The organism is Pseudomonas sp. FEN (assembly GCF_904067045.1).
Classification (GTDB): domain Bacteria; phylum Pseudomonadota; class Gammaproteobacteria; order Pseudomonadales; family Pseudomonadaceae; genus Aquipseudomonas.
In genome coordinates this window covers 343840-399479 of record NZ_CAJFDC010000007.1, presented here as the reverse complement: position 1 = coordinate 399479, position 55640 = coordinate 343840, and the positions used below count along the sequence as shown (strand labels likewise).

Here is a 55640-nt window from a genome sequence, read left to right as displayed (position 1 = left end):
TCCATTGCAGAGTTTCAAGTCCACCGAAGCTGCTGGAGTAGAAGAACAGCATGGCGAAGAACCTGCGAAGCTGATGTTGGCGAATGTAATAACGCTTTCCGTCTTCGTTCGTCTGGGTTTCGAAGTAATCACAAAACAAGTCGAGATTCTGGTTGAAGCTATAAACAGAGGTCTTGGTAAACACGGCATTGCCCTTACCGGAAGGGCTTGCGAAGAGACCTTGGAGTTCGCTAATGAACCCAACCCGTTTCAAGATTTTCTGCATCCTGACCAGATTTTTAATCATCTTCACGGCGATTGGCTCGATTGGCCTCACTTCCACTTGCCGAGCACCGAACAAGTTGTAGGTGCTTTTTCGGTTGACAAACACCAGCCACTGCTCTGAGACATCCAGGCAATCATTGGCATGCAGATCCCGCAGTTCACCGATCCGCCGGCCCATCAACGCCCCAGTAACAACCTGAGTGCATCCAATGAGTATCTTCACTAACTCAATCAATCCATGATTGGAGCGCAGTTTCGTAAAATACTCGGATTTGGTTCCCTTTAGCTCGCTGGCATACGGCGTGTCAACCGCTCGCCGCGAGATTCCAAGTTTCTCGACGCCTAATGAGGTCAAGTCTTCACCAACCACCTTTTGGAATTGCTGGTCTGTCAACTTGCTCAGTGGGATATTTTCCTTTTTGCAGTACATTATTGTACGGCAAAACCCGTCTACGATTTTTGATCCATGCTTGAGATAAAACTCAATGGAATTTCTGACGGCACTGAAAACGACTTGGGAAGGTAGCGAGCGGAATCTACCAGCGCTCGCCGTATCAATAGTGAAATTCTTGGCGCTTACCAAGTCCTCTGTTGATGGCGCAGGTACCCCAAGGTGATGAAGACCTCCGAGGCCGTAGAGCGTCCTTCTATATTCGCTAAAGTTGATATCACCCATTTTGTCTCGGGCTCCCGTGGCGACGGGGATCGGAGGATATTCTCGAACGAAGTCATCACCGTTTTGGACGGCCAGGGTTTTAATGACAGGCTTATCCTCAAACCTACCTCTAAGTGTATTTCTGTAAATCTCGTTCGACAGCCGTACAGAATTTGGAGTATGTCCTTTTTCACGAGACGCACGGTACAATCCCTTCAAGTGTAGAGCAGCCCTAACTTGAGGTATCAATTCGAGCGGTATGTCCAGTGTGTTTTCATCAATCTGTTCTGGAGTGATGATTGCCAACTCAGGCCATTGGGCAATCGCGAGTGCAATTTCAATTTTGCTAGTTTTCAGGGCAAGATTGAGGCCGTAAAGCGACATGCGCTTTGACCAGCCATAGATAGACTCGGCAGTGTCTTTGCTAGAGCCGATTTCTGATAAAATCAACTTCAACTTATCTCGGCCCAATCCAGCTAGCCCATATTGTGCTAGCTTGAATTGTTCGGCGTTCAATAGCAGAAAGTCGACGATATGAACTGCACGCGCGAGCTCGCTGGCCCATTGGAGTTTTGGGCCCGGAGCCGTATTGGCATGAGTTGAGCCAGTGAGGAAATATTTTAAGCCGTCCAGCAGCTCTTTATTCTTTTTATCGATCAGGCTGCTCCCGTCGTTAAGTTTCACATCCCAATCGATATATTTCGGCTCCTTGAAGCCAAAACTATACTCCCAGACGTTGGCATCGAAGTCGCTGAGTAACCACTCAGCCGATCTGGCAGCTTGGTATGGGTCAACGAAAAAGACCTCAAGGAAATCCAACTCAGGCGGCAGCGACATAAATAACTTTCTCCATTTGAGACGGATTACAGTGAGTCCTGGCAACGTTGAGGTGTTCTTTTAGCAGAGGGTCGCTGCCGCGTTCGATTTCGTCGCTTACAGCTTTGGAAACATCTGCCCAATACCTTGCAAGGCCACACACTTCTTGGTCTTTTTTGGGGTTCCTAACCGCTGCTTCAAGGGAAAGCATAGCGGTCATGATCCCTACATCAATCGAAATGTAGACATGGCTCTTGTGTGACTCGATTTGTTTTGGGCTCGGCTTATTTTCAGGGTTTACGAGATAACTTGGAATGTCCTTCAGCGCATGGTTTTTCAGGAAAGTGTGGAGCTCATTCATGCTGGCGAAATCTGTTGCCTCAAGCAAGTAAGGACTGTCCTTCATCGCCTCGCATATGAAGCTGCGCTGGAATATACGAATCCATCGAGACTGGAAGAACGCCAGAATCGCATCAGGGAGATACCGTTTCAGCAATTCAGCGTCATAGCGCGTATGCCCGAGTGCTTTGGACATCTCGACAACGCTTTTTGTACGCAGATAGACTTCCACCCCGCAGGACGAACGGATAGTCGTAAGAGTTAGTCTATCAAGGAACTGCTGCAAGCCACAGCTTAACAGGTGTTCGTAAGGGGCGAATTGAGGCCGCAGGTCTTCATAAACCTTGGGATGCTTTTCGAACCTCCAGCTGTTCCAGATAGGGATAGTCGAGCTGCTTGGAGGGGAAAAGCCCAGGCCGCAACTAATAAATAGTTCCTTCCAAATGGGGTTTCCTTCCTTGCGCAGAACCTTTCTCAACGGCTCAGTGATCTCGATAATCTCTTCGATCCATTGCTGGGACTCAGCGGTGAGCTCAATCACCTGCTCACTTCGATTTTTGCCTTTGCGATCTTTGTAGCCGATGAGGTTGGCGCCGGTATCGTTTTTAATAAATCCGATATAGTCCCCATTGTCGTCAAAGAGAGAAAATTTGAGCAGAAAACTTGGAGTGATCTCTGGGTGCTGGATCACAAGCAAACACTGATAGGGGAAAAGTTTATCGGAAGTTGGAAGGCCAAGCAGGTTGGCTACCTCGACCCTGTTGCCGCTTCCGAAACGGGTCGTCAAATAGGTTTTGTCGGTTTGAAACCCATCTTGCTCAAACGTAGCGCAGATATTTTCCAGGCCCAATTGCTCTACTGACTTTGTACTGCCACGCCGCTGAATGGGCTCGCCAAGTTTAGCTAGCGCTTTACGCTCCTGAACTCTAGACCAAAGCTGTCGGCATTGTTCAGTGGCCCATAGTTTAACGACCGAGATGTCAGATTCGATGTTGTGGAAGATGATCTCGATTGCTTCCTCGTCGGTCACGTGAAGGGGAACTGGCGTAATCAGCTTCTCATGCACCACAACACCATCTTCGCGCATTTTCTTATGTGTTCCAATGCCCAGGTCAGGCCTTGCAATGGGCTTGGGAAGGCCGCCTTGAAATGGCATTGCCCACACGCCCGTTTCGATGAAAGTCTCCTCGCATTGGGTGATGAACGAGTTCCAGCTTCGGATCTGTGAGTTAATGTTGTTCTTTTGCTTGTGGGCAGTGAGGAAGAAATCCTTCATGAAAGCCAAGAAGAACGCCTTGATCATCCGGGGATGCTGGAACGTTACGGATGGCCAATCTTCGCCGTGTTCCGAAAGGTATTTGGCCATCTTGTTCAACACCGTGTATGGAGGTTGAGCATACTTCTTAAAATGAAGCTGCCAGTGGCGATAGAATTCCTCAGTAAATTCTTTACCGTGGCTTACCCACAAGCACGGCAGGTAGAGGAAATACTCCCGCCCCTTTTTCTGAGAGGGGATTCCCCACCCATTCCAGTACCTAAGGCTTTCTTCATCCAATTTGGAGCGCTGCGCCTGCCACAGCGAGACGTTGCTCGCCATGCTGTCTGGGTCAACCCTCAGCTCCTCCATGCCAGGTATTTCTGCTCGAATGAGGTTGTGGGTTTCTGCGAACGCACGAATGAACACCCTCCGAGACAATTCGCCGTTGTCAACGAAATCGGTGCCCTCCAGAGCCCCCAAGAAGCCTCGAGCCAGCTTTTGGTACGAGGGACTGGACAAGCTGATGTACGAAACCTTCGCGCCCTGCAGATCGCAGTAACATTCGAAGAGCTTGATCAGCACCGCCGATGGGCTTTTGTAGCCTTCAGCTATGCGCTCCATCAAGGCGACGACCTCTCGCGACAGTGCCCTGAACGGGTAGTTGGCTAGGTACGCGGTTTTTCTGATGATTGTCAATTGATTCTGCTCGTTCTGAATGCAGCTAAGATATTGTATTTAAAATGTTTGTTAGATTTTGATAGGAACATGCAATCGGTCAAGTGCATTAACGCAGCCTGGACGCCGACCTGGCTCTGGCCTTGAGCCTCAACGGTCGGCAGATGTTTCGCGACGAGCAGCCGCTGAAGCTCCTGCTGATGTCCGCCACGCTGGAGGGCGAACGCCTGGCCAGTCTGCTCGGTGATGCACCGGTGGTACGCAGCGAGGGCCGTATGTTCCCGGTGGCGATGCGCTGGGGGCGGGCCTTTCAGCCCGGCGAATTCATCGAGCCGCGAGTGGTGCAGACCGTGCACGAGGCGCTGGACGCCGAACACGGTAGCCTGCTGGTGTTCCTGCCGGGCCAGGCGGAGATCTGCCGGGTACACCAGCAACTGGAGGAAAGTCTGAACGGACGCGCCGATGTGCTGCTGTGCCCGCTGCATGGCGAGCTGGACCTGGCGGCCCAGCGCGCGGCCATCGAGCCGGCACCGGCGGGCAAGCGCAAGGTGGTGCTGGCGACCAACATCGCCGAAACCAGCCTGACTATCAATGGCGTGCGGGTGGTGATCGACGCCGGCCTGGCGCGGGTGCCGCGCTTCGATCCCGGCAGCGGCATGACCCGCCTTGACACCCAGCGTATCTCCCGGGCCAGCGCCACCCAGCGCGCGGGCCGGGCCGGACGCCTGGAACCGGGAGTGTGTTATCGCTTGTGGTCCGAAGCCCAGCATGAACAGCTGGCGGCCTATGGCAGCGCGGAAATTCTCCAGGCGGACCTGGCCGGGCTGGCCTTGCAGTTGGCGCGCTGGGGCGTGGCCCCCGGCGAACTGGTATGGCTGGATGCGCCACCGGCCGCCGCCTATGCCCAGGCACAGGACCTGCTGCAGCGGCTCGGTGCGCTGGTTGGCAAGGGCGACGCCGAGTACGCCTTGACGAATCATGGCCAGGCCATGGCCGAGTTGCCGGCCCATCCGCGTATCGCCCATTTGCTGTTGCGCGGGCAGGCGTTGGGGCTGGCGAGCATGGCCTGTGATGTCGCGGCGCTGTTGGGTGAGCGGGATATCCAGCGTGGCGGTGGGGCCGACCTGCATACGCGGCTGGCCCTGCTGGTTGGGGAGGCGCGGGCGACACGCGGTGCCCAGGGCGGCGTGCAGCGGGCTCGGCAACTGGCGCGACAGTATCGCGGCTATTTGCGCGGCTCGGCCAGCGAGCCGGTGGCCGACCCGGATCACCCGCGCTGGCTGGGCGCGCTGTTGGCCCTGGCGTATCCGGATCGGGTCGCGCAACAGCGGCGCGAAGGTAGCGCGGAGTATCGGCTGGCCAACGGTCGGGCGGCCTTGTTCAGCGAAACCGACAGCCTGATGAAACAACCCTGGCTGGTGGTGGCCGACCTGGGCAGCCGTCAGGGCCAGCGTGAAGAGCGTATCTACCTGGCGGCGGAGTTCGATCCGGGCCTGTTCGACACGGTGCTGGCCGAGCAGGTGAGCATGCTCGACCAACTGGACTGGGACGAGCGCGAAGGCGTGCTGCGGGCTGAGCGCCAGCGCAAGGTCGGCGAACTGATCCTCGGGCGCGAACCCCTGACCGGGCTGGACGAGGCGGCGCGCAGCCAGGCACTGGTCAATCTGGTTCGGCGCAAGGGCCTGGAGCTGTTGCCCTGGACCCCGGAACTGCGTCAATGGCAGGCGCGGGTGGCCTTGTTACGCCAACTGGACCTGGACGGGCCGGGTCAGAGCGAATGGCCGGATGTCAGCGACAAGAGCTTGCTGGCAACCCTTGAACAGTGGCTCAAACCGTATCTGGGGCGGGTCTCGCGGCTGAGTCATTTCGCCAACCTGGAGCTGGCCGGGATTCTTCACGGCCTGTTGCCCTGGCCGTTGCCGCAACGGCTGGACGAGTTGGCGCCACATCATCTGAGCGTGCCCTCGGGCTCGTCGATTCGCCTGGACTACAGCGAACAGCCGCCGATCCTGGCGGTGCGCTTGCAGGAATTGTTCGGCCTGGCCGAGACGCCACGGATTGCCGGGGGCCGTCAGGTGGTGAAATTGCACCTGCTGTCGCCAGCCCGGCGCCCGGTACAGGTGACCCAGGATTTGGCGAACTTCTGGCGCAGCACCTATGCCGAAGTGAAGAAGGATCTGAAGGGCAGGTATCCCAAGCACTATTGGCCGGATGACCCTTTGGTCGCCGAGGCCACGGCTAGAGTGAAGCCGCGGAAAGCATAACGGCTTGATCCAAAAACGCACTCGACACCACGCCGCTATAAACGACTACGGGCGCCCCAGGCGCCCGCCACTGTGCAACGGTTGTCTTTCAGCCGCGCTTGCAGGTTCTGATGCCCAGCAGCCTATAGACCGGGCAGAAACTGAAAATGCCGGTGGCCAGCGGCACCACGCCGATCCAGCCCCACCAACCGATCACACCCGACAGACTGAGGCCAATGAGCAGCAGGCCGATGACAATGCGCAGACTACGATCAATGGTTCCAATGTTTGCGTTCATGGCGATCTCCCGATCAATGGCTACGCCGGGTCTCCAGCGCAGTAAACAATATGCCGGCCTGGCCAAGCGCAACACGACGACTTACCCGTGCCCAGTCACCAGGATTGCCCCGGGGGGCCGGAACAGACGACGTGTAACTTCACGCTCATGGTCTATCTTCTCAGCAGGGCGTTTGCCGCGCCGCTCGCACTTGAAGCTGACTTGAGTAACAAAGCAACAAGTCTGCCAGGTAAAGAATGTACTGGCGGCTGGAATCATCTGATTGATTTTGTAGGGTTTGGTTTGGGTTCAGGGACTGAGTATCGCTGTACTCGCCTGTCAATGACTGCCACTGGCAGTGTTTATTGGCGGGGTGGCAGTGCCACAACGGACTGCTGCCTGGCAGTCTGGCGGTGCATTGAGCTGCCTGGGCGCCTGGAGCCTTGTCAAAGAAACGTTTCAGTTGTGGTTATCAAGTAATAGAAATAGATATTTCTACTTGGCATACGACGTGCTAGCACATGGTCATGACACTTTCCGACAAACGACTGCGGCGTTATCTGCTTACGGCAGTACTGATCAAGCTGATGCTGCTGACAGTGCTGTGGTGGCTGTTCATCCGGGATTCGCGCGTCAGCGTCGATTCGAACACCATCAGTGACAGGCTTGGCGTACCCACCTCGACTCAATCGGCTCAAGGGGCAAGTAAGTGATTTCAGAACAACTGGTGGATTTGTCACGGCTGCAGTTCGCGGCCACTGCGCTTTACCACTTTCTTTTTGTACCGCTCACGGTTGGCATGGTCTGGCTGCTGGTCATCATGGAAAGCGTCTATGTGATGACCGGGAATGTGATCTGGAAAGACATGACGCGTTATTGGGGCAAGCTGTTCGGCATCAACTTCGCCCTGGGGGTGACAACAGGGATCACGCTGGAATTTCAGTTCGGCACCAACTGGGCGTATTACTCGCACTACGTCGGCGATATCTTCGGTGCGCCGCTGGCCATCGAAGGTCTGATGGCGTTCTTCCTTGAATCGACCATGATCGGTTTGTTCTTCTTCGGTTGGGATCGTCTAAAGAAAGAGCACCACTTGTTGGTCACCCTGCTGATGGCGATTGGTACCAACCTGTCGGCGTTGTGGATCCTGATTGCCAATGGCTGGATGCAGAACCCGGTGGGATCGGAATTCAGCTACATCACCATGCGCATGGAAATGGTCGACTTCTGGGCGGTGGTTTTCAATCCGGTGGCGCAGGCCAAGTTCGTGCACACCGTCTCGGCGGGTTACGTCACCGGCTCGATGTTCGTGCTGTCGATTTCGAGTTGGTACCTGCTCAAGAATCGCGATGTCGAGTTTGCCAAGCGTAGCTTCCGGGTGGCGGCAGCCTTCGGCCTGGCCTCGGTGCTGAGCGTGATTGTGCTGGGTGACGAGTCCGGCTACACGGTGGGTGAGGCACAGCAAACCAAGATGGCCGCCATGGAAGCCATGTGGGAAACCAAGCCGGCGCCGGCGGGCCTGACCTTGCTGGCCAGCATCAACGAAGCCGAGTCCAAGAATAACTGGGAAGTCGAAGTGCCATGGCTGATGGGCCTGATCGGTACCCGCTCGGTCAGCAAGCAGATTCCAGGTATTCATGACATCAAGGAAAAAAACCGCGCGCGCATCCTGCGTGGCATCACCGCGGTCAATGCACTTGAAGCGCTGCGCGCGCATCGTGACGATCCAGCGGCTTTACGGCAGTTCGAAGAATATAAAGCCGACCTCGGTTTCGGCCTGCTGCTGAAAAAGTATGTCGAGGACGTCAACCAGGCCACCCCGGCCATTATCGACAAGGCCGTCAACGATACCGTACCGCGCGTGACCCCTATGTTCTGGGCATTTCGGATCATGGTGGCGCTTGGTTTTACCATGCTTATGCTCTTCGGCCTGGCCTTCTGGAGCACCTTGAAGTCGAGCTGCACACGATGCCGTTGGCTGCTGCGCTGGGCGCTGCTCATGCTGCCCGCGCCCTGGCTGTCCTGTGAACTGGGCTGGTTCGTCGCCGAATATGGTCGTCAGCCCTGGACGATTTACGGTGTGCTGCCGACCCACATGAGCGTCTCCACGCTGAGCATCAACAACCTGTATGGCTCGCTGGCCGGATTCGTTGTTTTCTACACCGTGTTGCTGATGGTTGAAATGTTCCTGATGGTCAAGTTCGCCCGCCAGGGGCCTGGCAGTCTCGGTACCGGCCGTTATGCCCACGATGCCCATTTGAAGGAACTCCATCATGCTTGATTACGCCACCCTGAAAGTTATCTGGTGGGCGCTGGTTGGCGTACTGCTGATCGGCTTCGCCATTATGGACGGCCACGATATGGGCGTCGGCACGCTGCTGCCTTTTGTGGGCCGCAATGACCTGGAACGGCGCGTGGTGATCAACACCGTGGGGCCGCATTGGGATGGCAACCAGGTCTGGTTCATCACCGCCGGCGGCGCCTTGTTCGCGGCCTGGCCGGTGGTCTATGCCACGGCATTCAGCGGTTTCTACTGGGCGATGATTCTGGTCCTTTGGGCGTTGTTCTTCCGCCCGGTGGGCTTCGACTATCGCAGCAAGATCCACAACGCCACCTGGCGCAGCACTTGGGATTGGGGGCTGTTTGTCGGTGGGGCGGTACCCCCGCTGGTGTTCGGGATCGCGTTCGGTAACCTGCTGCAAGGCGTACCGTTCCACTTCAACAACTACCTGGTGTCAACGTATACCGGCAGCTTCTGGCAACTGCTGAACCCTTTTGCGCTGCTGACCGGCGTTGTGAGCAGTGCCATGATCACCCTGCAGGGCGGCACGTATCTGGCGCATCGCACGGAAGGGGCTATCCAGTCCAGGGCAATCAACGGCGCGGTGGTGGCGGCGATCGTACTGCTGTGTGCATTCATCGCGGCCGGCATCTGGCTGCAATCGATCGAAGGCTATCGCATTACCTCAGTCATCGATACCGCCGGATTGCCGGATATTCTCGGCAAGTCGGTGGTGCGCGAAGCCGGGGCCTGGATGGCCAACTATGGCCATTATCCTGTGCTGTGGCTGCTACCGGCGCTGGGTTTGGCGGGGGCGGCGGGCGCCGCGCTGCTGTTGATACTGCGCCATACGCTTTCGGCATTTGTCGCCTCATCGCTCGCGGTGATCGGCGTCATCAGCACCGCCGGCGTCTCAATGTTTCCATTCGTCATGCCATCCTCCACGGTGCCTGCCGCAAGCCTCACCGTGTGGGATAGCGTTTCCAGTCATCTGAGCCTGGCGATCATGTTCTGGGCCGTGTTGATCTTCATGCCACTGATCGTGATTTACACCTCGTGGGCCTATCGCGTCATGCGCGGCAAGGTCACCGTCGCACAGATCAAAGCCAACGAACATTCAGCCTATTAGTGCCAGCCAAGGAGTAAACAACATGTGGTATTTCGCCTGGATGCTGGGAGTCGGTTTTGCATTGCTACTGGCTATCTTGAATGCGATGTGGGGCGAGAACGAAGCGGGCCGAGCCCTGAACGACAGTGACGAGGCGCAACCATGATGCCGCGGCTGGCTGACGCCGAACCCGCCTCTCGAATTCATTGGCCGAGTTTGCTTGTCGCTGTCGCGATCATGCTGACCTGCACGCTCTATCCGCTCATCATGGCCAGCCCCGATGGGAAGGCTGACCATGTTCTGGCGATAGCACTGTTCACGGCCATGAGCGCGGCCTTTGTGAGAGGCGTGGGTTTTGTTCCGCAAATGCTGGTCTGGCGTTGGCTGTTTTCAGGCTGGACCTGCTTTGTGGCGCTTGCGATTGCCGGGTGGGTGAAGTTCCTGCATTGAGTCGGCCCGGCATGAATGAACGTTGAGTGGCTGGCTCCTGGCCGGTGAAGCCGGCTTCCACAAAACGGAAGCCGGCGCGAGCGGCTACTGCGCCGCTGGTAACAGGAACCGCGCCAGCAGCGGCAAGTGATCGGAAATCGTCAGGGTGTCGTCCTGTCGCACCTGGGCTTCGATTCGCTTGAGCTTGGCACTGTAGAAAAAATAATCCAGGGTCCGATCCGGCTCACTGACGTCGGGATCGTTCGGGTAATACGTCAGCCACTGTTCACGGTCGATGCCGCTGGCTTCGTTGTTGCTCGGGATCATCGGGTATTGCTCCCACAGCAGATGCAACTCGCTGTCCGCCGAGTAACCGCCGTGCAGGCGTGGCGGCAGGCGCAGGTACTGGCCCAGTGGCAGCAGGTTGAAATCGCCGCCGATCAGCCACGGTGTCCCCTGGCTTTCGAACTTGTCGAGCAATTGCAGGGTCGTTTGCACTTGGCGCAACTGAGTGTCGTCCTGGGCATAGGTCCCCAGTTGTGTATTGACCACCGCCAGTTGTCCACCGTCGCTCAATGGCAGGTAGTTCACCAGCAGCGCCGGCCGGGGCTGGAACTGGCGCTTGAGCAGATTGCCCGCTGCCAGGGGCAATTGCTGGCGTTCGGCGTGTTCGACCTGATAGCGGCTCAAGGTCGCCAGCTTGCGCCCGACGCTGCCGAAAATATGCCGGTTGGGGACAAAGTCGGCTTTCCAGTCGAAGGCCTGGGAACTGCAGGGATACAAGTCCGCCAGCCGCTCCTGGAGCAACTTCAACTGATCCTGGTAGGCGCTGGCCTTGGCGTTCTCGTCGACCTCCTGTAACAGCACGATGTCCGGCTGCTCGTCGCGGATCACCCGTGTCACCTCGTCCAGGCTGAAGGCCATGTCCTCCGGGGTCGGTCGCTCGTCGGGGCCGCTGCCGTCGGGCAGGTCGTACCAGAACACGTAGCGTTTGCCCGCCAGGTACTGGAGGTTCCAGCTCATGACCTTGAGGGTCTGGCCCGCCACCAGCACCGGCGCTTCAGCGGTACAGCGCACCGGCAGGATTTCCCGCTCTTCCGGGCGCCAGGTCAGGCTGTAGACCATCAGGGCCATGAGGCCCGCCGCAAGCAGCAGGCCGGCCACCAGGTAACGTAATAGACGGGTCATGGGCCTCGGTTCAGTCTTTGGCGGAATTTTCACCGATCAGCATGTAGATTCGGAACAGCACGATGCTGCTGAACAGTTGCAGGAAACTGTGGGCACTGTCGATGACCAGCGTCAACACCGGGTTCTGCGGTGCCGGATAGGCGCTCAGGCTCAGGCCCTTGAGCAGCCAGAGTGGTCCCATCACACAGAGGATACAGGTGAACGTCAGCCAGAAGTGACCGCGGCTCAGGGCGAAGCTTTCTTTCATCGCCCGCAGCGGCTCGCGCCCGCGTAGCACCAGCAGGTATTCGGAGAACGCCAGTATCACGGTCAGCCAGATGCCGGGAAGGAAATACAGCGACAGGCCCAGCACGATGGCGATGGTATTGACCGCCGACAGCAGCGCAAAGCGCGGCCACAGGCGCAGGGACATGGCCAGCAGGTCGCGATTGGCCGGTGTTTCGCCACGGCTGCGGGCATCGAGAAACAGAATCAGCGCCGCCGTGTAGAGCGGATAGACCAGCAGCCCGGCCACCAACCCGTAGGCTGGCGAGGCATCCGGGCCCACGGCGTTGTCCAGCAGTTGCTGGAGCAAGGTTTCGAAGATCACCAGTGGCAGGCAGAGCAGGGCGATCTGGCGCAGGTTGCGCTGGAAAAAGTACAGGGAGTCACGGAGTACATTGAACGGGTTCATCGGTTGTCTATCGCGCTGGCTGAGGCAGGGTGTCACTTTAACCGATGGTGCGGGCCGACACCCAAATGTAAACGTTAGGTAAGGATCATTGAAACTTCCTGTAACAACCCCATAACTGAGGGACGTCCTGATCCGATGGATTGGGACGATCGATTTCTACCCGGCAATCTAATGAGGTCGCCATGAACAGCGAAGAGCAAACCCTGATCGATGGACTGTTTTCACGGTTGCAGCAAGCCGAAACGGATTCAGCCCCGCGTGACGCCCTGGCCGAGGCGCGGATCAAGGAGCACCTGACTCGCCAACCGGCCGCGCCGTACTACATGACTCAGTCGATCCTGGTGCAAGAGCACGCGCTCAAGAGCCTCGACGAGCAGAACAAGCAATTGCAGGCGCAACTGCAGCAGCTTCAGGCCGAATTGCAGCAGGCCCGTGCCCAGAGCGCGGCACCGGCGCCGAGCAGTGGTGGTTTCCTGTCGAGCATTTTCGGTGGTAGCCGCGATCCGGCCCCCGCGCCGGCGCCGAGCAACTCCGGTGGCGGCTGGCGTGAGCCGGGGCGTCCGGCGTTCAATGCGCCACCGCAGCAGAACTACAACGCGCAACCTAACTATCAACAGCCTGGCTACGCCCAGCCCGCGCCCCAGCAGGCGGCCCCGGCGGCGCCTATCGGCAGCGGCTTCCTCGGTGGCGCGTTGAAAACCGCGGCCGGCGTGGCCGGTGGCGTGATGCTGGCCGAAGGCATCAGCAGCCTGTTCCATCATAACCAGCAGCAACCGCAGATCATCGAGGAAATCATCGAGCCAAGCCCGATGAGCAACAACAATGGTGGCGGTTGGGGTGATGAGCGCATGGCCAACAACGATTCCTGGGGCAACAATGACCAGGGTGGTTTGGCCGACGCCGATTTCAATGACGACAGCTCGTCCTTTTCTGGCGACGACGATTCCTATGTCTGACCGATAAAAGAGGATTGTGGGAGCGGAGCTTGCCCGCGAAGCTTTTGGCGGCCTTGAGGGCGCTTTCGCGGGCAAGCACCGCTCCCACGGTGTTTTCGGTTGTCTGCAGGTTTTCGATTCGATGCATAGGATTGTGGGAGCCGGATTTATCCGCGAAGAGGCCCTTGAGGCCGCAAAAACTTTGCAGACAACCGGCCCTCTGAAATTCTGTCCCCCCTGGCCCTCACCTCTCCGATTATTCGCTGAACCTCCCCCCGGGCTGGCATACTGCACCCCTAATCGCTTCCGAGCGCTCGTCATCACCCGCCAGTGCGCCTTTGCGCCATGAGGATTCGCGGTGAAGAAAATCGCTGTGTTCGCCGATGTGCAAAACCTCTACTACACCGTCCGCCAGGCCTATGGTTGCCACTTCAACTATGCCGCCCTGTGGGCTGATATCAGCCAGCGCGGAGAAATCGTCGAGGCCTACGCCTACGCCATCGATCGTGGTGACAGCAAGCAGCAGCAGTTCCAGCAGATCCTGCGTAACCTGGGCTTCACGGTGAAGCTCAAGCCCTATATCCAGCGCAGCGACGGCTCGGCCAAGGGCGACTGGGACGTGGGCATCACCATCGATATCATGGACGCGGCGCCGCATGTCGACGAAGTGGTGCTGGCTTCCGGCGACGGCGATTTCGACCTGCTGCTCACGCGCATCATCGACAAGCATGGCGTCGAAGCCGTGGCCTATGGCGTGCCGGGGCTGACGGCCAACTCGCTGATCCGTGCCGCGAGCCGCTACGTGCCTATCGAAGGCGCGTTGTTGTTGAGAAACTGAAACCGATTTTGCAAAGGGCTGGGCTTTTGGAACGTATTGCGGTCATCGACTTTGAAACCACGGGCATCACGCCGAATGCGGGGTGCCGGGCCACGGAAATCGCCGTGGTCATCCTGGAACAGGGGCGCATCGTCGACCGTTACCAGAGCTTGATGAATGCTGGCGTGCGGGTGCCGGCGTTTATCGAACAGCTGACTGGCATCAGCAACGCCATGTTGCGCACCGCGCCTTCGGCGGAGCGGGTGATGAATGAGGTCAACGAGTTCGTTGGCACCACGCCGTTGCTGGCGCATAACGCCGCGTTCGACCAGAAGTTCTGGGACTTCGAGCTGGGGCGGATCAAGCGCACGCGGTTGCAGAACTTTGCCTGTTCGTTGCTGCTGGCACGGCGCTTGATGCCGGCGGCGCCGAATCACAAACTGGGCACGCTGACCGCGTTTGCCCGTCTGCCGCACACGGGGCAGGCGCACCGGGCCATGGCCGATGCCGAGATGGCGGCGAACCTGCTGGCGCATATGGCCGGCGAGTTGCGCGACAAGCATGGGGTGCGGGCGTTGTCCCATGATTGGTTGTGCAAATTGCAGAAGGTGCCGGCGGCGAAGATTGGCGAGCATTTGAAGCGCTATCGGGGTGTTTGAGAGCGCTTGTTTGCGATATCGCTTTGGGCTTCGGCAATCAGATCGTCAAGAGAGACATGTACGGGGGCCTCATTGGCTTCAATGCGTGCCTTGGCCAACTGAGCGAGATCCAGATGCTCCATTGTCGCCTCGGGCGTGTCTGCGTCCATGGAACTCAAAATTTTTGCATAACAAAGACTCCTAAATAGGTAATGCCAGTCTATTAAGAGCGATCTTGAGCCGGGCTGAAATTTGTGGCAAGCGGGCTTGTCGGGACGCCGCACCGCCGCGAAGAGGCGCTCAAGACCGTCAAAAGCTTCGCTGGCAAGCCAAGCTCCTACGGTTCTGCGTCAAACATACAGGCTGTGCGTGACACAAATCCTGAAGGAATAGGGCTTGTCGGGGCCCCGAGGCCTTAAAAACCGTGTAAGCACGGACGATCCGGTGGAATGCAACAGCCGGTTTCTCAGCCCTTCGCCTTCCCATTCATGTCCAAATGCCCCAACGGCACCCGCCGCTCAATCGCGCTCGACAACACAATCGAGGTCTTGCTGAAGCCGAACTGGGCAATCCGATTGATCAACTGCTCCAGCTCCGCCATGCTCCCCACCGCCGCCTGCAGAATCACACAGGGATCCCCGGTCACCCGATGGCATTCGGTAATCTGCGGAATCTGCGCCAGTTCATCGTAAGGCTGCTGCTTGCCATGCTGATTGAGCCGCAACTCGATCACGCACTGGATCGGCAAACCGATCTTCGCCAGGTCCACCTTGGCCTGATACCCGGTGATGACCCCACTGCTTTCCAACTTCGCCACCCGTTCCGCCACCGCCGGCGCGGACAGGTTGACCTTGCGCGCCAGTTCGGCGAACGAGGCGCGGCCGTTGTCCAGCAGCTCGCCGAGGATCAAACGGTCGTATTTATCCATCCACAGGCTCTCTATGACGCGGGATTTCGAAACAACGGCCAATAGCCGTGATTTCCATGCTTTGCAAAGTGTACTGGCCTTATAACACGGTTTTGTAACTTATTATTTGCCAGACGCCTTTCTAGAATAGCCTTCCCTTATCCTGCCTGGATCTGCCCCCCATGCCTGCCCCACGCCGTTTCCCGTTACCACTGATCGGTGCCTTCTTTGCGTTGTATTTCATCTGGGGCTCGACCTACCTGGCCATTCGTATCGGCGTGGAATCCTGGCCGCCGTTGATGATGGGCGGCATCCGTTTCGTTATCGCCGGCAGCCTGCTGTACGCCTATCAACGCTTTCGCGGGGTGCCGGCGCCGACCTGGCGGCAATGGAAAGCCGCGGCGGCCATTGGCGTGCTGCTGCTCAGTTTCGGCAATGGCGCGGTGACCCTGGCCGAGCACATGGGCGTGGCTTCGGGCGTCGCCGCGCTGACGGTGGCCACCGTGCCGCTGTTCACCTTGCTCTGCGGCTACTTCTGGGGGGGCCGCAATACCGGTCTCGAATGGGCCGGGATTGTGCTCGGCCTGATCGGTATCGCCCTGTTGAACATGGGCTCCAACCTGCAAGCCAGCCCGCTCGGGGCGGGCCTGCTGCTGCTCGCCGCCGCGACCTGGTCCTTCGGTTCGGTGTGGAGCAAGCACCTGCCGCTGCCCCAGGGCGGCATGGCCAGCGCGGCGGAAATGCTGGTGGGCGGCGTGGTGCTGCTGCTGGCCAGCTTTGTCCGCGGCGAGCGCCTGACCCAGATGCCCACCACCGACGGCTGGATCGCCCTGGCCTACCTGGTGTTCCTCGGCTCCATCGTCGCCTTCAACGCCTATATGTACCTGCTCAAGCATGTGCGCCCGGCGGCGGCCACCAGTTATGCCTACGTCAACCCGGCCGTGGCGGTGTTGTTGGGGATCCTCTTCGCTGGCGAGCACATTGGCTGGCACGAGTGCATCGCCATGGCCGTGATCATCAGCGCCGTGGTGTTGATCGGTTTACCGCAGTGGCGCAAGCCGAAAGAGGCCTGACAGGGTAAACTGCCGCGCATTGCTTCACGGCGCTGACACTTTTCCTACGGTATTTCCATGACATTCGCCACACTCGGCCTGATCGAACCCCTGACGCGGGCCCTGGACACCCTCGGTTACCAGACCCCCACACCGGTCCAGGCCCAGGCCATTCCCGCCGTACTGGCCGGCCGCGACCTGATGGCCGCGGCCCAGACCGGCACTGGCAAGACCGCCGGTTTCGCCTTGCCGCTGTTGCAACTGCTGGCGATGGAAGGGCCGAAGGTCACCGCCAACTCGGCGCGCGCGCTGATCCTGGTGCCGACCCGCGAGCTGGCCGAACAGGTGCATGAAAGCGTGCGCCAGTATGCCGAACACCTGCCGCTGAGCACCTATGCGGTGTACGGCGGGGTCAGCATCAACCCGCAGATGATGAAGCTGCGCAAGGGGGTCGACCTGCTGGTGGCGACCCCGGGCCGTCTGCTCGATCTGTTCCGCCAGAACGCCCTCAAGTTCAACCAGTTGCAGACCCTGGTACTCGACGAAGCCGACCGCATGCTCGACCTCGGCTTCCAGGAGGAGTTGGGCAATATCTACAAGGCCCTGCCGAAGAAGCGCCAGACCCTGCTGTTTTCCGCGACCTTCTCCGATGCCATCCGCCTGCTGGCCGGGCAGATGCTCAACGATCCGCTGAGCATCGAGGTCAGTCCGCGCAATGTCGCGGCCAACACCGTCAAGCAGTGGCTGGTGACGGTGGACAAGAAGCGCAAGCCGGAGCTGTTCGTGCACCTGATGCGCAAGCAGCACTGGAAGCAGGTATTGGTGTTCGCCAAGACCCGCAATGGCGTCGACCAGTTGGTGGAGAAACTCCAGGGCCTGGGCATCAATGCCGACGGCATCCATGGAGACAAGCCCCAGGCCACCCGCCAGCGCGCGCTGGACCGGTTCAAGGCGAGTGAAATCCAGATCCTGGTGGCCACCGATGTGGCGGCCCGTGGCCTGGATATCGAGGACTTGCCGCTGGTGGTCAACTTCGACCTGCCGATCGTGGCCGAGGATTACATTCACCGGATTGGTCGTACCGGTCGTGCCGGGGCCACCGGTGAGGCGATTTCCCTGGTCTGCGCCGATGAGGTGAATCTGCTGTCGGCGATCGAGACCCTGACCCGTCAGCCCCTCAAGCGCCAGGACGAAGCCGGTTTCGAGCCGGATCACCGGGTGCCGGACACCGATGCTTCGGGCAATGTGGTCAAGAAACCGAAGAAGCCGAAGAAACCGAAGGCTTCCGGTGGCGGCAAGCGCAACCTGGGCAAGTGGGTGGACAGCGGCGAGAAGCCGGAAGATGTGGCTCCATCGGTCAAGCCGGTGCGCAAGGTGCCGGTATTCAATACCGGGCCGCGCAAGCGCAAGCCGTAAGATTGCGTGGGGCGCCGGGCTCCCGCGAAGAGGCCCTTGAGGCCGCCAGAAGCTTTGCGGCGGTGCGGCGATCCGACAAGCACCGCTCCCACAAGGTATTGGCGCCTGAAAACTCTCGGTTCGCCACGGGCATTGTGGGGGCTGGCTTGCCGGCGATGAGGCCTTTGAGTCTTGTATTGATCTTGAGGACGCCCTCGCCGGCAAGCCAGCTCCCAAAGTCGTCTGCGTTAGCCGATGCTCCTCCGGGAGCACTTCCCCTCGCCGATAACCCTCAAGCCTGGCGCCGCAGCCACTCGAGCATCCCTTGTCCCGCCGCCCGCCCGCTGGCAAAGCAGGCGGTGAGCAGGTAGCCGCCGGTGGGCGCTTCCCAGTCGAGCATCTCGCCGGCGCAGAACACTCCGGGCAAGGCCTTGAGCATCAGTCGTTCGTCCATTGCTTCGAACGGTACGCCACCGGCGCTGCTGATGGCCTCGTCCAGCGGACGCGCCTTGAGCAGTGTCAGTGGTAGAGCCTTGATGGTATCCGCCAGACGTGCCGGGTCGGCAAAGGTCTCGGCATTCGTCAGCTCCCGCAGCAACGCCGCCTTGATGCCGTCGATCCCCAACTGGCTGTGCAGATGCTTGGCCATGGAGCGTGAGCCTCGCGGTTTGGCCAGCGCGGCCCGGACCTTGTCCAGGGGCTTGCCGGGTAGCAGGTCGATCTCGATGGTCGCGCGGCCTTCCCGGTTGATCTGTTCGCGAATCGGCGCCGACAGCGCGTAGATCAGGCTGCCCTCGATACCGCTGGCGGTGATCACGCATTCGCCCAGGCGCGGCTTGCCCTGGGGCAGGGCGATGGCGACGTTCTTCAAGGGCGCACCGGCAAACTTGCCGCGCAGCACCTCGCTCCAGGCCGCGACGTCGAAGCCGCAGTTGCTTGGCTGCAAGGGCGCAATCGTTACCCCCTGTTGTTCAAGCAACGGCAACCAAGCGCCGTCGGAGCCCAATCGGGCCCAACTGCCGCCGCCCAGCGCCAGCAGCGTGGCCTCGGGGCGCAGGCTTTTTTCGCCGTCGGGGCTGTGGATAACCAGGCTGCCGTCGCGCCAGCCCAGCCAGCGATGGCGGGTGTGGATAACGACTCCGGCTTCGCGCAGGCGCTTGAGCCAGGCGCGCAGTAGCGGGGCGGCTTTCATATCGCTGGGGAAGACCCGGCCGGAACTGCCGACGAAAGTCGTTATGCCCAGGCCGTGAATCCACTCGCACAGGGCGTCGGCGCCGAAGGCCCGCAGCAGCGGGGCGATCTGCGGGGCGCGTTCGGCATAGCGGGACAGGAACGCCGGGTAGGCTTCGGAATGGGTGATGTTCATGCCGCCGACGCCGGCCAGCAGGAACTTGCGCCCCACCGAAGGCATGCCGTCGTAGAGGTCGACCTGGATACCCGCCTGGCTCAGGACCTCGGCGGCCATCAGGCCGGCAGGGCCGCCACCGATAATGGCGACGTGGGGGGAGGCGTCAGGGGCTGGGTGGGTCATGGCGGGCTGCGACTTGGCTGGACGAGCCGGGCATTCTACGTTTTTCCAGCGATGATGTGGTGTTCGCGGCCCCTGCAAGGGATTGCCTTCTTCCTGTCGGGACGATGCTTTCAGAATAGCTGTACGAACAACATACAGTCCTCTGTAACCCTTACCCTGTAAGGTCTACAGCGTATTTCGCTCAGGTTATCCACAGGCGGTTCCACAGCCATTGTGGGTAAGCCCAGACTTCAATGACAACCTGATGATGTCCAGACCTCCCGCGCGCTGTGGTGGAGGATCCCGTGGCGCCGGGCCAGGGCCCGGCGATCCTTGCTGTAGCCGCCGCCGATCACCCCGACCACCGGGATATCCCGGCCCAGGCAATGGCGCAGGACGCTTTCATCGCGGGCGGCCACGCCAGCATCGGTGAGTTTCAGGTAGCCCAGGGCATCGTCCTGGTGCACATCCACGCCGGCGTCGTACAGCACCAGGTCCGGCTGGTAGAGCGGCAACAGGTAGTTCAGGGCGTCATCCACCACCTTGAGGTAATCGCCGTCGCCCATGCCCATCGGCAGGGGGATGTCCCAGTCGCTGTGGGCCTTGCGTGCCGGGAAGTTTTTCTCGCAGTGCAGGGAAACGGTGATGGCATCCGGGGTATCTTCCAGGATACGGGCCGTGCCGTCGCCCTGGTGCACGTCGCAGTCGAAGATCAGTACCCGCCCCACACGACCGCTTTCCAGCAGGTAGCGGCTGATGACCGCCAGGTCGTTGAAAATACAGAAGCCCGCCGGATGATCGTAATGGGCATGGTGCGTGCCGCCCGCCAAGTGACAGGCCAGGCCGTGTTCGAGTGCCTGTTCGGCGGCCAGCAGCGAGCCGCCGACCGCGCGCACGGTGCGTCGCGCCAGCGCCTCGTTCCAGGGCAGACCGAGGCGGCGCTGGTCTTCGCGGGATAACTCGCCGGCCATATAGCGTTCGATGTAGCCACGGTCGTGGGCCAGGGCGAGGATATCCACGGGACAGATGGCCGGGCGCAGCAGATCGGCGTCGCGGGTCAGGCCGCTGTCCACCAGGTGATCGCGCAGCAGGCGGAATTTGTCCATGGGAAAGCGATGTTCCGCCGGGAAGTCGGGGCTGTAGTCGTCGTGGTAGATCAGGGGCGGCGGCATGGCGAATTCATGTGGGAAGAAGCGAAGGATCTTATCAGCGCGATACACTGACGAGCAGGGCGTCAGCGTTGAAAGAATCCGGAGGGAGAGTTGATGGAGCCGATACTGCAACTTGAGAGCGCACGCTTGCTGTTGCGCCAGTGGCGCGACGAGGACTTGCCGGAGTTTGCCCGGATGTGTGCCGATCCTCAGGTGATGCGCTATTTCCCGGCGGTGCTCAATCGTCTGGAAAGTGCCGCGCTGATCGGGCGGATTCGCGGGCACTTCGCCGAGTACGGCTTTGGCCTCTGGGCGCTGGAGCGCAAGGACAATGGGGCTTTTATCGGTCTGACCGGGCTGATGCGGGTGAACTTCGACGCCGCCTTCACCCCGGCGGTGGAGATGGTCTGGCGCCTGGCTCGCGAGCACTGGGGCCTGGGCTATGCCAGCGAGGCGGCCTGGACCGCGTTGCGCTGCGCTTTCGAGCGTTTGTCCCTGGATGAGGTGGTGGCCTTTACCAGCGAGAGCAACACGGCTTCGCAGAAGGTCATGCAGGTTATCGGCATGCATTACGATCCGCAGTCCGATTTCGATCATCCGAAGTTGGCTGACGGCCATCCGTTGCGCCATCACGTGCTCTACCGCATCAGCCATGAGCAATGGCTGCGCACCCTGCACGGATGACCCGGGGTTGGCCGATCCGCTGCAACGCCCGCGGCGACAAACGCTGTATCATTCGAGGCAAGCGCCACAGGGGACGCGGTGTTTTCAAAATTTCATTTCCGGTTGGCGGGCACGCGGCAGCAGTCCGCCACACGAGCATGGATGGCTTGATAATGTTTTTAAGTGAACTGCATTGCTTTGTGTGAGGAGCGTTTGAATGAGCCAAGTGCTGGAAGACCTGGTCGACTTGCTGACCCTGGAACCGATTGAGGAAAACCTGTTTCGCGGGCGCAGCCAGGACTTGGGCTTTCGCCAGTTGTTCGGCGGCCAGGTGCTCGGCCAGTCATTGTCGGCAGCCAGCCAGACGGTCGAGGAGGCGCGGCATGTGCATTCGATGCACGGCTATTTCCTGCGCCCGGGCGATGCCGGCCTGCCGGTGGTCTACTCGGTCGACCGGGTGCGCGACGGCGGCAGCTTCAGCACGCGGCGCGTCACGGCGATCCAGAAGGGCCAGCCGATCTTCACCTGCAGCGCCTCGTTCCAGTACGACGAGGAAGGCTTCGAGCACCAGAGCAGCATGCCGCAGGTGGTCGGGCCGGAAAACCTGGCCACGGAGCTGGAACTCACCCAGCAGCGCGCGCACCTGATTCCCGAGAGCATGCGCGAAAAACTCTTGTGTCCCAAACCCATCGAAGTGCGCCCGGTCACCGAGAAGGACCCTTACAACCCGCAGCCATCGGATCCGGTCAAGTACGTCTGGTTCCGCGCTGACGGCGCGCTGGCCGACTTGCCGGCGTTGCATAAATACCTGCTGGCCTACGCCTCGGACTTCGGCCTGCTGACCACCTCGTTGCTGCCCCATGGCAAGTCGGTGTGGCAGAAGGATATGCAGGTCGCCAGTCTCGACCATGCGCTGTGGTTCCACGCCGACCTGCGCGCCGACGACTGGTTGCTGTATGCCATGGACAGCCCCTGGGCCGGCAACTCCCGTGGTTTTTCCCGGGGCAGCGTGTACAACCGCGCCGGAGTGCTGGTGGCGTCGGTGACCCAGGAAGGCTTGATCCGTCACCGCAAGGACTGGGCATGAAGCTGTCGGATGTGCGGCATTGGGTGTTCGACATGGACGGCACCCTGACCGTTGCCGTGCATGATTTTGCGGCGATTCGCGTGGCTCTGTCGATTCCGCCGGAGCACGACATCCTGACGCATCTGGCCGCCTTGCCGGCCGATGAAGCCGCGACCAAGCATGCCTGGTTGCTGGAGCATGAGCGGGATCTGGCGCAGGGTTCGAAAGCCGCGGTGGGGGCGGTGGAACTGGTGCGCGAGTTGGCCGGGCGCGGTTATCGCCTCGGCATCCTGACGCGCAATGCCCGCGAGCTGGCCCATGTGACGCTGCAAACCATCGGCCTGGCCGACTGTTTTGCCGAGGAAGATGTGCTGGGTCGCGATGAAGCGCCGCCCAAGCCACATCCGGGTGGTTTGCTGAAACTGGCCGAAGCCTGGGACGTGGCGCCGAGCGAGATGGTGATGGTCGGTGATTATCGCTTCGACCTGGATTGCGGGCGGGCGGCGGGGGCGCGGACGATACTGGTCAACCTGGCGGACAACCCCTGGCCGGAATTGACCGATTGGCATGCCGAGGATTGTATGGCGCTGCGGCGGATGCTTTCGGCTTGATAATGCACCTCTGTGGCGAGCGGGCTTGCCCGCGCTGGGCTGCGGAGCAGCCCTAAAACCCGTGATCGCGGTGTGTCAGGTAGAACGCGGTGATCGATTTTGCGACTGCTTCGCAGTCGAGCGCGGGCAAGCCCGCTTGCCACAATGGATCGCTTACTTCCCGAACAACGCCTTCTGCCCTTGCGGCGAAGTCAGCATCCCATCGCCGTCATGCCCGACCCCGGGCACCTCGACCAACGTCTGCGTGAACCCCTGCGGATGACGCTGTTGCAGGTAGGCAAAATAGTTATGCCCGCGAATCAACCGATATGCCCCCTGGGCCTCCGCCGCGCAGCTCTTGTCCAGGGCCGGATGGTTCGGGTCGGTGTCCTGTTGCCCCAGCAGGTAGGTGATATCGCGCTGTACATAAGCCTGTTCCAACTGCGCCGCTGATTGCCCCTTGGCGTAGTCCGGCAGGTTCTGCAGGCCATACTTCCAGTCGTTGAACCCCGGACAACCTGATGGATTGAACCCCAGCACCGGCCGCTGGGCGTTGAAATAGGCATAGGACGACGGGTTGGCGATCACATAACGGAGCTTGATGCCGTTCCCGGCCAATTGCCTATCGCCATGCCCGAGCAACGCATAGCGCTGCACCACCTGGCCTCCGCCGGAGTGCCCGGCGACGACCACTTCGCGCAAGGCCGGGAATTTCTTGCGGTTGCCCAGGCGCGCCAGGACTTCATCCAGGGCCGCATAGGAACTCAGCGCCGAAGGCCCGGTCGATGCCGCGCCAGCCATCCACTCATCGCCCTGCCAGCGCAACGGGTTGCCCGGCAGGTGTTTATCGCTTTCATTGAGGAACTGCGGCGCGATGATCAGCGTGTTGCGCGCCTGGCCGGCCTGGGCCGCGGCGGTTTCCGCGCTTTTGAGGTAGGTCATGGCGTTGCGCAAGCGCCCGTGGACGATGATCAGTACCCGCTGTACATCCGGCATCGGCCCCTGCCAGTCGCGGTTGAGTCCGACGCTCAATTCGCCAGTCGACAGTTTCAGGTGATCGGGGCTGACTTCCTTGACCCCGTGTTCAGCGGCCTGGAGCTGGCCGCCGATAACACACATCCCCAACAGCAATGACCCAAACAGTGTCTTTTTCATTCATAGGCTCTTGGCGGCGAAGGTATCGCATTGGTTGAGTTGTGCTTGGACGAAGCCGATCTTGAACCAGCGCACCCGCTGCGCGGAGGTGCCATGGGTGAAGGCGTCCGGCACCACGCGTCCCTGGCCCCGCTGTCATCGCGAGCATCCACCACGTTATCGCTACGTCGTCCTTTTCTCCAGAGCATGTGGGAATCCTCTTTTAGCTGTGCCAGCCAGTGTTGCTGCTGAGACGGGCGAGCGCCAGCCCGGTCGTCCGACCAGTCGGCACAAGCATTCGAGGGGGGATTGGCTGGGGCAAGCGCCGTTCAAGCCGCTGTATCGGGCTTGGCGGCCGCTTTCCGGAGAAACACGCAGAGGCCCGGAATCGGGCCTCTGCGCGGGGCGGGTCAGTCGGCGAGGTTGGGGATCTTGCGCGGGGCCATGAAGTACAGCCAGAGCAGGGCGATGAAGTACATCGCCGGGATCAGGGTGAACAACACGGCGTAGTTGTTGTTCGTGACGGTCAGGATGTAGCCCACCAGTTGGGTCATGAACATACCGCCGATGGCCGCGCACATGCCGCCAAAACCGAATACCGTGCTCATCATGTGCTTGGGGGTGTAGTCCATCACCAGGCTCCAGATGTTCGCGGTCCAGGCCTGGTGCGCGCCGATGGCCAGGGAGATCGCGGCGACGGCGACCCACAGGTGGCTGGCACCAGCCGCCATCACCACGCCGACGATGCAGCAGGCGAACAGCAGCATCGACAGCAGGCGGGCACGGATCGGATTGATGCCGCGACCGATCAGGAACGAGGAGAGGATGCCGCCACCGACGCTGCCGAAGTCGGCGGTCAGGTAGATGATGATCAGCGGGATGCCCATCTGCGTCACGCTGATGCCCAGGTTGTATTGCTGGTTGAGGAATGGCGGTAGCCAGTACAGGTAGAACCAGAACACCGGTGCGGTGAGCGAATAGGCCAGGGCGAAGGCCCAGGTGCCGCGCATGCGCAGGATCCGCGAGAAGGGCACGGCGGGTTGGGCCGGTTCGGCTTCTTTCTGGATATACGCCAGTTCCGAAGGCTTCACTGTTGGGTGTTCTTGCGGGTCGAAGTACTTCAGCCCCCAGAACAACAGCCAGATGCCGCCCAGCACCGCCATGCACAGGAACGCCGCCTGCCAGCCCCAGACTTGCAGGACCAATGGCAACAGCATGGGCGTGAACATCGCCCCGACGTTGGTCCCGGCATTGAAGATACCGGTGGCCACCGCGCGTTCACCGGCGGGGAACCACAGGCGGGTGGTTTTCACGCAGGCCGGGTAGTTGGCGGCTTCGGTCAGACCGAGAATCAGCCGGCAGACCATGAAGCCCACCGCCGAGGTCGCCAGGCCGTGGGCGCCGGTCGCCAGGCTCCACAGCAGCACGGAGAAGAAGAACACCCGTTTCACGCCGATCTTGTCGATCAGCCGTCCTTGCAGGACGAAACCGACGGCGTAGCCGACCTGGAACCAGAAGTTGATGTTGGCGTAGTCCATCGCCGTCCAGCTCATTTCCTTGGCCAGGATGGGCTGCATCACGCCCAGGGCGGCGCGATCGATGTAATTCAGGGTGGTGGCGAAGAATACCAGGGCCAGCATGCCCCAGCGGGTCGTGCCGACGGCCATGGCGCCGCGAATCTTGTCGGCGATACCGCCGCGGGCGCTGCCCTGGGTGACAGGGGAGCTTTGTGAAGTCGAGAGCATGAGCGATTACCCGTTTTTTGGAATTGTCTGGGTGTGTGTCTGAAGCGTTTGAAGCACTGCCTTGGCTGGAATGATGGTGCGCAGTGAGCAAAAAACCGTCAATTCTCCAAAGTTCATTCTGGTCGATAATCGCACACAAAACTAACTGGTTCGTACACTTTGATTGAAGTCCGCTGCCCTTGCATCAATAATTCGATCACCTCTTGAGTCCGGTCGGATGAAGTCCTTGCAGGAGTGGCCGGTCGCCGCTCGATTGCTGGCGATGGCAACCGATCAGGCGATACAAGGCTCGCGGGCCTTATCGCTGCGGCGCTCCGACAAGTCTGCGCCTACAAGGCCGGTGTCTGGTTTTAGTCAGTCTTAACAATAAAAATGCCCTCTGTTGGGAGTCGTCACATGCAGCGTTCCATTGCCACCGTTTCCCTGAGCGGCACCTTGCCGGAAAAACTCGAAGCTATTGCCGCCGCCGGGTTCGATGGCGTGGAGATCTTCGAAAACGATCTGCTGTATTACGATGGCAGCCCACGGGAAATCCGCCAGATGTGCGCGGACCTGGGGATCGCGATCACCTTGTTCCAGCCCTTTCGCGACTTCGAAGGCTGCCGCCGTGATCGTCTGCCGCGCAACCTGGAGCGTGCCGAGCGCAAGTTCGACCTGATGCAGGAGCTGGGCACCGATCTGGTGCTGGTGTGCAGCAATGCCTCGGCCGACAGCGTGGGCGATCCGCGGATCCTGGTCGACGACCTGCGTCTGCTGGCCGAGCGCGCCGGTGCCCGTGGCCTGCGTATCGGCTATGAGGCCCTGGCCTGGGGCCGGCATGTCAATACCTACCAACAGGTCTGGGATATCGTTCGTCAGGCCGATCATCCGAGCCTCGGGGTGTTGCTCGACAGCTTCCATACCCTGTCGCTCAAGGGCGATCCGAGCGCGATTGCGCAGATTCCCGGCGACAAGATCTTCTTCGTGCAGATGGCCGACGCGCCGATCCTGGCGATGGACGTGCTGGAGTGGAGTCGACATTTTCGCTGCTTCCCGGGGCAGGGGGAATTCGACCTGCCGGGCTTTCTCGCGCCGATCATCAAAAGTGGCTACACCGGGCCGCTGTCCCTGGAGATCTTCAACGACGGTTTCCGCGCCGCGCCGCCGCGGGCCAATGCCGCCGATGGCTTGCGTTCGTTGCTGTACCTGGAAGAGAAAACCCGCGAGCGCCTGGCGCGGGAAGCCGAACCGGTGGCCAATCTCGATACCTTGTTCCGCGCGCCATCGGTCAGTGAAAACGATGGCATCGAGTTCCTCGAGTTCGCCGTGGATGAAAGCCTGGGCGCCAAGCTGAGCCACTGGCTGGAACGCCTGGGTTTCACCAAGGCCGGGCAGCACCGCTCGAAAAGCGTCAGCCTGTTGCGCCAGGGCGATATCAACCTGATCCTCAACTCCGAACCCTACTCCTTTGCCCACAGTTTCTTCGAGGCGCACGGTCCGTCCTTGTGTGCCACGGCAATCCGGGTCAACGACAGCGCCAGTGCCCTGTCCCGGGCCGTGGCCTACAAGGGCCAGCCCTATCGCGGCCTGGTCGGCCCGAACGAATTGGAGCTGGCGGCGGTGCGGGCGCCGGATGGCAGCCTGATCTATCTGGTGGACCAGGACGCCACCGGTCAGAAACTCTATGCCACCGACTTCAACCTGCTGCCCGTCGCGCCTTCGCGCACCGGCCTCAAGCGTATCGACCACATGGCCATGGCGTTGCCCGCCGACAGCCTCGACAGTTGGGTGCTGTTCTACAAGAGCCTGCTGGATTTCGAAGCCGACGATGAGGTGGTGCTGCCCGACCCCTATGGCCTGGTGAAGAGCCGGGCGCTGCGCAGCCGCTGCAGTTCGATCCGCCTGCCGCTGAACATTTCCGAGAACCGCAACACGGCGATTTCCCATGCGCTGTCGAGCTATCGCGGTTCCGGTGTGCATCATATTGCCTTCGAATGTGACGACATTTTTGCCGAAGTCAGCCGGGCGAAGGCGGCGGGCGTGCCGTTGCTGGATATCCCGCTCAACTACTATGACGATCTGGCGGCGCGCTTCGATTTCGACGACGAGTTCCTCAGCGAGCTGGCCTACTACAACGTGCTGTATGACCGCGATGCCCAGGGTGGCGAGTTGTTCCACGTGTACACCGAGCCGTTCGAGGGGCGGTTTTTCTTCGAGATCCTGCAGCGGCGCAACGGCTATGCCGGGTATGGCGCGGCGAACGTCGCGGTGCGCCTGGCGGCGATGGCCAAGTCGCGCAGTGGTGCGGCGCGGCAGGCACGGCTTTAACCTGGCTGAGCACGCCCTTCCTGTAGGCGCGGTTGGTCGGCGCTCGATTGCTCGCGATGAACGCAAGGACGCCGTGTTTTTTCAATGACCCAGCGTTATCGTTGACCGCCATCGCGAGCAAGCTCGCTCCTACAGGCGATTGTGCTCATAATCGACAGCATCTGCTGAGAAGGCCGTCGGCCCAGGATGACTATGACTTCAGAACTTCCCGTCACGTCCGACGTGCCGGTCGTCGTGCCGCGCAAGAGTCGCAAGAACAATCCCGAGAAAACTCGCGAAAACATCCTTCAGGAAGCGATTGTCGAGTTCGTCCAGCAGGGGCTTTCCGGCGCGCGGGTCGATGCGATTGCCGAGCGCACTCACACCTCGAAACGAATGATCTATTACTACTTCGGGAGTAAGGAGCGGCTGTACGTCGAGGTGCTGGAGAAGCTCTACGGCGAGATTCGCAGTACCGAAAGCCGTCTGAATCTGACGGAGCTGGAGCCGCGGGAAGCGATTCGCCGGATGGTGGAATTTACGTTCGACCACCATGATCGCAACGTCGATTTCGTCCGGATCGTCAGTATCGAAAATATCCACAAGGGCGAGTACGTCAAGCAATCGCAAGTGATTCGCTCGCTGAACGTCTCCATCCTGAGCGCGCTGGGCGAAATCCTCCAGCGTGGTGCGCGGCAGGGGCTGTTCCGCAGCGGCCTGGACCCGCTGGACGTGCACTTGCTGGTGAGTTCGTTCTGTTTTTACCGGGTCTCGAACCGCCACACCATCGGCGAGCTCTTCCAGATCGACTTGCCGGACGAGCAGGTCAAGGCGCGGCATCGGCAGATGATTTGTGAGTCGGTGTTGCGGTATTTGCAGGCCTGAACAGCCGAACGCTGAGCAGTGCTGAGCTTTATTTTGCCTAAAGCTCAGCCAGGTGAGTCTTATAGACTCTGAAAATGCTCCAGCATCCGCTGCGCGTCCGCGGTCACGCCGCTGAACAGTTCAAATGCCTTGACCGCCTGGAACACCGCCATCGTCCCGCCGTCCAGCGTGCGGCAACCCAGTTCCCGGGCGTTGCGCAACAGTTCGGTTTCCAGCGGGAAATACACGATTTCCGCCACCCACAGTTCGGCGCGCAGCAGCTCCCGCGGGACCGGCATGCCGGGCAGCTTGGCCATGCCCATCGGCGTGGTGTTGACCAGGCCGTCCGCCTGCGCCATGGCCGTAGGCAAATCGCTTCCAGCCTTGGCCCGGCCACCGGCAAAGTGTTGATTGAGGTTGTCCGCCAGGCTTTGCGCGCGGCGGCTGTCGACGTCGAAGATGGTCAACTGTCGTACACCTTCGTCGAGCAGTGCATGCGCCACCGCCGCGCCCGCGCCGCCCGCGCCCATCTGCACCACATGCTCCAGCGCGACCCCCTGGAGCCCACGGCGAAAGCCTTCGGCGAAGCCCAGGCAGTCGGTATTGTGGCCCACCCGTTTACCGTCCTTGAACACCACCGTGTTCACCGCGCCAATCCCCCGCGCCTCCGGGGACAGTTCATCGAGCAGGGGAATAATCGCCTGCTTGCAGGGAAAGGTGATGTTCAACCCGGTGAACGCCATGCGTTCGGCGGCCAGTAACAGCTCGGGCAGGGCGTTGATGTCCAGCTGCAACGGGTCCAGGTCGATCAGCCGATACAGATAGCGCAAACCTTGGGCATCGCCCTCGTGCTCATGCAGGGCCGGCGTGCGCGAAGCCTGGATACCAGAGCCGATCAGTCCGGCCAGTATGCTTTTGCTGTGGTTTTGTGACATTCCGTTTATCCCTTCAATTTCTGGCTGAAATAGTCCAGCGCCAGGCGATAGCCATGGCTGCCGAACCCGCACATCACCCCCGTGGCGATGGACGATACGAATGAGTGATGGCGAAACAGTTCGCGGGCGTGGACGTTGGACAGGTGCACTTCGATCACCGGTAATTCACTGGCCACCAACGCATCGCGGATCGCCACCGAGGTGTGGGTCCAGGCGGCCGGATTGATGACGATCCCGGCACAGCGGCCACGGGCGGCGTGAATCCAGTCCAGCAGTTCACCTTCATGGTTGGTCTGGCGAAACTCCACGGTCAGGCCCAGTTCAGCGGCCGCGCGACCGCACAGGGCGGAAATGTCCGCCAGGGTTTCGTGGCCGTAGGTTGCCGGCTCACGCACGCCGAGCAGGTTCAGGTTCGGGCCGTTGAGCACCAGGACGATAGGGGGCATCAGGGGATCTCCGTTGTTGTTTTTGGCTTGGACCACGAGAAGGCAATCGGGTCTGTAGGGATAAAATGTACTAACTGGTTAATCCAAGTCAAATGAACTGACGGTGCCAGAAGCCAACCAGGTTCGTTAGTGTTCGATCAGCGAACAGTTCTCGGGAAATCTTCCGTTTGCAGTGGATCCCGGGCCTGACCCATGCCGAAGGTGTGGGGGGCTGGATGTTTCCGGGAAACCAGTGCAACCCCGTGACCGGTGATCGACCCGACCCTTGACGCTTTTTCATTGAAGGAGAATACTCGGGAAAAATTCATATAGATGACTGGATAACCACAAGAATGAATAGTCTTTCCAGCGACGAACGCCTGCCCCTTTATCAACGCCTACGCGATGAGCTGGCCCGACAGATCGCCAACAATCGCTGGCGCCCGGGCGAAGCGATTCCCACCGAAGCGGTGCTGGCCGGCGAGTACCAGCTGTCCATCGGCACCGTGCGCAAGGCCATCGACAAGCTGGTGGAGGAGCGCATCCTTGAACGCCATCAGGGCCGGGGCACTTTTATCCGCCGTCCGCAGTTCCAGTCTTCGCTGTTCCGCTTTTTCCGTTTCCAGAATCTGGCCGGTGAGCGCCAAGTGCCGGAGAGCCGGATCCTCAATATCGATTCCCTGCTCGCGCCTTCTGCCGTCAGCCAGGTCCTGGGACTGCCGCCCGAGGCCGAGGTGATCCGCCTGGTCCGTCTGCGCTTGCTGGCCGGCACGCCGGTGCTGGCCGAGGAGATCTGGTTGCCCAAGGCACCGTTCCAGGCCTTGCTGAGCGCCGACCTCGACCGTCAGGGCCCGCTGCTCTATCCGATCTACGAAGAGCTCTGCGGCCAGGTCGTCGCCTGTGCCGAGGAAACCCTCACCGCCGAAGCGGTGGGCGAGGCGCATGCGCGGCTGTTGCAGATCGAGGCCAACAGTCCGGTGGTGGTGATCGAGCGCTTGGCTCGCGACTATGCCGGCCAGCCGCTGGAATGGCGGCGTTCCCGTGGCCATGCCAGCCACTTCCGCTACAGCGTCGAGATTCGCTGAGCCCTGAAGGCTCCCCCGTTTACCTATAAGGATAAGAAATCATGTTCAGTTGGTATCGCGACATCACCTCGAGGGAGCGCAAGACATTCTGGGCCTGCTTTGGCGGTTGGTCCCTGGATGCACTGGAAGTGCAAATGTTCGGCCTGGCGATTCCGGCCCTGATCGCCGCCTTCGCCCTGAGCAAGGGCGATGCCGGGCTGGTCAGTGGCGTGACCCTGGTGACTTCGGCCATCGGTGGCTGGCTCGGTGGCACGTTGTCCGACCGCTATGGTCGGGTCCGTACCTTGCAATGGATGATTCTCTGGTTTTCGCTGTTCACCTTTCTCTCGGCCTTTGTCAGCGGCTTTCACCAGTTGCTGGTGGTCAAGGCGTTACAGGGCTTCGGCATCGGCGGCGAGTGGGCGGCGGGGGCGGTGCTGATGGCCGAGACCATCCAGGCGCGCTATCGCGGCAAGGTCATGGGCGCGGTGCAGAGTGCCTGGGCGATCGGTTGGGGCGCGGCGGTCGGGGTGTTCACCCTGATCTACACTTTCGTGCCCGAGGCCATGGCCTGGCGCGTGATGTTCCTGGTGGGGTTGTTGCCGGCACTGCTGGTGATTTATGTGCGGCGCAGCGTGGTCGAGCCTGACGGCGCGCAACGCCGGGCCAAGGCCGCGGGATGTGGCCTGCTGGCCTCGATGGCAGCGATCTTTCGTCCCGAGCTGCTGCGGGTGACGCTGCTGGGCGGCGTTCTCGGCCTGGGCGCGCATGGCGGCTACCACGCGGTGATGACCTGGCTGCCGACTTTCCTCAAGACCGAGCGCAACCTTTCGGTATTGAGTTCCGGCGGTTACCTGGCGGTGATCATCGTCGCGTTCTGGTTCGGTTGTATCGTCAGTGGCCTGCTGCTGGACCGTATCGGGCGGCGCAAGAACATCATTCTCTTTGCCTTCTGCTGCGTGGTCACGGTGCAGTGCTATCTGTTCCTGCCGTTGAGCAACACGCAGATGCTGTTTCTCGGTTTCCCCCTGGGCTTCTTTGCCGCCGGGATCCCGGCCAGCCTGGGCTCATTCTTCAATGAACTGTATCCGGCGGATGTCCGCGGTGCCGGGGTGGGTTTCTGCTACAACTTCGGGCGGGTGCTGTCGGCGCTGTTCCCGTTCATGGTCGGGCATATGAGTGAGTCGATGTCCCTCGGTTCGGCCATTGGTATCGATGCGGGGATCGCCTATGGCGTGGCGGTGCTGGCCGCGCTGGCCCTGCCGGAAACCAAGGGCCGTAATCTGCAGGAGGTCGCGACGCAGACCGTGCCGGCCAAGGGCGCCAATGTCCGCCAGTTATCCTGAGAACACCACAAAACCTGTAGGAGCAGGGCTTGCCCGCGAAGGCGTCTGTATGGGCGGCGCAAGGCTCAACGGCCCCATCGCCGGCCAGCCGGCTCCTACAAAGTTTGCGTTCAGGCGTGATTCAACTTTTATCGCGCCGCCCTTTGCGGCGCTTCAGCCATAGATGAGTTCCATGTCCGAGACTTGCCCACTGCCGATTCGCGGCATCGATGCCCATGCCCATGTTTTCCAGCGTGGCCTGGGGCTGGCGGCCGTGCGCCGTTATGCGCCGGACTACGACGCCCCCTGGCCGATTACCTGGCGCGCTTGCGGGAAAACGACCTGAGCCATGGCGTGCTGGTGCAGCCGAGCTTCCTTGGCACCGACAACAGTTACTTATTGGCGGCGTTGCAGCAGGCCCCCGAACAACTGCGCGGGGTGGTGGTGGTCGAGCGCGATATCGTTTTCAGCGAGCTGCAACGGATGGCCGGGCTCGGCGTCGTGGGCGTGCGCTTGAATCTGATGGGGCAGGCGTTGCCGGACTTTGCCGAGGCGTCGTGGCAGGTGTTTTTCCAGTATCTGCGGCACCTCGACTGGCATGTCGAAGTGCATCGTCAGTTGGAGGATCTGCCGGTGTTGGTCGAGTGCCTGTTGGCGCGGGGATGCAAGGTGGTGGTCGATCATTTTGGCCGTCCCGATGCCCGGCTTGGGCTCGAGCAAGCGGCCTTTGCCCGTCTGCTTGCGCTGGGTGAAGGCGGGCGCTTGTGGATCAAGGTCTCGGGTATCTACCGGCTGGGCGGGACGCCGATGGAGAACCTGCATTTCGCGGAAAAGGCCTTGTCGCTGATGTTGCAAACCGTGGGCCCGGAGCGGCTGTTGTGGGGCAGCGATTGGCCGCATACCCAGCATGAGCAGGAGGTGAGTTTCGGCTCGGAGCTCGATCGTCTGCGCCGTCTGGCTTGCGCCGCGCCGCTGCGCCAGCATCTGCTGTGCAATACGGCAGCCGAGTTGTTCGGGTTTGTGAGGGACTGAACTGGGTGGCTGTGGGAGCGCTGCTTGTCGGATCGCCGCACCGCCGCGAAGCTTTTAGCGGCTTCAAGGGCCTCCTCGCGAGCAAGCTCCGCTCCCACAGGGGACGCGTTCGGGCTTGGTTTACGGGATTGGCCCTTACCCGGTTTCAGCGGCGGGTCAGCAACACCCCGGATTCCATATGGTGGGTCCAGGGGAATTGATCGAACAGCGCGCAGCGTTCGATGCGGTGGGTATCGTGCAGTTGCGCGATATTCGCCGCCAGGGTCTCGGGGTTGCAGGAGATGTACAGGATATTGTCGAAACGCCGGGTCAGTTCGCAGGTGTCCGGGTCCATGCCGGCGCGCGGCGGGTCGACGAACACGCTGCCGAACTCATAGCTTTTCAGGTCAATGCCGTGCAGGCGCCGGAACGGCCGCACTTCGTTCAACGCTTCGGTCAGTTCCTCGGCCGACAGGCGCACCAGGTTCACGTTGCCCACGGCGTTCTCGTCGAGGTTGCTCAAGGCGGCACTGACCGAGGTCTTGCTGATTTCGGTGGCCAGCACCCTGCGCACCCGGGTCGCCAGCGGCAGGGTGAAGTTGCCGTTGCCGCAGTACAACTCGAGCAGATCGTCGGAGCGCTCACCCAAGGCCTCATAGGCCCAGTTGAGCATCTTCTGGTTCACCGTGCCGTTGGGCTGGGTGAAGGCTCCTTCCGGTTGCCGGTAGCTGAAGGTGCGTCCGGCAATCTCGAACTTTTCCACCACGTAGTCGTGGCCGATCACTACGCGCTTGCCCTTGGAGCGGCCGATGATGCTGACGCCAAGGTCGGCGGCCAGTTGCTCGGCGGCGGTTTGCCAGTGCTCGTCCAGCGGGCGGTGATAGCACAGGGTGATCATCGCGTCGCCCGCCAGGGTGGTCAGGAACTCCACCTGGAACAGCTTGTGGCTCAGCGGCGCGCTGGCCTGCCAGGCGGCCTTGAGCTTGGGCATCAATTCGTTGATGCGCAGGCTGGCGATGGGAAAGTCTTCGATCAGGAGCGGAGTGCGCTTGTCGTCCTGGGCAAACATCGCGTAGTGGCGTTCACCGGCCTGGCGCCACAGGCGGAACTCCGCCCGTAGGCGAAAGTGCCGCAGTGGCGAGTCGAACACCCGCGGTTCGGGGGCGTCGAACGGTGCCAGCAGATCGCGCAAGAGCGCGACCTTGTCTTCGAGCTGAGCGGTGTAGATGTTGGAATCGAAAGTCATGCGTTGAACCAGCCCAGCTTGATAACGAACAGAATCGACAGGATCACCAGCGCCGGGTTCAGCTCGCGGCCGCGACCGGACAGCAGCTTGATCGCGGTCCAGGCAATGAAGCCGAACGCGATGCCATTGGCGATGGAATAGGTGAAAGGCATGGCCAGGGCGGTAACCACCACCGGTGCGGCTTCGGTGATGTCATCCCAGTTGATTTCCGCCAGGCCCGAAGTCATCAGCACGGCGACGAACAGCAGCGCCGGCGCGGTGGCGAACGCCGGAACGCTGCCGGCCAGCGGGGCGAAGAACAGCGCCAGCAGGAACAGCACGGCGACCACCACGGCGGTCAGACCGGTACGCCCGCCGGCACTGACGCCCGCCGCCGATTCGATGTAGCTGGTGGTGGTCGAGGTGCCCAGCAGCGAACCGGCCATGGCGGCGGTGCTGTCGGCGATCAGCGCGCGGCCCATTTTCGGCATGTGGCCGTCCTTGCCCATCAGCCCGGCGCGCTTGGCGACGCCGATCAGGGTGCCGGAGTTGTCGAACAGGTCGACGAACAGGAAAGCGAAGATCACGCTGACCAGGCCGATGTTCAGGGCGCCCTTGATGTCCAGTTGCAGAAAGGTCGGCGCCAGTGACGGCGGTGCCGAGACGATGCCACCGAACGGGCTGAAGCCCATCAGGATCGAGACGATGGTCACGCCGAGAATGCCGATCAACACCGCGCCACGAACTTTCAGCGCGTCCAGCGCGACGATGGCGGCAAAGCCCAGGGTGGCGAGGATCGGTGCCGGTTGCTTGAGGTCGCCGAGGCCGACCATGGTCGCCGGGTTGCTCACCACGATGCCGGCGTTGTGCAGGGCGATCAGCGCCAGGAACAGGCCGATACCGGCGGCGATCGCCGAGCGCAGCGGCAGCGGGATGCTGTTGATGATCCATTCGCGGATGCGGAAGATCGACAGCACGAAGAAGCACACCGCCGAGATGAATACCGCCCCCAGCGCGACTTGCCAGGTATGGCCCATGTGCAAGACCACGGTGTAGGTGAAGAAGGCGTTCAGGCCCATGCCCGGTGCGAGGGCGATCGGGTAGTTGGCGATCAGGCCCATGACCGTCGAGCCGAAGGCCGCGGCCAGGCAGGTGGCGACAAACACCGCGCCCTTGTCCATGCCCGTTTCGCCGAGGATGCTCGGGTTGACGAACAGGATGTAGGCCATGGCCAGGAAGGTGGTGACGCCCGCGAGTATCTCGGTGCGCACATTGGTATTGTGTGCCTTGAGTTGAAACAGCCTTTCCAGCATCTCTGCTCCCCCGTGGCGCACTCGGCGCCGTGAATGAATCGATCCGCAAACAGCCAAGCACAGACTCTAGCGGCCTGATGAGCTTCTGTCTGTGGAAAAAAGCCGCGCATCATACCAGTGGTTTGTGCCGGTTGGCTGCGCGTTGCAAGCAAGATGCCAGGACCTGCGCGGAAAATTTTTCCTCGTGCGGTACGGCGCTGCCGTCGCCGGGGGCATGAGGCATACTGCGCGTTCCTTCTGGAGGGGTTTATGAGCAGTCGAGTGAAGAGTCTGGCCTTGGCCGTCGGTATGGTGATGGCCAGCACGCTGGCGCCGGTGTCCGCCGCGCCGGCCCAATCGTTGATCGGCGTGGCGATCTACAAGGTGGTGTCCCAGGGCTGTGTCGAGGACGTGTCCGACGGTCGCGGGCAAACCCGCTGTGACCACCGCGGGCCGATTACCGTGACGGTCGTGGAGTCGGGTTATGGCCGCGGACCGCAGGCCTTTCTCAACGGCGCGCCACTGGCCTACGCGTCGCGCAGTTCACTGTGCGAATTTCGCCCTCCGTTCGTGCCTTGCACCGGCGGCCAGGTGGTGGGTTACAGCTTCAGCTATGTGTTTGAACTGGACGATCAGCAGATCGCTACCTTCAGCGTCAGTGACCGTTCGCTGACGGCACCGGTGCAGACCATGGGCGCGGCCATTCAGATCGCCTCGCACTAGGCGGTTGTCGCCGGTGTGCTCACCTCGGCCGGTTGGCGTGCTGCTGTGTGCATGCGATCGCGCCGGGCCAGGGTTGGAAACAGTTTCATCCAGCTTCCGGTGATCACCAGGGTGCCGATGCCGCCCAGCACCACGGCGGGCACGGTGCCGAACCAGTGGGCCGTCAGCCCTGACTCGAACTCACCGAGCTGGTTGGAGGCGCCGATAAACAACCCGTTCACGGCGCTGACCCGGCCGCGCATCTCGTCCGGGGTCTCCAGTTGCACGAAGGACGCGCGGATCACCATGCTGATCATGTCCGCCGCCCCCAGTACCACCAGTACCGCCAGGGAGAACCAGAACGAGGTCGACAGGCCGAAGGCAATGGTTGCCACGCCGAACACCCCGACGGCGCTGAACATGATCCGCCCGACCTTGCGCTCCACCGGAAAGCGCGCCAGCCACAGTGACATCAGCAAGGCGCCCACCGCCGGCGCCGAGCGCAACAGGCCCAGGCCCCAGGCGCCGGTCAGCAGGATGTCCTTGGCGAACACCGGCAGCAAGGCCGTGGCGCCGCCCAGCAGCACGGCGAACAGGTCCAGGGAAATGGCCCCGAGAATGTCCGGGCGACTGCGGATAAAGCGAATCCCCGCCAACAGCGAATCGAGGGTGGCCTTGCCCTTGTTCAGGCTGCTCTGCCGGGCCGGCAGGCTGAGCATCAGCAGGCAGGCGATCACATACAGCGCCACGGTGGGGCCATAGACCCAGACGCTGCCCAGGGCGTAGAGCAGGCCACCGAGGGCCGGCGCGACGATGGTTGCCAGTTGCTGGGCCGACTGGGCCGACGCCACGGCGCGGGGAAACAGCGCCGTCGGCACGATGGAGGGCAGCAGCGCCTGGGTGGTGGGCATTTCGAAAGAGCGCGCCGCGCCGAGCAGGAATGCCAGGATAAAGATCAGTTCCCGGGTGACGTGGTGGGTTGCGCTGCCGATGGCCAGGCTCAGGGCAATCAGCGCCTGTAACGACTGGCACAGCGCCGCGATCTTGCGCCGGTCGTAGCGGTCGGCGACATGGCCGGTGTGCAGCATGAACAGCACTCGCGGGGCGAACTCCACCAGGCCCACCAGGCCCAGGTCCAGCACATTGCCAGTCAGTTGGTAGAGGTTCCAGCCGATGGCCACGGTGAGCATCTGGAAGCCGCTGGCGGTAAAGATCCGTGCCAGCCAGAAAGCCAGGAAAGGGCGGTGGTGGCGCAACAGCAACGGCGCGGGGTCGGGCATCACGGGCTCGGTCGGGCGAGGGAAAAGCAGAGGTTATCATTTAGATGTAACAATAAGTTGCCGAGCTGTGCCGATTTCTTGCGGATCAGAGGGGTATCTGCGCCTGAGACAACCTGTCACGCGGCAAAAGACCACGCCGCCCGGTCGTCGGAATGGGACTACTCTTTCAGCGTTGATTGATCCAGGTCAATTGCTTTCTGGCACTGACTTGGGTCCGGAGCCCTGCGTGGCGATGGTTTGAAAGAACGAATTCGAATTCGCCGCACTCCATATCCGTGGGGGCAGTGGTGCGGGCCTCCAGGTCCGCAACCGGTATTACCTGACAGAGGAAGACTTATGTTCGGTTTGGAGGCACTTGATCTCGCCCGAATCCAGTTCGCGTTCACTATCTCGTTCCATATCCTGTTCCCGGCGATCACCATCGGCCTGGCGAGTTACCTGGCGGTACTCGAAGGCTTGTGGCTGAAGACGCATAACGATACCTACCGTGATCTGTACCACTTCTGGTCGAAGATCTTTGCCGTCAACTTCGGCATGGGGGTGGTCTCCGGGTTGGTCATGGCCTATCAGTTCGGGACCAACTGGAGTCGTTTCTCCGACTTCGCCGGCGCGGTCACCGGCCCGCTGTTGACCTATGAAGTGCTCACGGCATTCTTCCTCGAAGCCGGTTTCCTCGGCGTCATGCTGTTCGGTTGGAACCGCGTCGGCCGAGGCCTGCATTTCTTCTCCACGGTGATGGTGGCCATCGGTACGCTGGTCTCGACCTTCTGGATTCTTTCTTCCAACAGCTGGATGCAGACGCCCCAGGGTTACGAAATCATCGACGGCCGGGTGATCCCGGTGGACTGGCTGGCGGTGGTGTTCAACCCGTCGTTCCCTTATCGGCTGATGCACATGGCCACGGCGGCCTTTGTCGCGACGGCGTTCTTCGTTGGCGCGTCGGCGGCCTGGCACCTGTTGCGCGGTCGCGATAATCCGGCGATCCGCACCATGCTTTCGATGGCCATGTGGATGGCGTTGATCGTGGCGCCGATCCAGGCGGTCATCGGTGACTTCCACGGTCTCAACACCCTCGAGCACCAGCCGGCGAAAATCGCCGCCATCGAGGGGCATTGGGAAAACGTCGGCAACGAGCCGACCCCGCTGATTCTGTTCGGCCTGCCGGACATGAAGGCCGAGAAGACCCGCTTCGCCGTGGAGATTCCGTACCTGGGCAGCCTGATCCTGACCCATAGCCTGGATAAACAGGTGCCGGCCCTCAAGGAGTTCGCGGCCGCGGACCGGCCGAATTCGACCATCGTGTTCTGGTCGTTCCGGGTCATGGTCGGCCTGGGTTTGCTGATGATCTTCACCGGGCTCTGGAGCCTGTGGCTGCGCAAGCGCGAGCGCCTCTACAGCAACCGCCTGTTCCTGCATCTGGCGCTATGGATGGGACCCTCGGGCCTGATCGCGATCCTGGCCGGCTGGTTCACCACGGAAATCGGTCGTCAGCCCTGGGTGGTCTACGGCCTGATGCGCACGGCGGATGCCTCGTCCGGGCACACGCTGGTGCAAATGAGCATCACCCTGGCGCTGTTCGTCGTGGTGTATTTCTCGCTGTTCGGCGCCGGCCTGGGCTACATGATGCGCCTGGTGCGCAAAGGGCCGCAAACCAACGAAGGCGCCGAGTCGAGCCACGGTGGTCCCGGCCAGCAACGGACACCGGCCCGTCCGCTCTCCGCCGCCGATGATGCTGGCGAAGACGCTCGCCACCTGAACAAGGGGAACTGAGTCATGGGTATTGATCTTCCGCTGATCTGGGCCGTGATCATCATCTTCGGCATCATGATGTATGTGGTCATGGATGGTTTCGACCTGGGGATCGGCATTCTCTTCCCCTTCGTCAAGGGTGAACGCGACCGCGACGTGATGATGAACACCGTCGCGCCGGTCTGGGACGGTAACGAGACCTGGCTGGTACTCGGTGGCGCGGCCTTGTTCGGCGCGTTTCCGCTGGCCTATTCGGTGGTGCTGTCGGCGCTCTACCTGCCCCTGGTGTTGATGCTGGTCGGCCTGATTTTCCGTGGCGTGGCCTTCGAGTTCCGCTTCAAGGCCAAGGCGCATAAGCGCCATATCTGGGACAAGGCGTTTATCGGTGGCTCGCTGACCGCGACCTTCTTCCAGGGCGTGGCGCTGGGGGCTTTCATCGATGGCATTCCAGTGCTCAACCGCCAGTTCGCCGGGGGCTCGCTGGACTGGCTGAGCCCATTTACGCTGTTCTGCGGCGTGGCGCTGGTGGTGGCCTATGCCTTGCTTGGCTGCACCTGGCTGATCATGAAGACCGAGGGCAAGTTGCAGGCGCAGATGCATGACCTGGCGCGGCCCTTGGCCTATGTGGTGTTGGCGGTGATCGGGGTGGTCAGTATCTGGACGCCGCTGACCCACGCCGAGATCGCCGCGCGCTGGTTTACCCTGCCGAACCTGTTCTGGTTCCTGCCGGTGCCGATTCTGGTGCTGGTGACGTTGTACGGTTTGCTCCGGGCGGTGGCGCGCAATGCCCACTACACACCGTTCCTGCTGACCCTGGCGCTGATCTTCCTCGGCTACAGCGGCTTGGGCATCAGCTTGTGGCCGCATATCGTGCCGCCGTCGATCTCGATCTGGGACGCCGCCGCACCGCCGCAAAGCCAGGGCTTCATGCTGGTGGGCACCTTGTTCATCATCCCGTTCATCCTGGGCTACACCTTCTGGAGCTACTACGTGTTCCGCGGCAAGGTGACCCACGAGGATGGCTATCACTAGGACGTTGCGCCCGCTCCTAGCCGGAGCGGGCTGGCTGACGATGGCGTGCTTTGTAGCGCCATCGTGTTTGAACGACGAGGACTGGGCTCATGACAGGCAAACCTTCATTGCAGGACATCGAAGCGGCTGAGAAGAAACCGCTCTGGCAACGTATTGGCTGGCTGGTGATTATCTGGACGGGAAGCGTGCTGGCGCTGTTCGTGGTGGCCAGCCTGATGCGGCTGTTCATGAATGCCGCCGGGTTGACCACTCACTAGCTTGTGGGAGCGGAGCTTGCCCGCGAAGAGGCCCTCCAGGACGCCAAAAGCTCCGCTCCCACACAAGCTCCGCTCCCACATTTGGTACGGCGCCAGAGTTCGGTGGGTTGCGGTTATTTGCGCGCCTTGAGAATCGCGAACTTGGGCGTGGCCGCCACTTGTTCGACACCGCGGAACAACCGCGCCAGCTTGCTGTGATAACCCAGGTGGCGGTTGCCGACGATGTACAACGCACCGCCCACCACCAACGCTTCACGGGCCTGTTGGAACATCCGCCAGGCGAGAAAATCGCCGACCACCTGCTGCTGGTGAAAGGGTGGGTTGCACAACACCACATCCAGCGATTGCGCTGCCTGTCCGGCCAGGCCGTCACCCGCCCGGATCACCGCCTCGCGCTCGCCCAGCGCCGCCCGCCAGTTTTCCCGCGCCGACTGCACCGCCATGAACGATTCGTCCACCAGCGTGTAGTGGGCCTGGGGATTTTGCAGGGCGCTGGCGATGGCCAGTACGCCGTTGCCGCAGCCCAGGTCGGCGATCCGCGCGCTGCCCAGGTTACCCGGCAGATGCGGGAGGAACGCCCGGGTGCCGATGTCCAGGCCTTCGCGGCAGAACACATTGGCATGGTTGAGCAGCTCGATGGCCGGTGCGTCGAGCCTGTAGCGCGTCGGGTAAGGCGACACGGCCGGCTCCCGGACCTCGGGCGTGGCGATCAGCAGGCGAGCCTTTTTCAGCGCCAGGGATGCCTGCACCGGGCCGATATAACGCTCCAGTAGATCGCCGGCGGCCCTGGGCAGGTGCTTGATCATCGCTCCGGCGACCACTTGGGCACCCGGTGCCAGATGACCTTGCAGGCGAATCAGCTGTTCTTCCAGCAAGGCGAGGGTCTTCGGGACTCGGATCAATACCCGCTCGAACGGCCCGGTCCAGGCGTCACTGGCGGGGACGTGGGGCACCGCGTCGAAGGCCAGGTCGTTGCGCGCCAGGTTCTTTTCCAGGGCCAGGGCGGCGAGGAACGAGTCACCGCTGCTGGTCACCCGGACATGCCCGGCCAGGCTGCTGGCCAGGGCACCGAAGCTGTCGTTGAGCACCAGCACGCGGGTCTCGGCCAAGACGCCCTGCTGCGCAAGATGCGCGAGCAGGTACTCATCCGCGGCATCGAAGGCTTGCAGGGGCTCGTTCTGTTGTTCGGGTTGGCGGATCAGGTCGAGTCGGGCAAACGGGCTTTCTAGCAGGGGCATGGAGGGCTCGGGCGCGTCGATGTTGCCCCGTCCATGCAGGGACAGGACAAGCGGGAAAGGAGATCGCTGGATTTTACGTGGGTTTGCCGCAGATTGCCTGCTCTTCTGATGGCAGATCCCTCTGCCGTGTCGCTCCTTGCTCGTTCAGAAAAGCAATCCTGATTTTGCCGCGCACAAGACCGCGGAGGCTTTGTTGTTGACCCCGAACTTTCTCATGATGGTGCTCATGTGAAAGCCCACGGTACGCGTCGTCAGGTGAAGAATGTCGGCGATTTCGGAGGCGGTCTTGCCTTCCGCGGTCCATTTCATGATCTCGGTCTCGCGCGGCGACAGCGGGTAGCTGTTGTCCGACCGCTGGGTCGGCAGCAGCTTGTCTGCCAGCGCTGAATGCAGCCAGTTGCACAGCCAGAGGACTTGCCCGGCCTTGCTGTAGAACTCATCGGTGGTAATCGGAACCGAATTGCGCGCCAGGCTCAAGGTACTGACGATGCCGCGAACGTCATGGACGGACTGGGAACAACCCTGTCTCAGTCCATGCTCTTGCATGTCTCTCCATAGCATCGGAGTGGATTGAAAGACCTCCGCAGACCAGAGGATCGGGAACACCGAGCGATGACAATGGAAAACCAACGGGTCGATCGATAGGTAGTTGTTGCGCTGATAGCATCTGTTCCATGCGTTTGGGTAGTTGTTGAAGTGTGTGCTATTTGTTTGATGGCATCCCAGTAGTGTGGTTATTCTGAATGACGCGTAGGTGAAACCTATTTGCATGGCCAGATTGAAAACTGCGTTGAAGATTGCCTGTTCTTCTTTTTCACTCATGAGCTGATGCAGTTGATTATCCTGCCAGTTCTCCATTGAAGTGCCCTTCCGTGATTGCGTGTAACAGTCGAAGGTGACGGAGGTAGTGTAGGAAAAAACTGCATTGAGAGCCGATGTTTTTTGGAGGAATGGTGATATTTTTATTGTCTTTAAACATCCGCAGTTATCGCGCGGTGTGCTTTAATTTGGGGGCGTTTTGCTATTATTGCTGATGTTGCTCTCCTGGTGTCTGCTGAGGCGAGAGAAGTCTTTTCTGGTGCCACGAAAATATCCAGTTGTGAGTATGCTCTGAGTGCAGACTGTATATCCCTATATAAGTTGTTGTTTTCAGGGGTGTGTGTACGTACATTTTTTATATGTACAATTTTTTTGAATTCTTATACCACTACAAAGTACCGGTGTTTCTCTCGTCTCCTTTGCGCGACACTGTGGTTCACTACCTCACGGAGAGCACCATGACTGCCAGCGCCGAGAAGTTCACCCGCCAGGCCCTGCTCGATGTCCAGCCCTTGACGCCCAGTCTGTTCACCTTGCGTGCCAGCCGTGATGCCGGGTTTCGTTTTCGTGCCGGCCAGTTCGCCCGTCTTGGGGTGAGTAAAGCCGATGGCGGTATTGTGTGGCGCGCCTATTCGATGGTGTCCTCACCCCATGACGAGTTCCTCGAGTTCTTTTCCATCGTAGTGCCTGACGGCGAATTCACCAGCGAGTTGAGTCGTCTGCGCAAGGGCGATGGGTTGCTGGTCGATCGGCAGGCGTTCGGCTACCTGACCCTGGACCGTTTCGTCGGTGGGCGTGACCTCTGGTTGCTGGCTACTGGCACCGGTGTGGCGCCGTTCCTGTCGATCCTGCAGGATTTCGAGGCGTGGGAGCGCTTTGAGCGGATCATTCTGATCTACAGTGCCCGGCACGCCTGTGAGTTGGCCTATCGGGAGCTGATCGCCGGCCTGGGCGAGCGGGATTACCTGGTCGAGCACGCCCATAAGTTGCACTTCATTGCGACGCTCACCCGCGAGCAGGGCCCGGGTATGTTGAACGGGCGCATTACCCACTTGATCGCGAACGGCGAGCTGGAGCGCTTGGCGGGCGTGACGCTGACACCCGAGCATTCGCGGGTGATGATTTGCGGCAATCCGCAGATGATCGATGACACCCGCGCGCTGCTCAAGCAGCGGGGGCTGCAGCTCAGCCTGAGTCGTCGTCCCGGGCAGGTGGCGGTGGAGAATTACTGGTAGAGGCAACACTGGGCGCGGTTGTGCAAACGCGCGGAAACTTTGACAGGCGGGTTTGTGAATGCCTGGAAACCTGCAGGGGCCAGCTTGCTGGCGATGGCAGTCCAGACACCGCGTGGCACCAGGCTTGCCGCGTTATCGTTAACGTCCATCGCCAGCAAGCTGGCTCCTACAAGGGCTCGCGTTTGTTCGCTCAGGGCTTGTTCGACTGCGCCTTGAGCAGGTCGCGGATCTCGCCGAGCAGTTCCTCTTCCTTGCTGGGCACCGGCGGCAGGCTAGGGGCGGCCGCTTCTTCGCGCTTGAGCCGGTTGATGGCCTTGACCCCCATGAAAATGGCAAAGGCCACGATCAGGAAGTCGATGCAGCTCTGAATGAATTTGCCATAGGCCAGGACCACGGCAGGCACATTGCCGTCGGCGGCTTTCAAGGTAATGGCCAGGGCACTGAAGTCGACCCCGCCGATGAGCAGCCCGATCGGTGGCATCACCACATCGCCGACAAACGACGAGACGATCTTGCCGAAGGCGGCACCGATGATGATACCAACGGCCATGTCGACCACATTGCCCTTGACCGCGAAGGCCTTGAACTCACTGAGCACGCTCATAGGTTATTCCTTGTTACAGATGAGTGGAGTGAGCGCAGTGTAATGGAGCCGCGAGCATCTTGCTGTACGCGCGGGGTCGGCTGCGCTTGTGGTAATCGACCGGTCGCCCGCCGAAAAGTTTGCAAAGTGCCAGCAATCGCGCGGAATACGCGCCTTGGCGGAGGATGGCTCGTCTATTTTCTCAATCGACCTCTTCAGTCTTTTCTATTTAGAGAACCGGGCTTGAGTCACTAGCCTCTGGTGAGCGCAGCGGAATGCGCTCTACAAAGACCAGAGGAGTAAGACATGAACATCATTCCAAGCCTTGGGATCGTTTCTTCGAGGCGTGTGCTGTGCGTCTTGAGCGCGAGCCTGTTATCGCTGTCCGTCCAGGCCGCCACGCTGACCCGCGACAATGGCGCGGCTGTTGGCGATAACCAGAACTCACAGACCGCCGGTAGCAGCGGGCCGGTGTTACTGCAGGACGTGCAACTGATCCAGAAACTCCAGCGTTTCGACCGCGAGCGCATTCCGGAGCGCGTCGTGCATGCGCGTGGTACCGGTGCCCACGGCACCTTTACCGTCACCAATGACCTGAGCGACCTGAGCAAGGCCAAGGTGTTTGCCGCCGGCAGCGCCACGCCGGTGTTCGTGCGTTTCTCGGCGGTGGTCCACGGTAACCACTCGCCCGAGACCTTGCGCGATCCGCGCGGGTTTGCCACCAAGTTCTACACCAGCGATGGCAACTGGGACCTGGTGGGCAACAACTTCCCGACCTTCTTCATTCGCGATGCCATCAAGTTCCCGGACATGGTGCATGCCTTCAAGCCCGATCCGCGAACCAATCTCGATGACGACTCCCGGCGTTTCGACTTCTTCTCCCATGTGCCCGAAGCCACCCGGACCCTGACCGAGCTGTACTCGGACTCCGGCACGCCGGCCAGTTACCGGGAGATGGATGGCAATGGCGTACATGCCTACAAATTGATCAATGCCAAGGGCGAGGTGCACTACGTCAAGTTCCACTGGAAGAGCCTGCAGGGGATCCGCAACCTCGATCCCAAGGCGGTCGTCGAGGTCCAGGGCAAGGATTACAGCCACATGACTCACGACCTGGTGACGCATATCAACAAGGGCGACTTTCCGAAGTGGGACCTCTATGTCCAGGTCCTGACGCCGCAGGAGCTCGGCAAGTTCGACTTCGATCCACTGGACGCCACCAAGATCTGGCCGGGCGTGCCTGAGCGCAAGGTCGGGCAGATGGTCCTGGATCGCAATCCGGCCAATGTCTTCCAGGAAACCGAGCAGGTGGCCATGGCGCCGGCCAACCTGGTGCCGGGTATCGAACCGTCCGAGGACCGCCTGTTGCAAGGTCGGGTGTTCTCCTATGCCGATACCCAGATGTATCGCCTGGGGCCGAACGCCCTGCAATTGCCGATCAATGCGCCGAAAGTTGCGGTCAACAATGGCAACCAGGATGGGGCGATGAACAGCGCGCACACCAGCACCGGGGTGAACTACCAGCCCAGCCGCTTGTTGCCTCGCGAAGAACCGCAGGCGGCCCGCTACAGCCAGTTGGCCCTGGCCGGCAGTACCCAGCAGGCGAAGATCCAGCGCGAGCAGAACTTCAAGCAGGCCGGTGACCTGTACCGCTCCTACAGCCAGAAGGAAAAACAGGACCTGATCGAGAACTTCGGCGGCTCCCTGGCGGACACCGACGACGAGAGCAAGCACATCATGCTGTCGTTCCTCTACAAGGCGGATCCGGAGTACGGCGCGGGCGTGACCAAGGTGGCCAAGGGCGACTTGGCGCGGGTCAAGGCGTTGGCGGCGAAGCTGGCGGACTAGTTAGCCCTGATAGTTGTTGTGTCAGTGCCGGCCCTTTCGCGGGCAAGCTCCGCTCCCACGGGTTCTGTGTCGAACACACTACCCGGGCTCGACTCAAATCCTGTGGGAGTGTCAGTGCCGGCCCTTTCGCGGCAAGCTCCGCTCTCACAGGTTCTGTGTCGAACACACTACCGGGCTCGACTCAAATCCTGTGGGAGCGGAGCTTGCCCGCGAAGAGACCCTTGAACTTACCAGACACCTATCGCCTTCCCACCGCAACGGAGTCTCTCCATGCGCACTTTTGCCTTGCTGTTCTTATTCGCCTGCACGTTCGCGGCCTCAGCTCAGGACTCACCGGCCCCCACTGATCCCGCCGCGCTTCAAGCGCAACTCAAGGATTACTATTTCGATGCCGCCCGCCGTGGCGATGTCGCAATGCTCAACACCTTCATCGACGCCGGCTACCGCCTCGATACCCAGGATGCCCAGGGTTACACCGCGCTGATCCTGGCCGCCTATCACGGCCAGGGGCCGGCGGTCGAACGCCTGCTGGCCGCCGGCGCGAATGCCTGTGTCCAGGACAAACGCGGCAACACGGCGTTGATGGGCGCGATCTTCAAGGGCGAAGTGAGCATCGCCCGGCGCCTGCTCGCCAGCGACTGCAACCCGGATCAACGCAACGCCGCCGGCCAGACGGCGGCCATGTATGCCGGGCTGTTCAAGCGCCTCGGCCTGCTCGACGAGTTGGCCGCCAAGGGCGCCAACCTCAACGCCGAAGATCCGCTGGGCAACAGCGCGGCGCGTCTGGCGGACGGTGAAATCCGCACACCGCTACCGCGCTGATCGGCGCCAGCTGAGCTATCATCGCGGTTTTGCGTGGGAGTTCAGATGGCCAAGGCCAAGCGCATGTACGGTTGCACCGAGTGCGGCGCGACCTTTCCCAAGTGGGCCGGCCAATGCGGCGAATGCGGGGCCTGGAACACCCTGACCGAAACCCTGGTGGAAAGCGGTGGCGCCGCGGCGCCCAGCGGGCGCACCGGCTGGGCCGGACAACAGGCACAGATCAAGACCCTGGCCGAGGTCAGCGTCGAGGAAATCCCGCGCTTTTCCACGGCGTCCGGGGAACTCGACCGGGTGCTCGGCGGCGGCCTGGTGGACGGCTCGGTGGTGCTGATCGGTGGCGACCCGGGCATCGGCAAGTCGACCATTCTCCTGCAGACCCTGTGCAATATCGCCGCGCGCATGCCGGCGCTGTATGTCACCGGCGAAGAGTCGCAGCAGCAGGTCGCCATGCGCGCCCGGCGCCTAGGCCTGCCACAGGACCAACTGCGGGTGATGACCGAGACCTGCATCGAAACCATCATTGCCACCGCCCGGGTGGAAAAGCCCAAGGTCATGGTGATCGACTCGATCCAGACCATTTTCACCGAGCAACTGCAATCGGCGCCGGGTGGCGTGTCCCAGGTGCGCGAGAGCGCGGCATTGCTGGTGCGTTATGCGAAGCAGAGCGGCACGGCGATTTTCCTGGTCGGTCATGTGACCAAGGAAGGCGCCCTGGCCGGGCCACGGGTGCTCGAACATATGGTCGACACCGTGCTGTATTTCGAAGGCGAGTCCGATGGTCGCTTGCGCCTGTTGCGCGCGGTGAAGAACCGTTTCGGTGCGATCAATGAACTGGGCGTGTTCGGCATGACCGACCGCGGCCTGAAGGAAGTCTCCAATCCCTCGGCGATTTTCCTCACCCGGGCCCAGGAGGAAGTGCCGGGCAGCGTGGTCATGGCTACTTGGGAAGGCACCCGGCCGATGCTGGTGGAAGTGCAGGCCCTGGTGGACGACAGTCACCTGGCCAACCCGCGCCGGGTCACCCTCGGCCTCGACCCGAATCGTCTGGCGATGTTGCTGGCGGTCCTGCACCGTCATGGCGGGATTCCAACCCATGACCAGGATGTGTTCCTCAACGTCGTGGGTGGGGTGAAAGTCCTGGAAACCGCCTCGGACCTGGCGTTGCTGGCGGCGATCATGTCCAGCCTGCGCAACCGGCCCTTGCCTCACGACCTGCTGGTGTTCGGCGAAGTCGGCCTGTCCGGCGAAGTGCGACCGGTGCCCAGCGGCCAGGAGCGTCTTAAAGAGGCGGCCAAGCATGGTTTCAAACGGGCCATCGTGCCCAAGGGCAATGCGCCGAAAGAAGCGCCGCCAGGGTTGGTGATCATCGCGGTGACGCGACTGGAGCAGGCGCTGGATGCATTGTTCGAGCAGTGAGCATTTCACCTATCCATCGATTTGAATGAAGGTAGTCAAGGCATGAAAGTAATCGGCTCTGTGGTGCTGGGGTTGGGGATGGCTGCTTGGTGCGGGATGGCGCTGGCGGTGGCGCAGGTGCCCGCCGGTTACCGCGTGGCTCAGCAACTGCCGATCGATGGCGGTCAGGTATTGGAGATCCTCGAAGATGTGCGGATTACCCCTGACCTGCATGGCGCCCTGTGGGGGAATGGTGCGGATCCGGAAAACTTCGAGGACGAGGTGCTCGCCGCGGATGTCGAGCGCACGCCGTTCGTCGAGGCCCAGGTGCGCTTGCTGGCGACGGACGGTGAGGCGCTGGAGAAGCAGAACCTTGGCTATCCGCTGGCAACCGTGGAGAAAGCGCCGCTGGTGGGCATGCCGGCCCCGGCGTTTTTCCTGACCATCGACGAGACCGCGCCCATGGGCAGCTACAGTGGACCGGCCACACAGGTGCTGATGCCACTGGCGGGCAAGCTCAATACCACGCTCTATCGGACGCCGGAGGGCAAGAGCGAAGCCCTGTTCCTGGCTCAGACCGGCAAGGCGGCCTGGCAGGTTGGCGAGCCTTCGGCCGATGGTGTGGCGCAGATCCAGCAGGTTTCATCGTCGCCGGAGGGTGAGGACGAAGAGTTTGTCACCACCTACCGGACCTATCGCTTCCAGGACGGCGCCTGGCAGTTGTCATCGCGGCAGGAGCCCGGGTACTGGGACACCGAGAGCGATTTTCCCCTGCGCTCGGCGTTTCCCTGAGCCGGCAGGCGCGGGCGTCAAAGGTGGTTAGTGGGAGCGGTGCTTGCCCGCGAAGGGGACCGCGAGACGGCTAAAAGCTTCGCCGGCAAGCACCGCTCCCACAAAAGCATGCGTTCAGGCGGCAGGGGTCCTGGGGGCGGTCTGGTCTACAGCTCGATCAGCGCGCCCAGCTCGCGTTCAAGCTCGGCCTCGTCGGCAAGATTCAGCTCGATCAGGCGGCGCAGATGCTGGATCGACTCCAGGCCGATGTGCAGGCACTTGAAGCCCAGGTGGTCTTTTTCCCGGTGCACCAGTTCGGCATCCATTTCGACATGGGCGTTGGCCGCCAGGCTGATGTCGATGCGGAAAATGCCTTCGTTACTGTCATCCCAGCCAGCGGGACGCGCAAGCAGCAGGCCCTTGAGTGAAAGGTCGATCAGATGCGCCGACCAGACGGTGGAGCCCTGGCTGAGGGTGGTGTCGGCGTCAAAGTCAATGCGTTTGAATTTGCGGCGATTGGAATTCGGGTCGCTCATGACGTGGCTCCTTGGCGGATTCCCTGACTGACTATAGTCGCCACAGCCAGCCAGGGCGAACTTCCTGCGGGTCGATAGCCGGATACCACAGGGTTTCCGATGCCCAGGGTTATCTTCGAGCGTCACCGCCAGCCATCGAGCGTCGCCCGGTTGCTCATTGATGAACGGGCAATAAAAGCCGCGCTGGAGCAATGTCGGCTATGGCCTTTGGCCCTGTTGGCGCTAAACTCTGGATGGCTGTCTTTCTTGTCCTCTCTGGCTGGAATATGAAAATGAAAAATAATAATAGCCCGCTACGCCACCTACCCTGGCTGTTGCTGGCAGTCGTTGGAGCGTGCGCCCTGGGCGTAGTGGCCTTGCGCCGAGGCGAGGCGATCAACGCCTTGTGGATCGTGGTCGCCGCCGTCGCGATCTATCTGGTTGCCTATCGTTACTACAGCCTGTTCATCGCCAATAGTGTCATGCAGCTCGATGCCAATCGGGCCACGCCGGCGGTGCTCAACAACGATGGTCTGGACTATGTGCCAACCAACAAACACATTCTTTTCGGTCACCACTTCGCGGCCATTGCCGGCGCGGGGCCGCTGGTCGGCCCGGTACTGGCGGCGCAGATGGGCTATTTGCCCGGGACGTTGTGGCTGATTGCTGGCGTGGTGCTGGCCGGCGCGGTGCAGGACTTCATCGTCCTGTTCCTGTCCACCCGGCGCAACGGTCGCTCCCTGGGTGACATGGTCCGTGAGGAAATGGGCCGCATTCCCGGGACCATCGCCCTGTTCGGCTGCTTCCTGATCATGATCATCATCCTCGCGGTGCTGGCGCTGATCGTGGTCAAGGCCCTGGCCGAGAGCCCATGGGGCATTTTCACGGTAATGGCGACCATCCCGATCGCGATGTTCATGGGCATCTACATGCGCTACATCCGCCCGGGCCGCATCGGTGAAATCTCCGTGGTCGGCGTGCTGCTGTTGCTCGGCTCGATCTGGCTGGGCGGGCAGATCGCGGCGGATCCGGTCTGGGCCAAGGTCTTCAGCTTCACCGGCGTGCAGATCACCTGGATGCTGATCGGTTACGGTTTTGTCGCCGCGGTATTGCCAGTGTGGCTGATCCTGGCGCCACGCGACTACCTGTCGACCTTCCTCAAGATCGGTACCATTATCGCCTTGGCGATCGGCATCCTGATCACCATGCCGGTGCTGAAAATGCCGGCGCTGACCCAGTTCGTCGACGGTACCGGTCCGGTCTGGAAGGGCGCGCTGTTCCCGTTCCTGTTCATCACCATCGCCTGTGGCGCGGTATCCGGCTTCCATGCGCTGATCGCGTCCGGAACCACGCCCAAACTGTTGGATAACGAAACCAACGCCCGCTATATCGGTTATGGCGGCATGCTGATGGAGTCGTTCGTGGCCATCATGGCCATGGTCGCCGCCTCGGTGATCGAGCCAGGCGTGTACTTCGCCATGAACAGCCCGGCGGCGGCAGTCGGCGCCGATGTGGTGACGGTGGCGCAGACCGTCTCCAGCTGGGGCTTCGCGATCACCCCGGACGCGCTCCTGGCGGTGGCCAAGGACATCGGCGAAACCACCGTGCTGGCCCGTGCCGGTGGTGCGCCGACCCTGGCGGTCGGTATCGCGCAGATCCTCCACCATGTGCTGCCCGGTGAAAACACCATGGCGTTCTGGTACCACTTCGCGATCCTGTTCGAAGCGCTGTTTATCCTGACGGCGGTGGATGCCGGTACCCGTGCCGGACGTTTCATGTTGCAGGACCTGCTCGGCTCCTTTGTCCCGGCACTCAAGCGTACCGAATCCTGGACCGCCAACCTGATCGCCACCGGCGGTTGCGTGGCCATGTGGGGCTACCTGCTGTACCAGGGCGTGATTGATCCACTGGGCGGCATCAACACCTTGTGGCCGCTGTTCGGTATCTCCAACCAGATGCTCGCCGGCATCGCGCTGATGCTCGGCACCGTGGTGCTGATCAAGATGAAACGCCAGCGCTACATCTGGGTCACTCTGCTGCCGGCCGCCTGGTTGCTGATCTGTACCACCACCGCCGGTTTCATCAAGCTGTTCGACGCCAACCCGGCCATCGGCTTCCTTGCCCTGGCGAAGAAATACAGCGTAGCGTTGGAGGCAGGGCAGGTGATCGCCCCGGCCAAGGACATCGACCAGATGCAGCACGTGATCTTCAACGCCTATACCAACGCGACCCTGACGGCGCTGTTCCTGTTCGTGGTCTTCAGTGTGCTGTTCTATGCCCTCAAGGTCGGTGTCTCGGCCTGGGGCAACAAGGAACGCACCGACAAGGAAACCCCGTTCCAGGCCATACCTGAAGCGTAAGAGAGGAATGCGAACATGTTCAACGATCTGAGTCGCCTCGGTAAATACCTCGGTCAGGCCGCGCGCCTGATGGTCGGCATGCCCGACTACGACAACTACGTCGAGCATATGCAGAACAAGCACCCGGACAAGCCGGTCATGACGTACGAGGCGTTCTTCCGCGAGCGCCAGGAGGCCCGTTATGGCGGCAAGGGCGGACCGAAGTGCTGTTGATCCAGGTCGCGCCCGATTGAGGGTGTCCTGTGTCATTCACGGCTGAACACCGTTGTGGGAGCCCGGCTTGCCGGGCTCCCACAGTTTTTTAGCGTAGGGGAGATCTTTGTTTGTCAGTGCCTATTCCTGTTACCGTCCTGAGTGGCTTTCTCGGTGCCGGCAAGACCACACTGTTGCGCCATCTGCTCAAGGCCGAGCACGGCCTGAAAATCGCCGTGATCGAGAACGAATTCAGCGATGCCGGAATCGACACCCAACTGCTGGGGGCCGAACCGGTGCAGGTGATGACACTGTCCAACGGCTGCGTCTGCTGCACCATTCACACCGACCTGAGCAAGGCCCTGTACCTGTTGCTGGAACGCCTTGACAGTGGCGAAATCGCCTTCGACCGGCTGGTGATCGAATGCACCGGCCTGGCCGACCCGGCCCCGGTGGCACAAACCTTTTTCATCGATGAGGAGTTGCGCGAGCGTTATCTGCTCGACGGCATCATCACCCTGGTGGATGCCGCCCATGCCGAGCATCATCTGACCCAGGCCATCGCCCAGGCCCAGATCGGCTTTGCCGACCGGTTGCTGGTAAGCAAGCGCGACCTGGTGGATGAGGCGACATTCATTGCCTTGAGCGAGCGGTTGAGCCGAATCAACCGTCGAGCCCCGATCCGCATCGTCGAGCACGGCACTATCGATCTGGCCGAACTGCTCGATGTGCGCGGTTTCAACCTCAACGCAGACCTGGGGGGCGGCTTGAGCTTGCGTCCGGTCGGCAAGGGGGCGTCCATCGACCGCATTTCCAGCCTGGTGCTGCGCACCGCCGAGCCGCTGGATATCGACAAGCTCAGTGCGTTCATGAACGCGCTGCTGGAAGAGCACGGCAAACAATTGTTGCGCTACAAGGGCGTGTTGAATATCGCCGGGGAGCCGCGCCGCTTGGTGTTCCAGGGCGTGCTCAAGCTCTATGGTTTCGACTGGGACAGCGAGTGGGAGGAGGGCGCGACACGGGAGAGCGTGATCGTGTTCATCGCCGATGACCTGCCGGAAGAGAAGATTCGCGCAGGGTTTGCGAAGGTGGCTGCCGCCTGATGCGAGCCTTGTGGTGAGTGGACTTGTCCTGATGCGGTTCAGTTAAGTTCGCTTGAATCGGAGTGCGATCGTGTGGCGAGCGGGCTTGCCCGCGTTCGGCTGCGAAGCAGTCGTAAAATCGGCCACCTCGTTCTACCACACCGCGATCACCGGTTTAGGGCCGCGTCGCGCCCCAGCGCGGGCAAGCCCGCTCGCCACAGATCTCGGCCAGACTTGAGGCGGCATTTAACTGGGGCGGCTGGCTCCCGGCTGAGATTCTGGCAGACTCAGGACCACGGCAAGACGGCAAGCCGATCCAGATACTCCGTCAGCCACTCGACGCCCAGCTTTGCATTGCCGTTCTCCACGGCATTGACCATGGCCTCGCGCACTCGCCAATCCTCGACTCGCGCCGAATGTTGCGCCAGGGCCAATCCGGTCAACGGCACCAGCCCGCCGAGAAAGTGCGCCAGGGGCACGTTGCCGGCCAGCCTGGCCAACTCCAGATGAAACTCGCCGCCCAGTCGGGTCGCCGTGCTCTGTCGGCCAGCTTCGGCATGCTGGCGTTCTCGGGCAACCAGCGCGCGAAGCGGCTCGAAAGCGGGTCCGCCAGCCCTGGCGCAAACCAACTCGATAATGCTGGTCTCCGCCAATCGCCGCGCTTGCAGGGTCTGGCGGATCTGTTCGGCGTCGGGTTCGGCGACCCGGGCTCGTTGGTTGGGGCGGGCAAGAATGACCTGTTGCCGCGCCAGGCGGGTCATCACGCGTCGCACCTGGTTACGGCCGGCGCCATAAGCGCGCATCAGCACCTCCTCACTCAAACCCTCGGCAAACTGGCGCTCGAGGATGTCCTCGAACACCTGGGCGTAGAGTGTCTCGGTGCTGACAACCAGGCGCGGTGAGGGTACTACGGCACGCCGGGCGGTGAAGGGCAGGGGTGTCGCAACGCTGTTCATATCCGGTCTCCCCGTGACGGGTGGGTTATTGCTCGGTACTGCCCAGATGGTCGTCCGGGATCGTCAGTTCGATACCCATGCGCAGACCTTCCTGGAGGATGTGCCGGCGCATTTCGGCGCTGGCCAATGCGCTGTTCTTGTTGCGGATGGCGCGCACCACGGCTTCGTTTTCCTGCAGGCGTTCGGCCAGGTGTTCCGGTGAGTTGCGCAGAACTTCGGCGCTCTGCTTGAGGGCGTTGCTGGTCTGTTGCACCACATTCTGGAAAATCGGGTTGGAGGTCAGGGCGAACAGCTCTTCATGGAAGGCGATATAGGCGTTCATCCCGGCTTCGCTATCGTTGGCCTCCAGGGCTTCACGCATGTCCATCAGGGTCAGGCGCAACTGGCCGACCTCCTTGCTGCTGATGGACTGCGCCACCAGCCCGACGATAAACGGCTCCAGGGTGTAGCGCAGTTGCAGCACATCCTCGAGGCTGGCGTCGGCCACGCCGCCGTGGGCGGTCGCGGTTTCGCCGGGGGCGGTGTCGAGCACCACCACCCCTTTGCCCGGCAGCGAGCGAACCAGACC

Annotated in this window: 50 protein-coding genes and 3 pseudogenes (2 of these 53 only partly in view); 31 read left to right on the top strand and 22 right to left on the bottom strand. The window is 61.4% G+C overall.

Annotated features, from left to right (window positions below; translation table 11 throughout):
* Together PFEN_RS07685 and PFEN_RS07680 are read right to left on the bottom strand one after the other, a co-directional pair.
* Positions 1–1756, bottom strand: partial view of a site-specific integrase gene (locus PFEN_RS07685; protein ID WP_191486299.1) — the 5' portion only. The gene continues 320 nt to the left of window position 1, outside the view; the window shows 1756 of its 2076 coding nt (coding positions 1–1756); it begins with the start codon at positions 1754–1756; its stop codon lies beyond the left edge, outside the window.
* Positions 1740–4028, bottom strand: coding sequence for a hypothetical protein (locus tag PFEN_RS07680; RefSeq protein ID WP_191486298.1), 2289 nt, complete (start codon positions 4026–4028; stop codon positions 1740–1742). The genes PFEN_RS07685 and PFEN_RS07680 overlap by 17 nt, the downstream gene beginning before the upstream one ends.
* A gap of 92 nt (positions 4029–4120) precedes the next feature.
* On the opposite strand from PFEN_RS07680, the pseudogene hrpB reads away from it, so the two are divergent.
* Positions 4121–6271, top strand: a pseudogene (gene hrpB, locus PFEN_RS07675) (ATP-dependent helicase HrpB); the annotation flags it as partial.
* Between the two features lie 88 nt (positions 6272–6359).
* Here hrpB and PFEN_RS07670 read toward each other — a convergent pair.
* The gene (locus tag PFEN_RS07670; protein ID WP_191486297.1) at positions 6360–6548 is read right to left on the bottom strand and encodes a DUF2892 domain-containing protein; all 189 of its coding nucleotides are present in this window, start codon (positions 6546–6548) and stop codon (positions 6360–6362) included.
* 500 nt (positions 6549–7048) lie between these two features.
* On the opposite strand from PFEN_RS07670, the gene cydP reads away from it, so the two are divergent.
* From cydP to PFEN_RS07645, 5 genes are read left to right on the top strand one after another with little or no spacing between them, the layout of a single operon-like run.
* Complete coding sequence (gene cydP / locus PFEN_RS07665; RefSeq protein WP_224770913.1) at positions 7049–7240, top strand: cytochrome oxidase putative small subunit CydP; 192 nt, start codon at positions 7049–7051, stop codon at positions 7238–7240.
* Positions 7237–8808, top strand: a complete 1572-nt coding sequence (locus PFEN_RS07660; RefSeq protein ID WP_191486296.1) for a cytochrome ubiquinol oxidase subunit I — start codon at positions 7237–7239, stop codon at positions 8806–8808. Before cydP ends, PFEN_RS07660 begins: the two co-directional genes overlap by 4 nt.
* On the top strand, positions 8801–9937 hold the full coding sequence (cydB, locus tag PFEN_RS07655) for a cytochrome d ubiquinol oxidase subunit II (RefSeq protein ID WP_191486295.1): 1137 nt from the start codon (positions 8801–8803) through the stop codon (positions 9935–9937). Before PFEN_RS07660 ends, cydB (PFEN_RS07655) begins: the two co-directional genes overlap by 8 nt.
* Before the next feature lie 22 nt (positions 9938–9959).
* Positions 9960–10082 (top strand): cytochrome bd-I oxidase subunit CydX, encoded by a 123-nt coding sequence (gene cydX / locus PFEN_RS07650; protein WP_191486294.1) that lies wholly within the window; start codon positions 9960–9962, stop codon positions 10080–10082.
* Positions 10079–10366: a cyd operon YbgE family protein gene (locus PFEN_RS07645; RefSeq protein WP_191486293.1), complete on the top strand. Its 288-nt coding sequence runs from the start codon at positions 10079–10081 to the stop codon at positions 10364–10366. The genes cydX and PFEN_RS07645 overlap by 4 nt, the downstream gene beginning before the upstream one ends.
* An 84-nt stretch (positions 10367–10450) precedes the next feature.
* Here PFEN_RS07645 and PFEN_RS07640 read toward each other — a convergent pair whose 3' ends face one another.
* Positions 10451–11533, bottom strand: coding sequence for an endonuclease/exonuclease/phosphatase family protein (locus tag PFEN_RS07640; RefSeq protein ID WP_191486292.1), 1083 nt, complete (start codon positions 11531–11533; stop codon positions 10451–10453).
* Between the two features lie 10 nt (positions 11534–11543).
* Positions 11544–12206 carry a YciC family protein gene (locus PFEN_RS07635; RefSeq protein ID WP_191486291.1) on the bottom strand — a complete coding sequence of 221 codons (663 nt, stop codon included), beginning with the start codon at positions 12204–12206 and terminating at the stop codon, positions 11544–11546.
* 182 nt (positions 12207–12388) lie between these two features.
* On the opposite strand from PFEN_RS07635, the gene PFEN_RS07630 reads away from it, so the two are divergent.
* The 3 genes from PFEN_RS07630 (at position 12389) to PFEN_RS07620 (ending at position 14617) form a co-directional block, all read left to right on the top strand.
* Positions 12389–13162: a DUF2076 domain-containing protein gene (locus PFEN_RS07630; RefSeq protein ID WP_191486290.1), complete on the top strand. Its 774-nt coding sequence runs from the start codon at positions 12389–12391 to the stop codon at positions 13160–13162.
* Positions 13163–13499: 337 nt separating this feature from the next.
* Positions 13500–13979 (top strand): NYN domain-containing protein, encoded by a 480-nt coding sequence (locus PFEN_RS07625; RefSeq protein ID WP_191486289.1) that lies wholly within the window; start codon positions 13500–13502, stop codon positions 13977–13979.
* Between the two features lie 26 nt (positions 13980–14005).
* Positions 14006–14617 (top strand): PolC-type DNA polymerase III, encoded by a 612-nt coding sequence (locus tag PFEN_RS07620; RefSeq protein WP_191486288.1) that lies wholly within the window; start codon positions 14006–14008, stop codon positions 14615–14617.
* A 445-nt stretch (positions 14618–15062) separates the two neighbouring features.
* On the opposite strand, the gene PFEN_RS07615 is transcribed toward PFEN_RS07620, so the two are convergent.
* On the bottom strand, positions 15063–15524 hold the full coding sequence (locus PFEN_RS07615; protein ID WP_191486287.1) for an Lrp/AsnC family transcriptional regulator: 462 nt from the start codon (positions 15522–15524) through the stop codon (positions 15063–15065).
* A gap of 161 nt (positions 15525–15685) precedes the next feature.
* Between PFEN_RS07615 and yedA the strand changes: the two genes are divergently transcribed.
* On the top strand, positions 15686–16576 hold the full coding sequence (yedA, locus tag PFEN_RS07610; RefSeq protein WP_191486286.1) for a drug/metabolite exporter YedA: 891 nt from the start codon (positions 15686–15688) through the stop codon (positions 16574–16576).
* Positions 16577–16633: 57 nt separating this feature from the next.
* Entirely contained in the window at positions 16634–17971 is a 1338-nt protein-coding gene (locus PFEN_RS07605) for a DEAD/DEAH box helicase (protein WP_191486285.1), read from the top strand.
* Positions 17972–18242: 271 nt separating this feature from the next.
* On the opposite strand, the gene PFEN_RS07600 is transcribed toward PFEN_RS07605, so the two are convergent.
* Both PFEN_RS07600 and PFEN_RS07595 read right to left on the bottom strand, forming a co-directional pair.
* The gene (locus tag PFEN_RS07600; protein ID WP_191486284.1) at positions 18243–19481 is read right to left on the bottom strand and encodes a TIGR03862 family flavoprotein; all 1239 of its coding nucleotides are present in this window, start codon (positions 19479–19481) and stop codon (positions 18243–18245) included.
* 230 nt (positions 19482–19711) lie between these two features.
* Complete coding sequence (locus tag PFEN_RS07595; RefSeq protein WP_191486283.1) at positions 19712–20632, bottom strand: histone deacetylase; 921 nt, start codon at positions 20630–20632, stop codon at positions 19712–19714.
* A 93-nt stretch (positions 20633–20725) separates the two neighbouring features.
* Between PFEN_RS07595 and PFEN_RS07590 the strand changes: the two genes are divergently transcribed.
* From PFEN_RS07590 to PFEN_RS07580, 3 genes are all read left to right on the top strand, one after another.
* Positions 20726–21295, top strand: a complete 570-nt coding sequence (locus PFEN_RS07590; protein ID WP_191486282.1) for a GNAT family N-acetyltransferase — start codon at positions 20726–20728, stop codon at positions 21293–21295.
* A gap of 196 nt (positions 21296–21491) precedes the next feature.
* Complete coding sequence (gene tesB, locus PFEN_RS07585; protein ID WP_191486281.1) at positions 21492–22361, top strand: acyl-CoA thioesterase II; 870 nt, start codon at positions 21492–21494, stop codon at positions 22359–22361.
* Positions 22358–22951, top strand: a complete 594-nt coding sequence (locus PFEN_RS07580) for an HAD family hydrolase (protein WP_191486280.1) — start codon at positions 22358–22360, stop codon at positions 22949–22951. The genes tesB and PFEN_RS07580 overlap by 4 nt, the downstream gene beginning before the upstream one ends.
* A 153-nt stretch (positions 22952–23104) precedes the next feature.
* Here PFEN_RS07580 and PFEN_RS07575 read toward each other — a convergent pair whose 3' ends face one another.
* The 3 genes and pseudogenes from PFEN_RS07575 to PFEN_RS07565 all read right to left on the bottom strand — a co-directional run bounded on the left by PFEN_RS07575 (position 23105) and on the right by PFEN_RS07565 (position 25731).
* The gene (locus PFEN_RS07575; protein WP_191486279.1) at positions 23105–24085 is read right to left on the bottom strand and encodes an alpha/beta hydrolase; all 981 of its coding nucleotides are present in this window, start codon (positions 24083–24085) and stop codon (positions 23105–23107) included.
* A pseudogene (locus PFEN_RS07570) lies at positions 24086–24220 on the bottom strand (neutral zinc metallopeptidase); the annotation flags it as partial.
* Positions 24221–24474: 254 nt separating this feature from the next.
* Positions 24475–25731 (bottom strand): MFS transporter, encoded by a 1257-nt coding sequence (locus PFEN_RS07565; protein WP_224770925.1) that lies wholly within the window; start codon positions 25729–25731, stop codon positions 24475–24477.
* Between the two features lie 474 nt (positions 25732–26205).
* Between PFEN_RS07565 and quiC the strand changes: the two genes are divergently transcribed.
* Together quiC and PFEN_RS07555 are read left to right on the top strand one after the other, a co-directional pair.
* A complete protein-coding gene (gene quiC, locus PFEN_RS07560; RefSeq protein WP_191486277.1) occupies positions 26206–28116 on the top strand; it encodes a 3-dehydroshikimate dehydratase QuiC in 1911 nt (636 codons plus the stop codon).
* Positions 28117–28302: 186 nt separating this feature from the next.
* Positions 28303–28980, top strand: coding sequence for a TetR/AcrR family transcriptional regulator (locus PFEN_RS07555; protein ID WP_191486276.1), 678 nt, complete (start codon positions 28303–28305; stop codon positions 28978–28980).
* 59 nt (positions 28981–29039) lie between these two features.
* Here PFEN_RS07555 and PFEN_RS07550 read toward each other — a convergent pair whose 3' ends face one another.
* On the bottom strand, positions 29040–29894 hold the full coding sequence (locus PFEN_RS07550) for a shikimate dehydrogenase (RefSeq protein WP_191486275.1): 855 nt from the start codon (positions 29892–29894) through the stop codon (positions 29040–29042).
* Between the two features lie 5 nt (positions 29895–29899).
* Entirely contained in the window at positions 29900–30340 is a 441-nt protein-coding gene (gene aroQ / locus PFEN_RS07545; RefSeq protein WP_191486274.1) for a type II 3-dehydroquinate dehydratase, read from the bottom strand.
* Positions 30341–30672: 332 nt separating this feature from the next.
* Between aroQ and PFEN_RS07540 the strand changes: the two genes are divergently transcribed.
* The 3 genes and pseudogenes from PFEN_RS07540 (at position 30673) to PFEN_RS07530 (ending at position 33740) form a co-directional block, all read left to right on the top strand.
* Complete coding sequence (locus PFEN_RS07540) at positions 30673–31404, top strand: GntR family transcriptional regulator (RefSeq protein WP_191486273.1); 732 nt, start codon at positions 30673–30675, stop codon at positions 31402–31404.
* 41 nt (positions 31405–31445) lie between these two features.
* A complete protein-coding gene (locus tag PFEN_RS07535; RefSeq protein WP_191486272.1) occupies positions 31446–32729 on the top strand; it encodes an MFS transporter in 1284 nt (427 codons plus the stop codon).
* 172 nt (positions 32730–32901) lie between these two features.
* Positions 32902–33740, top strand: a pseudogene (locus tag PFEN_RS07530) (amidohydrolase family protein).
* A 145-nt stretch (positions 33741–33885) separates the two neighbouring features.
* Here the strand turns inward: PFEN_RS07530 and trmA are convergent.
* Both trmA and PFEN_RS07520 read right to left on the bottom strand, forming a co-directional pair.
* Positions 33886–34965, bottom strand: coding sequence for a tRNA (uridine(54)-C5)-methyltransferase TrmA (trmA, locus tag PFEN_RS07525; protein WP_191486271.1), 1080 nt, complete (start codon positions 34963–34965; stop codon positions 33886–33888).
* The gene (locus tag PFEN_RS07520) at positions 34962–36257 is read right to left on the bottom strand and encodes an NCS2 family permease (RefSeq protein WP_191486270.1); all 1296 of its coding nucleotides are present in this window, start codon (positions 36255–36257) and stop codon (positions 34962–34964) included. Before PFEN_RS07520 ends, trmA begins: the two co-directional genes overlap by 4 nt.
* A gap of 249 nt (positions 36258–36506) precedes the next feature.
* Here PFEN_RS07520 and PFEN_RS07515 point away from each other — a divergent pair, with 249 nt between their 5' ends.
* Positions 36507–36959, top strand: a complete 453-nt coding sequence (locus PFEN_RS07515; protein WP_191486269.1) for a DUF4879 domain-containing protein — start codon at positions 36507–36509, stop codon at positions 36957–36959.
* On the opposite strand, the gene PFEN_RS07510 is transcribed toward PFEN_RS07515, so the two are convergent.
* Positions 36956–38218: an MFS transporter gene (locus PFEN_RS07510; protein WP_412071400.1), complete on the bottom strand. Its 1263-nt coding sequence runs from the start codon at positions 38216–38218 to the stop codon at positions 36956–36958. The two genes, PFEN_RS07515 and PFEN_RS07510, sit on opposite strands and share 4 nt — an antisense overlap.
* 336 nt (positions 38219–38554) lie before the next feature.
* On the opposite strand from PFEN_RS07510, the gene PFEN_RS07505 reads away from it, so the two are divergent.
* The 3 genes from PFEN_RS07505 to PFEN_RS07495 all read left to right on the top strand — a co-directional run bounded on the left by PFEN_RS07505 (position 38555) and on the right by PFEN_RS07495 (position 41256).
* Positions 38555–39988, top strand: a complete 1434-nt coding sequence (locus PFEN_RS07505) for a cytochrome ubiquinol oxidase subunit I (protein ID WP_191486267.1) — start codon at positions 38555–38557, stop codon at positions 39986–39988.
* 3 nt (positions 39989–39991) lie between these two features.
* Positions 39992–40999 carry a cytochrome d ubiquinol oxidase subunit II gene (cydB, locus tag PFEN_RS07500; protein WP_191486266.1) on the top strand — a complete coding sequence of 336 codons (1008 nt, stop codon included), beginning with the start codon at positions 39992–39994 and terminating at the stop codon, positions 40997–40999.
* An 89-nt stretch (positions 41000–41088) separates the two neighbouring features.
* Positions 41089–41256, top strand: coding sequence for a DUF2474 domain-containing protein (locus PFEN_RS07495; protein WP_191486265.1), 168 nt, complete (start codon positions 41089–41091; stop codon positions 41254–41256).
* A 113-nt stretch (positions 41257–41369) separates the two neighbouring features.
* Here PFEN_RS07495 and PFEN_RS07490 read toward each other — a convergent pair whose 3' ends face one another.
* Positions 41370–42494, bottom strand: a complete 1125-nt coding sequence (locus tag PFEN_RS07490; protein WP_191486264.1) for a methyltransferase — start codon at positions 42492–42494, stop codon at positions 41370–41372.
* 144 nt (positions 42495–42638) lie between these two features.
* Positions 42639–43352, bottom strand: a complete 714-nt coding sequence (locus PFEN_RS07485; RefSeq protein ID WP_191486263.1) for a helix-turn-helix transcriptional regulator — start codon at positions 43350–43352, stop codon at positions 42639–42641.
* Positions 43353–43771: 419 nt separating this feature from the next.
* On the opposite strand from PFEN_RS07485, the gene PFEN_RS07480 reads away from it, so the two are divergent.
* Complete coding sequence (locus PFEN_RS07480) at positions 43772–44548, top strand: ferredoxin--NADP reductase (protein WP_191486262.1); 777 nt, start codon at positions 43772–43774, stop codon at positions 44546–44548.
* 190 nt (positions 44549–44738) lie between these two features.
* Here the strand turns inward: PFEN_RS07480 and mscL are convergent, their stop codons facing one another.
* Complete coding sequence (mscL, locus tag PFEN_RS07475; protein WP_191486261.1) at positions 44739–45152, bottom strand: large-conductance mechanosensitive channel protein MscL; 414 nt, start codon at positions 45150–45152, stop codon at positions 44739–44741.
* A 285-nt stretch (positions 45153–45437) separates the two neighbouring features.
* Between mscL and katB the strand changes: the two genes are divergently transcribed.
* From katB to PFEN_RS07455, 4 genes are all read left to right on the top strand, one after another.
* On the top strand, positions 45438–46979 hold the full coding sequence (katB, locus tag PFEN_RS07470) for a catalase KatB (RefSeq protein WP_191486260.1): 1542 nt from the start codon (positions 45438–45440) through the stop codon (positions 46977–46979).
* 270 nt (positions 46980–47249) lie between these two features.
* Positions 47250–47801 (top strand): ankyrin repeat domain-containing protein, encoded by a 552-nt coding sequence (locus PFEN_RS07465; RefSeq protein WP_191486259.1) that lies wholly within the window; start codon positions 47250–47252, stop codon positions 47799–47801.
* Positions 47802–47846: 45 nt separating this feature from the next.
* Positions 47847–49217 (top strand): DNA repair protein RadA, encoded by a 1371-nt coding sequence (gene radA, locus PFEN_RS07460; protein WP_191486258.1) that lies wholly within the window; start codon positions 47847–47849, stop codon positions 49215–49217.
* A gap of 42 nt (positions 49218–49259) precedes the next feature.
* Positions 49260–49988, top strand: a complete 729-nt coding sequence (locus PFEN_RS07455; RefSeq protein ID WP_191486257.1) for a hypothetical protein — start codon at positions 49260–49262, stop codon at positions 49986–49988.
* Between the two features lie 146 nt (positions 49989–50134).
* On the opposite strand, the gene PFEN_RS07450 is transcribed toward PFEN_RS07455, so the two are convergent.
* Positions 50135–50503 carry a PilZ domain-containing protein gene (locus tag PFEN_RS07450; protein ID WP_191486256.1) on the bottom strand — a complete coding sequence of 123 codons (369 nt, stop codon included), beginning with the start codon at positions 50501–50503 and terminating at the stop codon, positions 50135–50137.
* Positions 50504–50775: 272 nt separating this feature from the next.
* Between PFEN_RS07450 and PFEN_RS07445 the strand changes: the two genes are divergently transcribed.
* The 3 genes from PFEN_RS07445 (at position 50776) to yjiA (ending at position 54137) form a co-directional block, all read left to right on the top strand.
* Positions 50776–52842 carry a carbon starvation CstA family protein gene (locus PFEN_RS07445; protein ID WP_191486255.1) on the top strand — a complete coding sequence of 689 codons (2067 nt, stop codon included), beginning with the start codon at positions 50776–50778 and terminating at the stop codon, positions 52840–52842.
* A gap of 15 nt (positions 52843–52857) precedes the next feature.
* Positions 52858–53055: a YbdD/YjiX family protein gene (locus PFEN_RS07440; protein ID WP_191486254.1), complete on the top strand. Its 198-nt coding sequence runs from the start codon at positions 52858–52860 to the stop codon at positions 53053–53055.
* 110 nt (positions 53056–53165) lie between these two features.
* Positions 53166–54137, top strand: a complete 972-nt coding sequence (yjiA, locus tag PFEN_RS07435; RefSeq protein ID WP_191486253.1) for a GTPase — start codon at positions 53166–53168, stop codon at positions 54135–54137.
* Positions 54138–54403: 266 nt separating this feature from the next.
* On the opposite strand, the gene PFEN_RS07430 is transcribed toward yjiA, so the two are convergent.
* Both PFEN_RS07430 and PFEN_RS07425 read right to left on the bottom strand, forming a co-directional pair.
* A complete protein-coding gene (locus PFEN_RS07430; protein WP_191486252.1) occupies positions 54404–55072 on the bottom strand; it encodes a GntR family transcriptional regulator in 669 nt (222 codons plus the stop codon).
* A 25-nt stretch (positions 55073–55097) separates the two neighbouring features.
* Positions 55098–55640: the 3' portion of a FadR/GntR family transcriptional regulator gene (locus PFEN_RS07425; RefSeq protein WP_191486251.1), read on the bottom strand. Its footprint extends 171 nt past the window's final position; the window shows 543 of its 714 coding nt (coding positions 172–714); its start codon lies beyond the right edge, outside the window — the gene reads right to left on this strand; it ends in the stop codon at positions 55098–55100.

What these genes read in the sequence shown, in the direction of transcription:
- PFEN_RS07670 (WP_191486297.1), bottom strand. Translation starts at nt 6,548, where the DNA reads ATGAACGCAAACATTGGAACCATTGATCGTAGTCTGCGCATTGTCATC.
- cydP (WP_224770913.1), top strand. Translation starts at nt 7,049, where the DNA reads ATGGTCATGACACTTTCCGACAAACGACTGCGGCGTTATCTGCTTACG.
- cydB (WP_191486295.1), top strand. Translation starts at nt 8,801, where the DNA reads ATGCTTGATTACGCCACCCTGAAAGTTATCTGGTGGGCGCTGGTTGGC.
- cydX (WP_191486294.1), top strand. Translation starts at nt 9,960, where the DNA reads ATGTGGTATTTCGCCTGGATGCTGGGAGTCGGTTTTGCATTGCTACTG.
- PFEN_RS07645 (WP_191486293.1), top strand. Translation starts at nt 10,079, where the DNA reads ATGATGCCGCGGCTGGCTGACGCCGAACCCGCCTCTCGAATTCATTGG.
- PFEN_RS07640 (WP_191486292.1), bottom strand. Translation starts at nt 11,533, where the DNA reads ATGACCCGTCTATTACGTTACCTGGTGGCCGGCCTGCTGCTTGCGGCG.
- PFEN_RS07635 (WP_191486291.1), bottom strand. Translation starts at nt 12,206, where the DNA reads ATGAACCCGTTCAATGTACTCCGTGACTCCCTGTACTTTTTCCAGCGC.
- PFEN_RS07630 (WP_191486290.1), top strand. Translation starts at nt 12,389, where the DNA reads ATGAACAGCGAAGAGCAAACCCTGATCGATGGACTGTTTTCACGGTTG.
- PFEN_RS07615 (WP_191486287.1), bottom strand. Translation starts at nt 15,524, where the DNA reads ATGGATAAATACGACCGTTTGATCCTCGGCGAGCTGCTGGACAACGGC.
- yedA (WP_191486286.1), top strand. Translation starts at nt 15,686, where the DNA reads ATGCCTGCCCCACGCCGTTTCCCGTTACCACTGATCGGTGCCTTCTTT.
- PFEN_RS07605 (WP_191486285.1), top strand. Translation starts at nt 16,634, where the DNA reads ATGACATTCGCCACACTCGGCCTGATCGAACCCCTGACGCGGGCCCTG.
- PFEN_RS07600 (WP_191486284.1), bottom strand. Translation starts at nt 19,481, where the DNA reads ATGACCCACCCAGCCCCTGACGCCTCCCCCCACGTCGCCATTATCGGT.
- PFEN_RS07595 (WP_191486283.1), bottom strand. Translation starts at nt 20,632, where the DNA reads ATGCCGCCGCCCCTGATCTACCACGACGACTACAGCCCCGACTTCCCG.
- PFEN_RS07590 (WP_191486282.1), top strand. Translation starts at nt 20,726, where the DNA reads ATGGAGCCGATACTGCAACTTGAGAGCGCACGCTTGCTGTTGCGCCAG.
- tesB (WP_191486281.1), top strand. Translation starts at nt 21,492, where the DNA reads ATGAGCCAAGTGCTGGAAGACCTGGTCGACTTGCTGACCCTGGAACCG.
- PFEN_RS07580 (WP_191486280.1), top strand. Translation starts at nt 22,358, where the DNA reads ATGAAGCTGTCGGATGTGCGGCATTGGGTGTTCGACATGGACGGCACC.
- PFEN_RS07575 (WP_191486279.1), bottom strand. Translation starts at nt 24,085, where the DNA reads ATGAAAAAGACACTGTTTGGGTCATTGCTGTTGGGGATGTGTGTTATC.
- PFEN_RS07565 (WP_224770925.1), bottom strand. Translation starts at nt 25,731, where the DNA reads ATGGCCGTCGGCACGACCCGCTGGGGCATGCTGGCCCTGGTATTCTTC.
- quiC (WP_191486277.1), top strand. Translation starts at nt 26,206, where the DNA reads ATGCAGCGTTCCATTGCCACCGTTTCCCTGAGCGGCACCTTGCCGGAA.
- PFEN_RS07555 (WP_191486276.1), top strand. Translation starts at nt 28,303, where the DNA reads ATGACTATGACTTCAGAACTTCCCGTCACGTCCGACGTGCCGGTCGTC.
- PFEN_RS07550 (WP_191486275.1), bottom strand. Translation starts at nt 29,894, where the DNA reads ATGTCACAAAACCACAGCAAAAGCATACTGGCCGGACTGATCGGCTCT.
- aroQ (WP_191486274.1), bottom strand. Translation starts at nt 30,340, where the DNA reads ATGCCCCCTATCGTCCTGGTGCTCAACGGCCCGAACCTGAACCTGCTC.
- PFEN_RS07540 (WP_191486273.1), top strand. Translation starts at nt 30,673, where the DNA reads ATGAATAGTCTTTCCAGCGACGAACGCCTGCCCCTTTATCAACGCCTA.
- PFEN_RS07535 (WP_191486272.1), top strand. Translation starts at nt 31,446, where the DNA reads ATGTTCAGTTGGTATCGCGACATCACCTCGAGGGAGCGCAAGACATTC.
- trmA (WP_191486271.1), bottom strand. Translation starts at nt 34,965, where the DNA reads ATGACTTTCGATTCCAACATCTACACCGCTCAGCTCGAAGACAAGGTC.
- PFEN_RS07520 (WP_191486270.1), bottom strand. Translation starts at nt 36,257, where the DNA reads ATGCTGGAAAGGCTGTTTCAACTCAAGGCACACAATACCAATGTGCGC.
- PFEN_RS07515 (WP_191486269.1), top strand. Translation starts at nt 36,507, where the DNA reads ATGAGCAGTCGAGTGAAGAGTCTGGCCTTGGCCGTCGGTATGGTGATG.
- PFEN_RS07510 (WP_412071400.1), bottom strand. Translation starts at nt 38,218, where the DNA reads ATGCCCGACCCCGCGCCGTTGCTGTTGCGCCACCACCGCCCTTTCCTG.
- PFEN_RS07505 (WP_191486267.1), top strand. Translation starts at nt 38,555, where the DNA reads ATGTTCGGTTTGGAGGCACTTGATCTCGCCCGAATCCAGTTCGCGTTC.
- cydB (WP_191486266.1), top strand. Translation starts at nt 39,992, where the DNA reads ATGGGTATTGATCTTCCGCTGATCTGGGCCGTGATCATCATCTTCGGC.
- PFEN_RS07495 (WP_191486265.1), top strand. Translation starts at nt 41,089, where the DNA reads ATGACAGGCAAACCTTCATTGCAGGACATCGAAGCGGCTGAGAAGAAA.
- PFEN_RS07490 (WP_191486264.1), bottom strand. Translation starts at nt 42,494, where the DNA reads ATGCCCCTGCTAGAAAGCCCGTTTGCCCGACTCGACCTGATCCGCCAA.
- PFEN_RS07485 (WP_191486263.1), bottom strand. Translation starts at nt 43,352, where the DNA reads ATGGAGAACTGGCAGGATAATCAACTGCATCAGCTCATGAGTGAAAAA.
- PFEN_RS07480 (WP_191486262.1), top strand. Translation starts at nt 43,772, where the DNA reads ATGACTGCCAGCGCCGAGAAGTTCACCCGCCAGGCCCTGCTCGATGTC.
- mscL (WP_191486261.1), bottom strand. Translation starts at nt 45,152, where the DNA reads ATGAGCGTGCTCAGTGAGTTCAAGGCCTTCGCGGTCAAGGGCAATGTG.
- katB (WP_191486260.1), top strand. Translation starts at nt 45,438, where the DNA reads ATGAACATCATTCCAAGCCTTGGGATCGTTTCTTCGAGGCGTGTGCTG.
- PFEN_RS07465 (WP_191486259.1), top strand. Translation starts at nt 47,250, where the DNA reads ATGCGCACTTTTGCCTTGCTGTTCTTATTCGCCTGCACGTTCGCGGCC.
- radA (WP_191486258.1), top strand. Translation starts at nt 47,847, where the DNA reads ATGGCCAAGGCCAAGCGCATGTACGGTTGCACCGAGTGCGGCGCGACC.
- PFEN_RS07455 (WP_191486257.1), top strand. Translation starts at nt 49,260, where the DNA reads ATGAAAGTAATCGGCTCTGTGGTGCTGGGGTTGGGGATGGCTGCTTGG.
- PFEN_RS07450 (WP_191486256.1), bottom strand. Translation starts at nt 50,503, where the DNA reads ATGAGCGACCCGAATTCCAATCGCCGCAAATTCAAACGCATTGACTTT.
- PFEN_RS07445 (WP_191486255.1), top strand. Translation starts at nt 50,776, where the DNA reads ATGAAAAATAATAATAGCCCGCTACGCCACCTACCCTGGCTGTTGCTG.
- PFEN_RS07440 (WP_191486254.1), top strand. Translation starts at nt 52,858, where the DNA reads ATGTTCAACGATCTGAGTCGCCTCGGTAAATACCTCGGTCAGGCCGCG.
- PFEN_RS07430 (WP_191486252.1), bottom strand. Translation starts at nt 55,072, where the DNA reads ATGAACAGCGTTGCGACACCCCTGCCCTTCACCGCCCGGCGTGCCGTA.